Source organism: Mycolicibacterium insubricum (assembly GCF_010731615.1).
GTDB classification, from domain to species: Bacteria; Actinomycetota; Actinomycetes; order Mycobacteriales; family Mycobacteriaceae; genus Mycobacterium; species Mycobacterium insubricum.
In genome coordinates, this window is sequence record NZ_AP022618.1 from 3,197,562 (window position 1) to 3,255,232 (window position 57,671).

The 57,671-nt window shown below is 67.8% G+C and carries 51 protein-coding genes, 1 tRNA gene and 2 pseudogenes (1 of these 54 only partly in view); 13 read left to right on the forward strand and 41 right to left on the reverse strand.

What is annotated here, in order from left to right; all coding sequences use genetic code 11:
• Positions 1 to 2: 2 nt before the first annotated feature.
• From G6N16_RS15135 to G6N16_RS15155, 5 genes are all read left to right on the forward strand, one after another.
• The gene (locus G6N16_RS15135) at positions 3 to 233 is read left to right on the forward strand and encodes a DUF5703 family protein (protein ID WP_407663695.1); all 231 of its coding nucleotides are present in this window, start codon (positions 3 to 5) and stop codon (positions 231 to 233) included.
• A 5-nt stretch (positions 234 to 238) separates the two neighbouring features.
• The gene (locus G6N16_RS15140; RefSeq protein WP_083029720.1) at positions 239 to 1,315 is read left to right on the forward strand and encodes a quinone-dependent dihydroorotate dehydrogenase; all 1,077 of its coding nucleotides are present in this window, start codon (positions 239 to 241) and stop codon (positions 1,313 to 1,315) included.
• Between the two features lie 320 nt (positions 1,316 to 1,635).
• Entirely contained in the window at positions 1,636 to 3,363 is a 1,728-nt protein-coding gene (locus G6N16_RS15145) for a GMC oxidoreductase (RefSeq protein WP_197913108.1), read from the forward strand.
• Complete coding sequence (locus G6N16_RS15150; RefSeq protein WP_083029722.1) at positions 3,360 to 4,025, forward strand: hypothetical protein; 666 nt, start codon at positions 3,360 to 3,362, stop codon at positions 4,023 to 4,025. The genes G6N16_RS15145 and G6N16_RS15150 overlap by 4 nt, the downstream gene beginning before the upstream one ends.
• A complete protein-coding gene (locus G6N16_RS15155; RefSeq protein ID WP_083029723.1) occupies positions 4,022 to 5,065 on the forward strand; it encodes an alpha/beta hydrolase family protein in 1,044 nt (347 codons plus the stop codon). The genes G6N16_RS15150 and G6N16_RS15155 overlap by 4 nt, the downstream gene beginning before the upstream one ends.
• On the opposite strand, the gene G6N16_RS15160 is transcribed toward G6N16_RS15155, so the two are convergent.
• From G6N16_RS15160 to G6N16_RS15170, 3 genes are read right to left on the reverse strand one after another with little or no spacing between them, the layout of a single operon-like run.
• Positions 5,043 to 7,658, reverse strand: a complete 2,616-nt coding sequence (locus G6N16_RS15160) for a helix-turn-helix transcriptional regulator (RefSeq protein ID WP_234805753.1) — start codon at positions 7,656 to 7,658, stop codon at positions 5,043 to 5,045. The two genes, G6N16_RS15155 and G6N16_RS15160, sit on opposite strands and share 23 nt — an antisense overlap.
• A gap of 19 nt (positions 7,659 to 7,677) precedes the next feature.
• A complete protein-coding gene (locus G6N16_RS15165) occupies positions 7,678 to 8,205 on the reverse strand; it encodes a YbhB/YbcL family Raf kinase inhibitor-like protein (RefSeq protein WP_083029724.1) in 528 nt (175 codons plus the stop codon).
• Between the two features lie 21 nt (positions 8,206 to 8,226).
• On the reverse strand, positions 8,227 to 9,561 hold the full coding sequence (locus tag G6N16_RS15170; RefSeq protein ID WP_083029725.1) for a M20/M25/M40 family metallo-hydrolase: 1,335 nt from the start codon (positions 9,559 to 9,561) through the stop codon (positions 8,227 to 8,229).
• Between the two features lie 87 nt (positions 9,562 to 9,648).
• On the opposite strand from G6N16_RS15170, the gene G6N16_RS15175 reads away from it, so the two are divergent.
• A tRNA-Leu gene (locus tag G6N16_RS15175) sits at positions 9,649 to 9,734 on the forward strand.
• Here the strand turns inward: G6N16_RS15175 and G6N16_RS15180 are convergent.
• The 4 genes and pseudogenes from G6N16_RS15180 to G6N16_RS15195 all read right to left on the reverse strand — a co-directional run bounded on the left by G6N16_RS15180 (position 9,716) and on the right by G6N16_RS15195 (position 14,927).
• Positions 9,716 to 11,362: a recombinase family protein gene (locus tag G6N16_RS15180; RefSeq protein WP_083029726.1), complete on the reverse strand. Its 1,647-nt coding sequence runs from the start codon at positions 11,360 to 11,362 to the stop codon at positions 9,716 to 9,718. The two genes, G6N16_RS15175 and G6N16_RS15180, sit on opposite strands and share 19 nt — an antisense overlap.
• A 186-nt stretch (positions 11,363 to 11,548) precedes the next feature.
• Positions 11,549 to 13,072 (reverse strand): annotated as a pseudogene (locus G6N16_RS15185) (replication initiator).
• Entirely contained in the window at positions 13,053 to 14,498 is a 1,446-nt protein-coding gene (locus G6N16_RS15190; protein ID WP_083029727.1) for an FtsK/SpoIIIE domain-containing protein, read from the reverse strand. The pseudogene G6N16_RS15185 and the gene G6N16_RS15190 overlap by 20 nt, the downstream one beginning before the upstream one ends.
• Positions 14,499 to 14,585: 87 nt before the next feature.
• A complete protein-coding gene (locus G6N16_RS15195) occupies positions 14,586 to 14,927 on the reverse strand; it encodes a hypothetical protein (RefSeq protein ID WP_083029728.1) in 342 nt (113 codons plus the stop codon).
• Between the two features lie 253 nt (positions 14,928 to 15,180).
• Between G6N16_RS15195 and G6N16_RS15200 the strand changes: the two genes are divergently transcribed.
• On the forward strand, positions 15,181 to 15,984 hold the full coding sequence (locus G6N16_RS15200) for a hypothetical protein (RefSeq protein ID WP_083029729.1): 804 nt from the start codon (positions 15,181 to 15,183) through the stop codon (positions 15,982 to 15,984).
• A gap of 5 nt (positions 15,985 to 15,989) precedes the next feature.
• Positions 15,990 to 16,457 carry an NUDIX hydrolase gene (locus G6N16_RS15205; RefSeq protein ID WP_083029730.1) on the forward strand — a complete coding sequence of 156 codons (468 nt, stop codon included), beginning with the start codon at positions 15,990 to 15,992 and terminating at the stop codon, positions 16,455 to 16,457.
• A gap of 11 nt (positions 16,458 to 16,468) precedes the next feature.
• Here the strand turns inward: G6N16_RS15205 and G6N16_RS15210 are convergent, their stop codons facing one another.
• The 3 genes from G6N16_RS15210 to G6N16_RS15220 form a co-directional block, all read right to left on the reverse strand.
• Entirely contained in the window at positions 16,469 to 17,005 is a 537-nt protein-coding gene (locus G6N16_RS15210) for an HD domain-containing protein (RefSeq protein ID WP_083029797.1), read from the reverse strand.
• Positions 17,006 to 17,510: 505 nt separating this feature from the next.
• On the reverse strand, positions 17,511 to 19,274 hold the full coding sequence (locus G6N16_RS15215) for an FAD-dependent oxidoreductase (RefSeq protein WP_234805754.1): 1,764 nt from the start codon (positions 19,272 to 19,274) through the stop codon (positions 17,511 to 17,513).
• A 62-nt stretch (positions 19,275 to 19,336) separates the two neighbouring features.
• Positions 19,337 to 20,446, reverse strand: coding sequence for an alkene reductase (locus G6N16_RS15220; protein ID WP_083029732.1), 1,110 nt, complete (start codon positions 20,444 to 20,446; stop codon positions 19,337 to 19,339).
• 231 nt (positions 20,447 to 20,677) lie between these two features.
• On the opposite strand from G6N16_RS15220, the gene G6N16_RS15225 reads away from it, so the two are divergent.
• Entirely contained in the window at positions 20,678 to 21,148 is a 471-nt protein-coding gene (locus tag G6N16_RS15225; RefSeq protein ID WP_083029798.1) for a winged helix-turn-helix transcriptional regulator, read from the forward strand.
• Positions 21,149 to 21,253: 105 nt separating this feature from the next.
• On the opposite strand, the gene G6N16_RS15230 is transcribed toward G6N16_RS15225, so the two are convergent.
• On the reverse strand, positions 21,254 to 22,165 hold the full coding sequence (locus tag G6N16_RS15230; RefSeq protein ID WP_083029733.1) for an alpha/beta hydrolase: 912 nt from the start codon (positions 22,163 to 22,165) through the stop codon (positions 21,254 to 21,256).
• Positions 22,166 to 22,332: 167 nt separating this feature from the next.
• Positions 22,333 to 22,899: a hypothetical protein gene (locus G6N16_RS15235; RefSeq protein WP_083029734.1), complete on the reverse strand. Its 567-nt coding sequence runs from the start codon at positions 22,897 to 22,899 to the stop codon at positions 22,333 to 22,335.
• 684 nt (positions 22,900 to 23,583) lie between these two features.
• Here G6N16_RS15235 and G6N16_RS15240 point away from each other — a divergent pair.
• Together G6N16_RS15240 and G6N16_RS15245 are read left to right on the forward strand one after the other, a co-directional pair.
• Positions 23,584 to 24,099 (forward strand): helix-turn-helix domain-containing protein, encoded by a 516-nt coding sequence (locus G6N16_RS15240; protein ID WP_234805755.1) that lies wholly within the window; start codon positions 23,584 to 23,586, stop codon positions 24,097 to 24,099.
• Entirely contained in the window at positions 24,099 to 24,917 is an 819-nt protein-coding gene (locus G6N16_RS15245) for an FAD-dependent oxidoreductase (RefSeq protein WP_110810761.1), read from the forward strand. The genes G6N16_RS15240 and G6N16_RS15245 overlap by 1 nt, the downstream gene beginning before the upstream one ends.
• 14 nt (positions 24,918 to 24,931) lie before the next feature.
• Here G6N16_RS15245 and G6N16_RS15250 read toward each other — a convergent pair whose 3' ends face one another.
• The 3 genes from G6N16_RS15250 to G6N16_RS15260 all read right to left on the reverse strand — a co-directional run bounded on the left by G6N16_RS15250 (position 24,932) and on the right by G6N16_RS15260 (position 27,590).
• Positions 24,932 to 26,290: a protoporphyrinogen/coproporphyrinogen oxidase gene (locus G6N16_RS15250; protein WP_133052892.1), complete on the reverse strand. Its 1,359-nt coding sequence runs from the start codon at positions 26,288 to 26,290 to the stop codon at positions 24,932 to 24,934.
• Between the two features lie 8 nt (positions 26,291 to 26,298).
• Complete coding sequence (locus G6N16_RS15255; protein ID WP_133052893.1) at positions 26,299 to 26,595, reverse strand: hypothetical protein; 297 nt, start codon at positions 26,593 to 26,595, stop codon at positions 26,299 to 26,301.
• Positions 26,596 to 26,891: 296 nt separating this feature from the next.
• The gene (locus tag G6N16_RS15260; RefSeq protein WP_163787898.1) at positions 26,892 to 27,590 is read right to left on the reverse strand and encodes a DUF4386 family protein; all 699 of its coding nucleotides are present in this window, start codon (positions 27,588 to 27,590) and stop codon (positions 26,892 to 26,894) included.
• A 264-nt stretch (positions 27,591 to 27,854) separates the two neighbouring features.
• Between G6N16_RS15260 and G6N16_RS15265 the strand changes: the two genes are divergently transcribed.
• Positions 27,855 to 28,505: a TetR family transcriptional regulator gene (locus G6N16_RS15265; protein WP_163787899.1), complete on the forward strand. Its 651-nt coding sequence runs from the start codon at positions 27,855 to 27,857 to the stop codon at positions 28,503 to 28,505.
• A 51-nt stretch (positions 28,506 to 28,556) separates the two neighbouring features.
• On the opposite strand, the gene G6N16_RS15270 is transcribed toward G6N16_RS15265, so the two are convergent.
• From G6N16_RS15270 to G6N16_RS15315, 10 genes are all read right to left on the reverse strand, one after another.
• Positions 28,557 to 29,450, reverse strand: coding sequence for a metal-dependent hydrolase (locus G6N16_RS15270; protein ID WP_083029740.1), 894 nt, complete (start codon positions 29,448 to 29,450; stop codon positions 28,557 to 28,559).
• A gap of 80 nt (positions 29,451 to 29,530) precedes the next feature.
• Positions 29,531 to 30,568 carry an AraC family transcriptional regulator gene (locus G6N16_RS15275; RefSeq protein WP_083029741.1) on the reverse strand — a complete coding sequence of 346 codons (1,038 nt, stop codon included), beginning with the start codon at positions 30,566 to 30,568 and terminating at the stop codon, positions 29,531 to 29,533.
• Positions 30,569 to 30,598: 30 nt separating this feature from the next.
• Entirely contained in the window at positions 30,599 to 31,438 is an 840-nt protein-coding gene (locus tag G6N16_RS15280; RefSeq protein ID WP_083029742.1) for an SDR family NAD(P)-dependent oxidoreductase, read from the reverse strand.
• Positions 31,435 to 33,006 (reverse strand): AMP-binding protein, encoded by a 1,572-nt coding sequence (locus G6N16_RS15285; protein ID WP_083029743.1) that lies wholly within the window; start codon positions 33,004 to 33,006, stop codon positions 31,435 to 31,437. The genes G6N16_RS15280 and G6N16_RS15285 overlap by 4 nt, the downstream gene beginning before the upstream one ends.
• A complete protein-coding gene (locus tag G6N16_RS15290) occupies positions 33,007 to 33,852 on the reverse strand; it encodes an alpha/beta fold hydrolase (RefSeq protein WP_083029744.1) in 846 nt (281 codons plus the stop codon).
• Complete coding sequence (locus G6N16_RS15295; protein WP_083029745.1) at positions 33,853 to 35,127, reverse strand: acyl-CoA dehydrogenase family protein; 1,275 nt, start codon at positions 35,125 to 35,127, stop codon at positions 33,853 to 33,855. It abuts the gene before it with no gap.
• A 21-nt stretch (positions 35,128 to 35,148) separates the two neighbouring features.
• On the reverse strand, positions 35,149 to 36,015 hold the full coding sequence (locus G6N16_RS15300) for an SDR family oxidoreductase (protein WP_083029746.1): 867 nt from the start codon (positions 36,013 to 36,015) through the stop codon (positions 35,149 to 35,151).
• Positions 36,015 to 36,890 (reverse strand): MaoC/PaaZ C-terminal domain-containing protein, encoded by an 876-nt coding sequence (locus G6N16_RS15305; RefSeq protein ID WP_083029747.1) that lies wholly within the window; start codon positions 36,888 to 36,890, stop codon positions 36,015 to 36,017. Before G6N16_RS15305 ends, G6N16_RS15300 begins: the two co-directional genes overlap by 1 nt.
• A 1-nt stretch (position 36,891) precedes the next feature.
• Positions 36,892 to 37,332 (reverse strand): type II toxin-antitoxin system Rv0910 family toxin, encoded by a 441-nt coding sequence (locus tag G6N16_RS15310; RefSeq protein WP_083029748.1) that lies wholly within the window; start codon positions 37,330 to 37,332, stop codon positions 36,892 to 36,894.
• A gap of 26 nt (positions 37,333 to 37,358) precedes the next feature.
• Positions 37,359 to 38,564 (reverse strand): lipid-transfer protein, encoded by a 1,206-nt coding sequence (locus G6N16_RS15315; protein ID WP_083029749.1) that lies wholly within the window; start codon positions 38,562 to 38,564, stop codon positions 37,359 to 37,361.
• A gap of 174 nt (positions 38,565 to 38,738) precedes the next feature.
• On the opposite strand from G6N16_RS15315, the gene G6N16_RS15320 reads away from it, so the two are divergent.
• A complete protein-coding gene (locus tag G6N16_RS15320) occupies positions 38,739 to 39,764 on the forward strand; it encodes an AraC family transcriptional regulator (RefSeq protein ID WP_083029750.1) in 1,026 nt (341 codons plus the stop codon).
• A 376-nt stretch (positions 39,765 to 40,140) separates the two neighbouring features.
• Here the strand turns inward: G6N16_RS15320 and G6N16_RS22145 are convergent.
• The 16 genes and pseudogenes from G6N16_RS22145 to G6N16_RS15400 form a co-directional block, all read right to left on the reverse strand.
• Positions 40,141 to 40,536, reverse strand: a pseudogene (locus G6N16_RS22145) (hypothetical protein); the annotation flags it as partial.
• Between the two features lie 44 nt (positions 40,537 to 40,580).
• Entirely contained in the window at positions 40,581 to 41,366 is a 786-nt protein-coding gene (wag31, locus tag G6N16_RS15330; protein WP_083029751.1) for a DivIVA-like cell division protein Wag31, read from the reverse strand.
• A gap of 187 nt (positions 41,367 to 41,553) precedes the next feature.
• Positions 41,554 to 41,853, reverse strand: coding sequence for a YggT family protein (locus G6N16_RS15335; RefSeq protein ID WP_083029752.1), 300 nt, complete (start codon positions 41,851 to 41,853; stop codon positions 41,554 to 41,556).
• A gap of 87 nt (positions 41,854 to 41,940) precedes the next feature.
• Positions 41,941 to 42,576, reverse strand: a complete 636-nt coding sequence (locus G6N16_RS15340) for a cell division protein SepF (RefSeq protein ID WP_083029753.1) — start codon at positions 42,574 to 42,576, stop codon at positions 41,941 to 41,943.
• Positions 42,573 to 43,421 carry a YggS family pyridoxal phosphate-dependent enzyme gene (locus G6N16_RS15345; protein ID WP_110810758.1) on the reverse strand — a complete coding sequence of 283 codons (849 nt, stop codon included), beginning with the start codon at positions 43,419 to 43,421 and terminating at the stop codon, positions 42,573 to 42,575. Before G6N16_RS15345 ends, G6N16_RS15340 begins: the two co-directional genes overlap by 4 nt.
• Complete coding sequence (gene pgeF / locus G6N16_RS15350) at positions 43,418 to 44,170, reverse strand: peptidoglycan editing factor PgeF (protein ID WP_083029755.1); 753 nt, start codon at positions 44,168 to 44,170, stop codon at positions 43,418 to 43,420. The genes G6N16_RS15345 and pgeF overlap by 4 nt, the downstream gene beginning before the upstream one ends.
• 80 nt (positions 44,171 to 44,250) lie before the next feature.
• Entirely contained in the window at positions 44,251 to 45,426 is a 1,176-nt protein-coding gene (gene ftsZ / locus G6N16_RS15355) for a cell division protein FtsZ (protein WP_083029756.1), read from the reverse strand.
• Between the two features lie 255 nt (positions 45,427 to 45,681).
• Complete coding sequence (locus G6N16_RS15360; protein WP_272937578.1) at positions 45,682 to 46,605, reverse strand: cell division protein FtsQ/DivIB; 924 nt, start codon at positions 46,603 to 46,605, stop codon at positions 45,682 to 45,684.
• Positions 46,602 to 48,053 carry a UDP-N-acetylmuramate--L-alanine ligase gene (murC, locus tag G6N16_RS15365; protein WP_083029758.1) on the reverse strand — a complete coding sequence of 484 codons (1,452 nt, stop codon included), beginning with the start codon at positions 48,051 to 48,053 and terminating at the stop codon, positions 46,602 to 46,604. Before murC ends, G6N16_RS15360 begins: the two co-directional genes overlap by 4 nt.
• Positions 48,054 to 49,193 (reverse strand): undecaprenyldiphospho-muramoylpentapeptide beta-N-acetylglucosaminyltransferase, encoded by a 1,140-nt coding sequence (murG, locus tag G6N16_RS15370; RefSeq protein ID WP_083029759.1) that lies wholly within the window; start codon positions 49,191 to 49,193, stop codon positions 48,054 to 48,056.
• The gene (gene ftsW / locus G6N16_RS15375) at positions 49,190 to 51,019 is read right to left on the reverse strand and encodes a putative lipid II flippase FtsW (protein ID WP_407663696.1); all 1,830 of its coding nucleotides are present in this window, start codon (positions 51,017 to 51,019) and stop codon (positions 49,190 to 49,192) included. Before ftsW ends, murG begins: the two co-directional genes overlap by 4 nt.
• Before the next feature lie 101 nt (positions 51,020 to 51,120).
• A complete protein-coding gene (gene murD, locus G6N16_RS15380; RefSeq protein WP_083029801.1) occupies positions 51,121 to 52,659 on the reverse strand; it encodes a UDP-N-acetylmuramoyl-L-alanine--D-glutamate ligase in 1,539 nt (512 codons plus the stop codon).
• Positions 52,660 to 52,670: 11 nt separating this feature from the next.
• The gene (gene mraY, locus G6N16_RS15385; protein ID WP_083029760.1) at positions 52,671 to 53,750 is read right to left on the reverse strand and encodes a phospho-N-acetylmuramoyl-pentapeptide-transferase; all 1,080 of its coding nucleotides are present in this window, start codon (positions 53,748 to 53,750) and stop codon (positions 52,671 to 52,673) included.
• Positions 53,747 to 55,285 carry a UDP-N-acetylmuramoyl-tripeptide--D-alanyl-D-alanine ligase gene (locus G6N16_RS15390; protein WP_083029761.1) on the reverse strand — a complete coding sequence of 513 codons (1,539 nt, stop codon included), beginning with the start codon at positions 55,283 to 55,285 and terminating at the stop codon, positions 53,747 to 53,749. Before G6N16_RS15390 ends, mraY begins: the two co-directional genes overlap by 4 nt.
• On the reverse strand, positions 55,282 to 56,913 hold the full coding sequence (locus G6N16_RS15395) for a UDP-N-acetylmuramoyl-L-alanyl-D-glutamate--2,6-diaminopimelate ligase (RefSeq protein WP_083029762.1): 1,632 nt from the start codon (positions 56,911 to 56,913) through the stop codon (positions 55,282 to 55,284). Before G6N16_RS15395 ends, G6N16_RS15390 begins: the two co-directional genes overlap by 4 nt.
• A gap of 59 nt (positions 56,914 to 56,972) precedes the next feature.
• A protein-coding gene (locus G6N16_RS15400; protein ID WP_083029763.1) for a peptidoglycan D,D-transpeptidase FtsI family protein crosses the window boundary here: on the reverse strand, positions 56,973 to 57,671 show its end. It continues 1,164 nt past the right edge of the window; the window shows 699 of its 1,863 coding nt (coding positions 1,165-1,863); its start codon lies off the right edge, out of view; it ends in the stop codon at positions 56,973 to 56,975.

Genomic DNA, 57,671 nt, shown 5'->3' on the forward strand with positions numbered 1-57,671 from the left:
GGATGCCGGCCGCCTGGGAAGCCGATCTGTCCGACGAGTACGAGTGGATCCCGTTGCGGCTGCCGCCGGACGTCACCCGGCTGACCGCCTCCACCCGACTGTCCATCGAGGCGGCCTATCGCGGCTGGGAACTGACGAAGGTCCGGCTCTACAGCGACGGTAGCCGCCGGGTTCTGCTGCGCCGCAAGAAGATCCGGTTGAATCCGCTGGCCGACACGGTGATGGGACCCTAGAACGCATGTATGACCTGCTGCGCGCCGCCATGTTCCGGGTGCCACCGGAACGCATCCACACCGTCGTCTTCGCCGGCCTGCGCGCGGCGACGGCCACCGCACCGGCGCGCGTCGCGCTGCGCCGACGCCTGGCCCCGGCCGACCCGATCCTGGCCAGCACCGTCTTCGGTGTCCGGTTTCCCGGACCGCTGGGGCTGGCCGCCGGATTCGACAAGGACGGGCAGGGACTGAACACCTGGGGGGCGCTCGGCTTCGGCTACGCCGAGGTCGGCACCGTCACCGCGGCGGCCCAGCCCGGCAACCCCTCGCCCCGGCTGTTCCGGCTGCCGGCCGACCGTGCGCTGCTCAACCGGATGGGCTTCAACAACCACGGAGCCGGGGAACTGGCGCTGCGGCTGGCGCGGGAACATTCCGATGTACCGATCGGGGTGAACATCGGCAAGACCAAGCTGACCCCGCCCGAGGGCGCGGTCGAGGACTACCGGGCCAGCGCCCGGCTGCTCGGCCGGCTCGCGGACTATCTGGTGGTCAACGTCAGTTCGCCGAACACCCCCGGCCTGCGGGACCTGCAGGCGGTCGAGGCGTTGCGCCCGATCCTGGCCGGGGTGCTCCAGGAGACGCCGACCACCCCGGTGCTGGTCAAGATCGCGCCGGACCTGTCCGATGAGGACGTCGACGCGGTCGCCGACCTGGCGCTCGAGCTGGGTCTGGCCGGGATCGTCGCGACCAACACCACGATATCGCGGGCACATCTGGCGACCGCGGGCGTCGAGCAGCTGGGATCCGGTGGCATCTCCGGGCCGCCGGTCGCCGCCCGGTCGCTGGCGATCCTGCGCCGCCTGCGGGCTCGGGTGGGCGAGCGCTTGGTGCTGATCAGCGTGGGTGGCATCGAGACGGCGGAGGACGCCTGGACCCGCATCACCGCGGGCGCCGCCCTGTTGCAGGGCTACACCGGATTCATCTACGGCGGCGGGTTGTGGGCAAAGCACATTCACGACGGCATCGCCGCACGCCTGCACGCCGGTGGCTTCGCATCGCTGGCCGAGGCGGTCGGGTCGGGCGCCGTCGGGCCGACCGGGTAGTCATACAAAACAGGTAGTGACTACGCATGTGCCGTGAAGGCCCATCGCAGTAATGTGTGATGCGAGGCACAGCGGGCAGTTCGTTCAGGGGGAGCAGGACGGCCGGGCCGCACAGCCGGGGGGCGTGGGTCAACGTCCGTCCGCTGACCGGTGTGCCCGAACGTGGACCGGGCGGGACCTTGAGGGGTCGCCCGGTCCACGTTGGTATTTGCGGCGGACCTCCAGACGTGGTGCGCTGTCCCGCCTAAGTTCCCCCGTTTCGGCCCCCGATCGCGGTTAACTATCCGGCGACGATGGTTGTGGGGCCGGAGGGGGTTGGGTTGAGTACCGAGGCGACGGAATTACCCGACCGCACCGAGGTGCTGGTCATCGGCTCCGGCTTCGGTGGATCCGTCGTCGCCGCCGAACTCGCGACCGCGGGGACGCAGGTGTGTGTCGTCGAACGCGGCAACGAATACCCGCCGGGCAGTTTTCCCCGGGGCCCCGCGGAGTACGCCACAAACTTCTGGGATCCGCACCGCGGCCTGTTCGGCATGTTCGACGTGTGGACCTTCCGCGGGCTGGAAACCGTGGTGGCCAGCGGCCTCGGCGGCGGGTCGTTGATCTACGCCAACGTGATGCTACGCAAGCCGGCGACCTGGTTCCGTCAACCACACCCCTACCGGCCCGGCGTCGAGGAACAGTGGAGTTTCGACCGCGCCGCACTCGAACCGCACTACGACGCCGTCGAGGACTTCCTGCGCGTGCAGAAATTGCCCACCGAGGCCACCGACGACCCGCTCGATCCCGCCTATCGGCTGCCCAAGACGCTCGCCTTCGCCGGCACCGGCAACGCAGCGCTGGCGCCGCTGGCCGTACAGTTCCGCAACGAGGCCGGGCACGCGGTGATCGGCGGCGGCGTCCCGGATCCCGGATATCCCAACCTGTTCGGCGCCGCGCGGCGCACCTGCCGGCTGTGCGGCGAGTGCGACGTCGGGTGCAACGACGGCGCCAAGAACAGCATGGACCACACCTACCTGTCGCTGGCCAAGGCGCACCATGCCACCCTGCACACCCGCACCAAGGTCACCCGCATCACCCGGGGGCCCGCCGGCGGGTTCGAGGTCGCGGTCAAGGTCTACCCGCCGGCCCCGCCGGGGCGCACCGTCATACCGCGGCGCCGGACGATCATCGCGGACCGGGTGGTGCTGGCTGCCGGAACACTCGGCAGCGGCTACCTGATGCTGCGCAACCGCGAGCACCTCGGCCTGCACAACCCCGCGCTGGGCTCCCGGTTCTGCGGCAACGGGGACCTGCTGGGTTTCATCCTCGGCGCGGCGGAGTCGCTGGCGGGCTGGCGCGGCCCGGTGATCACCTCCTACCTGGAGTTTCCCGACCAGACCGATACCCGCCTGGCCACCGACCTGGGGATGTACATCCAGGACGCCGGCTATCCGGAGTTCGCGGCCTGGCTCACCGACACCGCGGCATCTCTGCGGCGACTGCCGAAGATGGCGAAGGTGATCATCGGCGAGGCAGTCGGACGCAAGTTGGGGCGCACCGACACCTCGCTGTCGGCCGAGCTCAGCGAGCTGCTGGGCCGCCCGACCATCACCTCGCACGGCCTGCCGGTGCTCGGCATGGGAATGGACGTCGCCGACGGCACCCTGTTCTTGCAGACGAAGCACCCGAAGGTCATGGACAACACCTGGAGCACGGCGTCGTCGGCCGAATACTTCGACGTGCTCGTCGACCGGATGCGCAACCTCGCCGCCCAATTGGGCGGCCGGCTGACGCTCAACCCCACCTACCGGTTCCGGCGGGTGATCTCGGTGCACCCGTTGGGTGGCTGCCCGGCCGACACCGACCACAGCCTCGGGGTGGTCGACGGTATGGGCCGGGTCCGCGGCGTACCCGGGATGCGGATCTGCGACGGGTCGGTCTTCCCCGGTCCGGTCGGCGCGAACCCGTCACTGACCATCGCCGCGTTCGCCCGCCGCGTCGCGCTGGACATGCGCGACAACGAGAACACCGATCCACAGTCCTGGCCGCAGGTGGGTGTGGCATGAGGGTCGACTTCACCGAGGAGATGCGCGGCTTCTACGCGCCCGGGGCCCCCGGATATGACACCGGTGAGATCCTGGGCCGCGCCGAAGGCATCCGGCTGGGATTCCGGCTCACCATCGGTACCGATGACGTCGCCGCCATGATCGCCGACCACAACCACCGGATGCGGGCCGTCGGCACCATCACCTGCAAGGAGTTCGGCCCCGCCGCCCTGTCCACCGACGGCCAGTTCGAACTGTTCGCGCCGGCCCAGCGGGGGCGCTACAGCATGCGCTACCGGCTGCCGTTTCGCGCCTGGGACGGCCAGCCGATGACCCTGCTGGGCTACAAAGACGTCGGCGACGACCACGGCCCGGACATGTGGCCGGACACCACCACCTGTTACACGCGGCTGTGCCACGGGTCGGCGGACTGGCCGACCGACCCCGGTGAGCCCGACGGTTCTGACATCGCCGGGCCTCTTCCTCGCGGAACCACACCGCTCGTCGAACCCGGCGAGCCCGACGAGCACGCCCGCGGCATCCTGCGGCTGACCGCGCCGATGTTCGCCCGCCAGCTGGCCACCTTCCGCGGCACCCCCGAGGGGCTGGCCCGCTTCGGGGTGTTCTTCGGCCAGGGGTTGCTGCGCGCCTACCGCGGCCCGTTCCGGAGGTACTCGGTGTGAGCCCGGCCGACGTCGTGGTGGAAACCGTCCCGTTCACCGCCGGGGACGGAATGAAGTTGAACCTCAAGCGGATCCGCGGGTCCGTCGCCCCGTGGAAGGGTCCGGTGCTGCTGGCGCCCGGCGCCGGGGTGCGCGCCGAGCTGTTCCGCCCGCCCGAGGCGGTCACCGTCGTCGACGCCCTGCTCGCCGACGGGTGGGAGGTGTGGCTGGAGAACTGGCGGGCCAGTATCGACGTGCCTCGCAACCGGTGGAACCTGGATCAGGCCGCCGCCTACGACCATCCGCAGGCGGTGCGCACCATCTGCGACCTCACCGGCGCCGAGCGGGTCAAGGCGGTGGTGCACTGTCAGGGATCGAGCAGCTTCATGCTGGCGGTGGCGGCCGGGCTGCTGCCCGAGGTGGACAACATCGTCGCCAACTCGATGTCGTTGCACCCGGTGGTGCCGGCCTTCTCCGCGTTCAAGTTACGCCGGCTGGTACCGCTGATCGCACCGCTGCTCCCCTACGTCGACACCCGGTGGGGCGAACCCGGCCATCCCCCGCCCAATCCGGCGGCCCGGGCACTGGTGGCGATGGTGCACGCCACGCACCGCGAGTGCGCCAACAGTTCCTGCCGGATGATCAGCTTCACCTACGGTTCGGGGCGCCCTGCCCTGTGGTCACACGAGAACCTCTCGGAGAGAACCCACGACTGGCTGCGGGCCGAGTTCGGCGCGGTGCCACTGAGTTTCTTCGGCCAGATGGCGCGTTCCGTACATGCCGGGCAGTTGCTGCCCACCGGCCAGTTCTCATGCCTGCCAACGGATCTGCTGAATCACCGGCCGAAATCCGAGGCGCGCATCGCGCTGCTCACCGGTTCGCAGAACCGATGTTTCCTGCCCGAAAGTCAGTACCGGACACTGGAATACCTGGAGAAACACCGGCCGGGCGGGCCGCAGTCGATCAAGGAATTCGACGGCTACGGGCACCTGGACGTCTTCTTCGCCCGCTACGCCGCCCGGGACATCTTCGACTACATCATCGAGCAGCTGAACCGCTGACCGCCTCGGCCAGTCCCATCCGGTCCGCGACCCCGAGTTTGGTGCATGCCCGGTAGACGTGGCCCTCCACCGTGCGCACCGATACGCACAGCTGCTCGGCGATCACCTTATTGCTCAGGCCGTCGGCCACCAGCACGGCGATGTTGCGTTCCCGTTCCGTCAGCGGCAGCGGCGCCAATGCCTGTTCGAGGGCGGGGGTGGCCGGGGAGTCGCACGCGGCCGCCCACTTGGCCGCGCACCCCCGCGCCCGTAATTGCGCCGCACCGGCGCCGGCGGCGCCGTGGCGTACCGCGGCCTGCGCGGCGGCGTCGGCGGCGGCGGCCAGTCGGCCGGCCGTGGCGAACTCCGAGGCCACCTCCTCCAGCGCAACGGGATCGCCGTCGCCCAGCGCCCGCGCGTATCGGGCGATCAGCGCCGACATTGCCGTGCCCAGCCGCGCCGCGACCCGTTCGGCGGCGGGGACCACGCCGCGGTCGCCGAGCCGCACCGAATCGAGCACCGCAAGCGGGGCAACGCCGTACTGCCCGGCGCGTTCGGCGACCTCGACCGCGCGGCGGGCGGCGGCAACGGCGGCCGGCAGGTCACGGCGCGCCGCGTGTGTCCAGGCCCGGGCGAGTTCCAACTCCGGTGCGTACATGGCCGAGCGCATCCCGTAGCCGGCCTCCGCCCGGGCCAGCACCTCGGCGGCCTGCGCGTGATCCCCGCGCTGGCCCAGCAACCGAGCCTGCACCATCAGTGCCAGCGGACCCCAGGAGTACCCGGTGCCGGCCAATGCCACGGCGCTGGGCACCAGCAGCGCCGAGGCCTCGGTCAGGGCACCGCGGGCGGCCAGCACGGTGGCCAGCAGAATGTCGGCGATGGCTCGGCCCGGCTGCCGGATGCCGGCAAAGTCCAGGCATTGACGGGCAAACGCCTCGGCCCCGTCGACGTCACCGTTGGCCAGCGCCGCGGTGGTCTGGCCGAGTCCGATGGTGAACCGCAACAGGCCGGGCGGTAGCATCGCCAATCCTCGTTCGGCCAGCGCGGGGACCGGTTCGCAGCATCCCATCCGGGCGTTGGCCAGCGCCGCGGTGGCCGCCGCCCAGGCGACGGCCAGATCGTCGGCGGTGTCCGAGGCCAGCACCCGTTCGGCGTCGCGCCGCGCATCGACGATCTCACCGGCATTGAGCGCGAACGTCGCCGCCAGCGCGTCGAGCACGTCGCGGCTGCTCGGATTGACGACCCGGGTGCGGATCTGTGCCAGCAACTCCCTGGCCCGCTCGGACTCGCCGCGCATCCAGAACTGGTTGGCGGCCTTGGGCAGGACCCAGGCCACCAGATCAGTCTCGGACAGGGTGTCGATCTCGATGGCGTCCAGCACCTCGTCGGCCTCCGCCCCGCGGCCCTGCCAGGCCAGTGAATGTGCAAGCGGAAGCCGTGCGTAGAGGCTCTCCTTGCCATCCAGCGCTCCCCTGGCCAGCGTCTCGGTCAGCTGGAGGTCGCCGAGCCGCATGGCCTCCCAGGCCGCAACCAGCAGCTCGGCGGATCCCAGGGGGGTGTCGGTCTCCAGGGACAGCTGCGCCAGCCGCAGCCGGTCGCTGACGTGATCGGGATCGCGGGCGGCGATTTGGGCGACGAATTCGGCGCTGATCCGACGACGGGATAGCACCCCCAGCTCGCTGCGCACGCATTCGGCGTAGAGCGGATGGCCCGAAAGCACCACGGTGTCTGGGCCGCGCACCGAGATGGTCACCGCACCGGCCGACTCGGCCTGTTCGACGGCGTCCGCGCCCACCAGTTCGGCCAAATCGCGCAGCGCCAGCGGCTCATCGATGGCCAGATACTGCAGCACCCGGCGTGCGTCGGGCGGCAGCAGGTCCAGTTGCCGCCCGATCAGGGTGGCCAACGGCACCGACAGTGTCGCCGTGCCGTGCAGCTGCCACACGCCCTGAGCGCTGCGCAACGCCCCGGTCCGCACTGCCTCCTCGACCAGGTGCCGCGCGAAAAGCGGGTTGCCGCCACTGATCTCGAACAGCCGGTCGGCGGTGCTGCTGACCAGAGGTCCACCGAGGACCGATTCGATCAGCTCGACGGTCTCTTCCCGAGACAGTGCTTCGATATCGAGGCGGGTGACCAGCTGGTCCTTCCACAGTGCGGTGATGGCCGCCGGCGCCTCGATGTCGTCGCGCATGGTCAGGACCAGCCTGACCTGCGAGTGAATCATCAGTTGGTGCAGCAGCGTCGCGGACAGTTCGTCGAGGTGCTGGGCATCGTCGACGACGACCAGCATCCGGCGCTCGTCGACGTCCTGGCACAGCGACATTCGTGCGGCCCGCAGCAGGGTGGCCGATTCGGCGACCGGCGCCAGCTCGAGCAGATGGCTCAGCGCGCGGAACGGGATGTCGGCGGCCGACGCGGTGGCGCCGATCCAGCGCAACACCGACCGGCGGTCCCCGGTGCTGTGCCGTTCGGCCAGCCGGCGGGCCAGCGCGGTCTTACCGACCCCGGCCGCGCCGACCAGCGCCAGGCCTCGGTGACCGGGGCTTGAGAGCGCGGCGTCGATGCGCGCCCAGACCGAAGTCCGCGGTGCATCGCGCCAGGGCAGTTCGCTCACCAGTCGATGTTACGGCCGGTCAACGCTGGTATGTGCCGTGGATGACGGAACGGGCGATGGCATTGCTGAACAGATTGAAACCCAGGAAGGCGGGGGTGGCATCCTCGGGGATGTCGAGGCGCTCCACACCGACGGCGTGCACGGCCACCAGGTAGCGGTGCGGCCCGTGTCCGGGCGGAGGGGCGGCACCGAGGAATCGACGCAGGCCGGCGTCGTTGGCCAGGGTGAGCGCATCGCCCGGCAGCGAACTGCCGTCACCGACACCGGCGGGCAGGTCGGTGCACGTGGCGGGCAGGTTGGCCACCGCCCAATGCCAGAACCCGGACACCGTCGGGGCATCGGGGTCATAGACCGTGACGGCGAAGCTGCGGGTCTCCTCGGGGAAGCCCGACCAGCTCAACTGCGGCGATTCGTCCTCCCCACCGGCGCCGAAGATGCCGCTGACCTGCGGATTCGCCAGCGGACCGCCGTCGGTGAAGGACTGGCTGGTCAGCGTGAAGCTCGGCAGCTCGGGCAGGAAGTCGTAGGGGTTGTACGGAAAAGCCACGGTGGGGGTTCCCTTCTCAGCTCAGCAGTTCTGCAAAAATCTCGTCAGCACTTCGGTCCCGAAGACCAGCGAATCCACCGGAATCCGTTCGTCGACACCGTGGAACAGCGCCGCGAAATCCAGTTCCGGGGGCAGCCGTAACGGGGTGAAACCGAAGCAGCGGATCCCGAGCCGGGCGAAGTGCTTGGCGTCCGTCCCGCCGGACAGCATATACGGGACGATGCGCGACTCCGGGTCCGCCGCGAGCAGCGCCGTGTTCATCGCGTCGACCAGATCGCCGTCGAAAGTCGTTTCGTACGGCGGTAATTCGGTGATCCATTCGCGCTCGATGCCCGGGCCGAGCAGTTCGTCGAGCTCGCGCTCGAAGGCCGCCCGGCGGCCGGGCAGCACCCGGCAGTCGACGACGGCCTCGGCGCTGGCGGGGATCACGTTGGCCTTGTAGCCGGCCGACAGCATGGTGGGGTTCGCGGTGTCGTGCAGGGTGGCGCCGACGATCCGGCCGATCGGGCCGAGCTTGGCCACCATGCCGTCCAGATCCGGCGAGGCCGGGTCGAAGGTGTGTCCGGTCTCTTCGGCGACGGCGGCCAGGAACTCGCCCACGGCGTCGGTCAGCACCAGGGGGAACCGGTGCCGGCCGAGTTTCGCGACCGCCTCGGCCAGCGCGGTGACCGCGTTGTCGTCGTGCACGAAGGATCCGTGCCCGGCCGGGCGGCGCGCGGTCAGCCGCATCCACTGCATGCCCTTTTCCGCGGTCTCGATCAAATACAGCCGCCGGTCACCGCCGTCGCGGCGCGGCACGGTCAGCGAGAAGCCGCCGACCTCCCCGACTGCCTCGGTGACGCGATCGAACAGGTCTGGCCGGTTCTCGACCAGCCATTTGCAGCCGTAGGTGCCGCCGGCCTCCTCGTCGGCGACGAACGCGAACACCAGGTCGCGCGGCGGGACGACGCCCGCGCGTCTGAGCCACCGGGCGACGGCGATCATCATCCCGACCATGTTCTTCATGTCGACGGCCCCGCGGCCCCAGACGTAGCCGTCGGTGACGGCCCCGGAGAACGGGTGCACGCTCCAGTCGGCGGCCTCGGCGGGCACGACGTCGAGGTGGCCGTGAATCATCAGGGCGCCGCGGCCCGGATCGGCGCCGGCCAGCCGGGCGAACACGTTGCCGCGGCCCGGGGCGCCGGATTCCACGTAGACCGTCTGGTATCCGACGGCCTCCAGCTGGTCGGCGACCCAGCGGGCGCATTCGGCCTCACCGCGGGTGGTGTCCGGGTTGCCGGTGTTGGTGGTGTCGAACCTGATCAGGGTGCTGACCAGGTCGACGACCTCGTCGGCGGGCCGCTGTGGCTGGGTCACGCTTCTTTCCTACCATCCGGGGTCGGGTCTGGTTTGGGTATGACGCGGGGCATCCGTTAGCCTTAGCTGCCCGCGCAGGCGGGAGCAGTCCGAGTGGCGGAATGGCAGACGCGCTAGCTTGAGGTGCTAGTGCCCTATTAACGGGCGTGGGGGTTCAAGTCCCCCCTCGGACACGTCGGGCGACACGACTCAAGTCGGCGGTCGCCGTGACTTGCCGTAAGTGCGGATCGTAATCAAGGCGCAAACCCAGGCTTGCGTACACCTGAGCGCGTTCTGCCCCGGTTGCCTTTCCGAGGATGACCGACAGGCCGCCCAACTCTTCGACCAACTCGCTGATCTCAGCGGCGGACATGACGTGGGGTCGCTCCGTTCGCTCAAGACGGGCCCGCAACTCATCACGCTCGGCCGTGCGGCGACGCAATGCGGCAGTCAAGTCCTCAACGGCCACACCCGACTCCACCGCAGCGACCAAGGCGGCAATCTTGCTGTTGACGTCGCTGATCTCACGCTGCACAGCGGCATAACCGGCTCCTGCCGCTGGGGCCATGTCCTGCCCGCGTGCGAGGTCGTCTGGATTGGCCAGAGTGGCGATCCATTCGTCCAGTCGTGCGATCACCTCGTCTTCCCGGAGATAAACGGTGCGCGGGTGATCGCTCAGGTCCACAGGTACAGAACGCGACTTCCCCAGCTCGCATCGGTAGAGGATGCGCGTTGTTTGCTTCCCTGGTCGGGCAGCGCCCTGCATGCGGCGTCCGCATGCAGCACAGAAGAGCAGCCCGCGCAACGCGTAAGGCACCGTCGATTCTCTGCTGCACACAAGACCAGGACCGCGCCGCGCCTGTGTCCGAAGCCGAACAGCCTGTGCCAACTGATCGGAGATCAGTGCTTCGTGGGTGCGGCGGTCCGGTGCGATCCAATCGGCCTCAGCACGCCACCGCATACGAGTCTCATACCCCGCAGCGACATCCTCGGGATTGACCAGGACTTCGTATTTCTCTTGCTTGCCCCACACACGGATACCGCGGTACGCCGGGTTGTCGAGGATCGCGCGGATCGCCGAATGGGACCATCCGCGCGGGTCACGGTGACGATTCCGTGCCGGGTCGTATTGGCTCGGTGACGGCACACCCTCGCCGGTGAGCTGTTGGGCGATGTAGCGCAGTCCAGCGCCATCGGCGTACATGCGGTAGATCCGCTCGACGACCGACGATGTCGCGGGATCGGGATCGAGGCGATGGAGCCGCTGCCCGAGATTTGCCTTGGCAGGGTTTGGGTGCGGTCCGGCATCGACGAGCCGATAACCATAGGGTGGTCGACCACCGAGGTATCGGGTCGTGTCTTGCGCCAGGGCCGACATCGCCGTACGGACTCGCATCTGGATTCGCGCGCGCTCTCCCTTACTCATGCCGCCGAAAAGCGTCATCACCAGGTCGTGTGCCTCCGAGCCCGGATCAACCGCTCCCCCGACTTCGGGTACCCATAGGCCGACGCCGTAGTGCGTGAGCACGGGGAATGTGAGCGCGAATTGCGGCCCGTAGAACGCGCGGGCAGGTTCGCCGATCACCACGGCGTCGAAGCCACGATCCCGAGCGGTGACATCGACTAGCAGACGCGACGCCTCGGGCCTGCGCTTCCACGGCAGCGAACGGCTTTGTCCCACATCGAAGTAATCACTGACGAGGACTCCGCCATGTGGAGTGATCAGGTCGATGGCCCGCCGTTTCTGCCAGCTTCGACTCGCCTCTGGGTCTTGAGCGTCCTCCGTGCTCACTCGTCCGTAGAAGGCGAACCTCAGACTCACGCCACTCCCCTCCCTGATCCAGACATCCGGTCCCGTACAGCCAGTATGACCTGCATCAGCGCGCGGTTGGCCTCATGCGGAAGTCGATAGGTCTCGGGTGCCACCATTTCAGCACCTCTCTCCGACAAGGTCGGCGCGTCGATTCGCCCGTCGCGCTCGGTGCGAGCATCAGTTGCTCGGGAACTGTCAGCCATCGCCACCTCTGGGCGGATCTCCCTGTTGGCTGGGAGCTTGGCGTCGCGCTTCGATCAGTCCGGTCCGGCGGGCCTGGATGCGTTGCAGGGCCGCGGATTGGATGAGAGTGCGGTCGCCGAAGCTGGTCAGGCCGGCCCGGTCAAACTCCCATACCACCCGATCATCAGCATCAGCATCAGCAGAATCGAACTCCAGTTCGTGCGGATGTGCAGTGCATTTCAACTGCTGGTCACGTGTCCAGTTGGCGCGGCGTTCGCGCAATGCGGTCATGGTGGTGGAGTAACGGTGGGACTTGGAGGTGATGTGGCCTCTGTAGCCCAGGGTGTGTAGCCACCGGCCAATACCGGCCAGTCCGTTGTCAGCAAGTTGGCTGATAGTAGTCAGAATCGCACGGACGTGATCAGTGACGTCGAGGTCAGCGATAGCCTCGGCGGAGATACGACGTGCGCTGATGCCAACGTCAGCCAAGGATTTGGTGACGTACTTCGCGAGGTAGCGTGCTACGCGGCGGCCTGGCAGCATCGGGTCTTCTAGTGAATCATCCTGCGCAGCAGTGCTTTACGCGATGTCCTGCCGTTTTCCGACGGGTTGAGTGTCGACTTGCGTTCCAAATCTCAACACCCGTTTCGAAGTATCTGAGGATGGGTCAGTGACCGTCACGGCCACGGTTCGCGCGGCCTGCTGGAGGATCGTTATCAGATCGGTTGCCGCCAGGGGCGACTGCCAGCCCCGACCGCCGCCGTTATCAGCGTCGGGTGGATCAAGGCGGATCAGAGCATGAATATGCGGAACGAGTCGGGCCTGCAATTCAACCACTTTGACGAAGCTGATTCGCACTTCATCCGCATCAGCTCCGGCGGCTTTCATCTCCTGTCGGAGTGCGCGTCGCAAGGTGATGGTGAAGCGTCGCCAGAGTTCGGGAAGGTGCCAGGTGAACAGCACATGCCCGGCATAGTCGTAACACTCTAGGCAGAGTGGCTGACCTGCCAGTGGATCACTCTGGTCGTGGGTCGTACTGCACCACAGCGGTTTTCCATGTTGGCATCGTCGATACCCGCCAATCCCGTGCTGGTCTCGACAAGCCGGCGCTGACTTGTCCCTCGACTTAGCGGCTGTATGGACGACTCCGAAGCTGGGGGCGGTCAGCGTGACAAATACCTGCGGACGATCGGCCACCGCGGTGGGCATACCGTGGTGGCCGCCCGCAGCTCCAGCGTGGACGAGCTGCCACGTGTCGCGGGCGTAGAGATCCGAGCACGAGGGGCAGATTTGGTCGCGCCGGTTGTTGCACCGCGTCCATACCAGCCGCTCCCGACCGTAGCCGTCGGAGCCAACCAGCTGAATCGGATGGGCACAGAAACCGACCGATTCCGCACGCCGCCAACAGGATTCGTACCCCATCGAGGCCACCCGGCGAACCATCTCATCGATCACTTTGGCGGTGTCGACCGCGTCTGGAATGCCGGGAAGGGCGATCTGTGCTGGTGGGTTGGGGTTATTCACCAGTGCCCTCATTCGAGGTCTGGCCACTGCCCGTATTGCGCGGGCGCCGGTTGCTGGCCGGTCGGCGAGCAGCGCGCGGGAACTGCGTGGCCAGGGTGGTGACGTCGTGATCGGTGACGTGGAAGGCCCGCACCCGCGCGGGTTCGGCAGTCCCGTCGATCATCATGTAGCCGACGCCCGGTGTCGCATCAGAGATCCGGTCGCATTCCGCACCGGCATCGCGGGCTCCTTGCCCGAGGATCATGGTGGTTTGGGTGGCTTCGGTCAGCCGCAACCCGATCCGCACGGTGAACAGTTGGCGCACCGGCAGGGTGTCTTTGGCCGGGTCTTGCACTGCGGCCACCACTGAGATCCCCACCGCCCGGCCCTGAGAGAGCAGCAGGCCCAGCAGTTGTTCAATCTCGGTGCGGGCCTTGCGGTCGGTCACGTACGCGGTGAGTGCGGCGACCTCATCGATCACCACCACAAACAACGGCTCGGCTGGCGTCGGGGTATGCAGGCGCGTGTGGCCGCGCAACCGGTTGGCGCGGGCGCGCATCACGGTGACCAGCTGGCGCAGCAGGTCGAGGGTGGTATCTGTGGCGTCGTGGGTGAACACCGTGAACATCGGTAACCCGGCGCCCAGTTCCATGCCGCCTTTGGGGTCGATGACACACAGCCGCACCAGGCCGGTCCTCACCGCGGGAGCGATGCCGGCGATCAGTGACCACAACACGCTGCCTTTGCCTGCACCGGTCGCTCCGGCGACCAGAATGTGATGGCCGAGCAGCGGCACCTGCCAGTAGTTCCGGGTTTCGGTGATTCCGACCCGAACCGACTCCAGCGTCACCGGTGTCACGGAGGTGGGCATGGGCAAAGGGACAGGTTCTGCCAGCACATCCCCGCGCATCAGCGTGATACGCAGTTCCCCGGGCCCGCTGGTGGTGATGGTCATCCGGTCGGCGCGCCAGGCGGCGGCCAGCGCTTCGGATTGTTGGTGCCAATCAGCGGCGGATTGGCCGGTAACGATCCGCACCGCCAACGTGTCGGAAGTCCTACCGATCGTCACGGTGCGTAACGTCGGCACGAGGGTGCGCTCACCGAGTTTCGCGGTCAGACCGTGCAGGGCGCACGTCGATTCCCAGGAGCGGGTGTAACGCGACCAGGTCAGCACGCGTCGCCGTACCGGTTCGGTCACCCACCCCCGAAACGAGACTGGGTCCAGCCAAGCCCACCCCGCATACCCGGCGCCGAACACGATCGCGGCGACCAGGCCCGCACGCGGTCCGTGCGCCACGCCGAGTGTGAGGCTGACGACGATCGGGACACTGATGGCGGGGAACAGCACCGCCCACCACAGCAGATACCCCGCGGCGGTGAACAACGCCGTGACCAGATCCCCGAGCCAGTCGTCATCTCCCGATCCGGCGTTATCGGTGTGCTTGTTGTTTGATGCCATGACGAGTGCCCTCCTTGAGCAAAAGTGGTTGACGGCCGCTGCGGGGTGGGGCGTGGCGATCTGCTCACCGCGCCCCACCCAGAGGGGTTACTTCTGCGCGCGCGCCTGTTCAGTCGCCGCCGCACCAGCCGTGGCGCCGGCGATGGCATCAGCGCGGAAGGCCACGCCACTGCGATCGCCCTGCGCCCACGGGATGGCCACCAGCCTGCTCACCGAGACAGGTTGGGTGACCGCGACGTTCGGGTCACCGGCCACTATCACGTTGAGCACCTCACCCCCGGTGTCATCCAACGCCAGCAATTGCACCGAGTGCTGCGGCAGCCCGGTGGCGGTGTCGATTTTGGGGCTGCCGGTCTCGAAGTTCAGCCGCGGCTCGGCCGCCCGGGTGACGATGAACCGGGTTCCTGACGTATCAATTCTCAAACGCATTGTCCTGCTGTTCCTTTCGTGAATTGAACGCGCCGTCGTGGCGCTGAACTTCAGTTCACGCGGACACCGCGGACTTCGTCAGGGACATTGATCGGCATTGCCGACATGGCCGCGGACATTTCGAACGTGGCAGGGACATACCTATGGGCATCGGTAGGTGACAACTGCCGTCGATCGCCGATCGGCGCGTGGCAAACTGGGAGCCACCCGCGGGAACAGGCAGAGGCGACACGGGAAGATATGCGCTGAGACGATGGACGATCACGATGACAGCGAGGCACCCGCGATCCCCAACGATCGGCTCGCACAGCGGTTGCAGGCCAAGAGCTTTTCCCCCCAGCGCTTCGCCACCGCAATCGGCGTGGACGTCAAGACGGTGCGCCGTTGGCTGGCCGACACCAACTGCAACATCCGCGAGAACAACGCGCGGCGCGCGGCCACCTTGCTCGGCTGCACCCCGCACGATCTGTGGCCCAATCAGTACCGGCCTGCGACCACAACTCCACTGGCGACCATGTCCACCAACAGTGGGCCGTTCACCGCGACCCTGTACGCCAGCCGCACCCAACTACCGATCAGCGAGTGGCAGCAGCATTTCTCCGGTGCGACCACCGGCATCGACATCCTCGTGTTGGCGGCCACCTTCCTGTTCGACACACTCGACGGCTTCCTCGACACCCTGCTCGATGCCGCCGCTCGCGGCGTCGCGGTGCGATTCCTCGTCGGTGACCCAGACACCGCCACCACGATCCTGCGGGGCGAGGAGGAAGGAATCGGCGAGGCCGTCATCGCCCGCTGCCGCACCTCAGTGGAACTGCTCACCCCACACGCCGGAACCCCGGGACTGGATATCCGCACCCATGACACGACGCTGTACACGTCGATCTTCCGGGTCGATGACACCATGATCGTTAACTTCCACATCTACGGCTCACCCGGACGCAACAACCCGGTATTAGTGCTGTCCCGCCACCACGAACCCCGGCTCTGGGCGACGCTCGAACAGGCATTCACCCAGGTGTGGGAAAACGCCACACCCCTAACCTCGAAAGGCTGACCCGCGTGCGCACCGACTACTACAACGACCCGAACGCTCCCGAGCCAAACAGTGTCGTTCCATCGGCGTCAGCGATCGTCACCGACGAACACGGCCGGATCCTGCTGGTCAAACGCCGTGACAATACTCTGTGGGCACTCCCCGGCGGCGGGCACGACATCGGCGAAACCATCGCCGACACGGCCATCCGTGAGGTCAAGGAAGAAACGGGGCTCGACGTCGAGATCACTGGGCTGGTCGGTGTCTACACCAACCCGAGACATGTCGTCGCTTTCACCGACGGTGAAGTTCGCCAACAATTCTCACTGCTGTTCACCACTAAGGTGCTCGGCGGCGAGCTGGCCATCGACCACGAAAGCACCGACATCGCCTGGACCGATCCCGACGACATCGCCGGCCTGGATATGCACCCGTCGATGCGGCTACGGATTGAGCACTACCTCCAACACCGAGCCAGCCCTTACCTCGGCTGACCCACGCGGGGTTACAGCCAGCAGCGCACCCGTCCGACCGCCGCCAGCAACTCCTCGCGCCCAGCAACGACCGCACGGTGCACCGGATCCTGCGGCCCATAGCGCGCCAACACGTCGCGCAACCGGCCCTCGGCCGACACCGGCGTGCCGTCTGGTCCGGTCATCAGATCACAAAACGTCAACGCGTCCAACACGTCGCGGGGGGGACCGCTGAACGCCGATAAACCCGAAACTCTGCGCTCGGACGCCTCCACGTGCGCACCCGTATGAAACGCCACCAATGACGCGACCAGCTCCCCAAAACCTGCCAACCGGGCAAATTCTGCGCCATCGAGTGGATGAAAACCCGTTCGGCGCACCGACGGCGCGTAGCCAATATCGTGCAGCCAGGACGCCGCTACCAGACGGTCCGCTGTGTCCGCGTCGAAACGCCGACTCAGCCGTTCCGCGGCACCGGCCACGCCCCGCACATGCGCCAGCCGTCGCGGCTGCTCAGCGAGCCGCGCCTCGGCCTCCCGCCGTGCACGATGTGTCATCGCCCCGCTCATACCGTCCAGCCTACGAGCCCCAGCACAGCGTCGCAGTATCTCCCACCCCAGCAGCAAGCTGACTGCCCGCGCCGCAATCCCAATCACCATGTGGCGGCTACCTGCGGGCTTCGCTGCGCTCCCTCTGCTCCCGTCCGCTAGCGCTCCCGTCCGCGCCGGTCGCTCCGCTTCGCCCTCCGTCCGCCGCCAAACCACCGGACCACCGTGCTGGAAACACCGTCTGACCTGCGATGTGAGGACTTTCTTTACTGTTATCGAGATTGGTGACGTCAACAGCCCATCCGCGCGCCACCGCGACGGGGCCGAGGCTGCTGGCCTGGACCTGGGTGGTGTTTCGTCTAGGTCGAGGAGGGCGAGATTGGCGCCGCGGGCCCGCATGTCGTGGCGAGGGCGGACCCGAGGCCGCCGGTGGTGCGGCCGGCGAGGTTGTATTTGGGCATTGGTGGTGTCCTTGAATCGTTGGGCGCGGGTGTGGGTCAGTCGACGGGAAGGTAGTGCGCCCTCCCTAAGATTGGGTGCTTTCACTGGGGAAATCGCTACCTGCGGTGAGCTTTTCCACCACGCTCCTCAATTCATCGATGTGTTCTGCACCGACGTCACGCGGACTGATGCTCTCGCGCAAGCAGATTGACGCAGCGGCGGCGGCCGCGATGGCGTGCTGGCCGCCGTTACCCATGAACTTGGTGGCTGAGCCCGCGATGTGTGTGACGCTGATGTGCTTGCCGGCCACCAGGAGGTTGTCGATGTCTGCCGAGTAGAGGCATCGGAATGGAACCTCGAATGGAAGCCCGTCGCGGGTGTCCCACTTCCAGTCCCGGAGCCGAAAATCGTACGTTTCGTCGATGGGATAGTGCAGGCAGAACGGACCCGAGTTGGTGATTACGCCGTCGTCGAACTCCCGATGGTCACGGATGTCGTTTTCGGTCAAGACGTAGTCGCCGAGGTATCGCCGGAACTCGCCCTGAGCCGCGACATAGGCGACGAAATCCAGCGTGAGATTGGCATATGTTTGCGGCTCAACGGATTTGACGTTCGCAAAGGTCCCATAGATCGCGCACAGCAGATGGTCTCGGATCTCCTCGCCATGCGTGTACGGGTCGAGCCATTGGCCGTATTCCCAGAAATGGCTTGCGGGAACCAGCATCCGGCGACGAACCTCGGGGTCCGGCGTGCGGAAGCGCCCAGCGGCAGGTCCGGGCCCATTATCGACGCCGGGTTCGACCAATTGCCCGCTCAGGTTCGCATAGTCCTTGGCGATCGCTTGAGCCCAGGGGACCTCAGGAAAGGACGTGGGAGTCCCGTTATCGCGAGTGCGAAACATCAGTGTATGGCCATGATGCTCGTCGAGATGCTCTGCGGGGGCCAGCGGCTCCCCGTATTCCGACGCGGATTCGTGTCCGAACATCGTTCGCGCGCCCGCCAGTAGTCCGATGATCGCCGTCCCACTGCAATCGATAACGATGGGCGCTCGAAACCGCCACTCCGTGCCGGTGCGGGTATCGCGGGCGTCGACCGAGGTCACCCGCCGCCCTTCGGTGAGCACTCCGTACACCTGATGTTCGGTGACGACGGTCACGTTCGGTTCGGCGTCAAGGACATCGCGGGCAACAAGGTCGCCGTCAGGGTGGCGCGCCGAGAGCTCCCGCACCAGAGCGCTGATCTCGCCGCGAGGGGAAATTCCAATCTCGACGCTGGCGTTGCCACCCAGAACGGGACGGTTCTGGATAAGCGCGACCCGCAGACCTAAGCGCACCGCCGCCAACGCGGCCGTCGAACCGGTGACTCCTCCACCGACAACCACCACATCGAACTCTCCGGCCGCGCGTGGCTGCGCGCAGTGCCCGCGCTGGGCTCGACGCCACCGGCGAGCTGCCGGCCCGGCTCCGTCGGGGGGCGGCGCATCGTCGAGGCTCAAAAGGATGGCATCGCATCGCCCATCGAAGCCCGTGAGGTCGTGAAGCACAATGTCGGATTCGCCTGCAGCCAGGTCAACAGTTCCAGCGTCCTCCCAGCCCCACCCGCGGCCAGTCGCTCCGAATTCACGATCGAAGGTATGTCCCCCGACAGTCACAGTGAATCTGCCCGGATGATGCGACGGCACCCAGTCCTTCGTGCGCACCCAGACGTGGTAGGTGCCGGGCTCCGGAAGTGTCACGGTCGTTCGCGCGTCTGCTACCGGCACCCCGAGTCCGTGCGCGAGCAGGTACGGCGCCCCCATCTCCGCCTCGAACTGAGAGTCAAAAATCCACCCGCCACGGTCGGTGAACATTCCTGCATCAACTAATACGTTCATGGGCGCCTCGCATCTATTCGTTGGTGACATTGGTGTCTTCAGACTCTGACCGTCGACTCATCCCAAACGGGATAGTCGATATAGCCCTCGTCGCCGCCGCTGTAGAACGTCTCGCGGTTGGGTTCGGCGATGGGCAGGTTTTCGATGAGCCGCCGGGGCAGGTCGGGGTTCGCGATGAAGGATCGGCCGAAGGCAACGGCATCAATGATGCCGGATTCGACTGCACGGGTGGCCGATTCGGCGGTGTAGCCGCCGGCGGCCACGATGTTCCCCGCGTAACGTGCGCGAATCCAACCGCTGTCGATCGGCGAGGTCCGTTCGAAGCGGGCGTCGCGCCAGCCGTCGATACCGGGTTCTACGACGTGAAGGTAGGCCAATTCGTGCTCGGAGAGCACACGCACCACATGATCGAACAGTCGGTGGGGGTCGGAGTCGGCCATGTCCTGGAACGCGCTCGCAGGTGAGATGCGTACCCCGACGCGTCCCGGGCCGACAGCGTCGACGAGAGCGACGACAATCTCGACGAGCAGCCGAACACGGTTCTCGATGCTTCCACCGTACCGGTCACTACGCCGGTTGGAGCTGTCCTGCAAGAACTGGTCGACGAGATAGCCATTGGCCGAGTGCAATTCGACGGCATCGAACCCAGCTTCCCTAGCGTTGGCCGCGACACTCGCGTAGTGGCCAACGATCTGTGGGATCTCGCCGGCATCTAGCGCCCGCGGCGTCACATAAGGAGTCCGGCCGTTACGGGCGAAGGTGAGGCCATCGATGGCGATCGGGGACGGTCCCACGGGCAGCTGTCCTTCCGGTTGCACGCTGGGATGCGACGCTCTGCCGGTGTGCCACAGCTGCGCGGCCATTACCCCGCCGGCCTCATGCACTGCTGTGGTCACTGACTGCCAGGCATCAATTTGCGCTTGTGACCACAAGCCGGGCACCATCGGGTTCCCGATTGCTTCTGGCGCGATACAAATGCCTTCGGAGACGATCATTCCCGCGCTCGCACGTTGGGCGTAGTACGTCGCGGTGGATCTTCCGGGAACCCCGTCAGCGCTCGCACGGCTACGCGTCAACGGCGCCATGAGGATCCGATTGCCGGCTTCGATCATCCCGAGTCGGATCGGGTCTGACAATACGGCGTTCACTGCGGTCTTCCCTTCTTCTTGTCATTCCGTGCCACGACAAACGGAGCTTGCCTACGACACGGATGTAGATCCGCCGGCGGCGAACCATGCGATGGCCGAGTTGGTAGCGCATTGACGAGATGTACGTAACCCAGCTGGTCGACACCGCAGAGGTCACGTCGGAAGCTTTGGCTTCTGATATAGAAGCTAGCTATAATGGGGCTGACTGTCAATTCGGAAGTGAGGTGCGCCGTGGACTGGCTGAGCCTGGACACCCAGAACTGCCCCGTGAAGCGAACACTCGACATCGTTGGAGAAAAGTGGAGCCTGCTGCTCATTCGAGAAGCGATCAACGGCGTCCGGAGGTTCGATGATTTCCGCGATCACCTGGGCGTGTCCGAGGCAGTGTTGGCAGACCGGCTCCGCAAGCTTGTTGCGGCGGAGATCCTCGAAACCCGGCCCTATCGACCGGCAGGCGGACGCACCCGCTACGAATACGCGCTCACCGAAAAAGGTTGGGACACCTGGCCGATCATCGTTTCTTTGATGCAGTGGGGCGACAAGTACACCGCCGACCCCGAGGGGCCTTTTCTCAACGTCCGCCACGCCGACTGCGGCGCCCCCGTGCGAGTCGTTGTTGAATGCACTGATGACCACACGGCGATCGCGCACCGCGAGGTTGTGGTCAGCCCTGGAGCATCGGCCCGCGAACGCACGCGGTAGCGGCCGACAGGCCGACTGTCTCAATAGGACTCGGGGCGGCCCGCCTGATGCTTTACGCCGCCGCCCGTGCCGACACGATGTTCGTCCGCAATGCCGACGTGCCGGTTAGCCGAGGGGGACGTGGCGCGCGAGAAATTCGAGCTGGTCGGTGACGACGCGCTCGAACCACTCGCCGACGTAGATGTCGAAGTGGCCGGTGTCGTAGAGTTTGATCTCCCTTTTCGGGGCCTTGGCGACGTGTTTTTGAGTCTGCATCGCCGGGGCGACGGTGTCGCGTTCGCAGACGGCCACCAGCAGAGGGCAGTCGACGTCCTTGGCGTGGTGTCCAGGGAAGTTGCGTGGAATCTGCAAGGCAATCCGGGCCGATACGTCCTTGGGGTAGGACACGCCGGCGGGTGTGAGTGCCTCCATCCCCGATGCGGCGTCAGACGCGTTCATCAGCGCGGTCGACCCGGGCGGGCCGTAGGTTGGCACCATCACCGGCGCCCGACCGAGCTGGGCGCCGATCTCGTCGCGCACTGCCAGGGCAGCCAGTTTCAGTACGGCGATCGGGCCGGTGGTCCTTGCGGAGGCGAGGCCGTCGGTGAAAGGGCATTGGGCGATGGCGGCGGCGAGCCGCTTGTCCTGCGCTGCGGTGACGATGGTGTGCCCGCCGCCAAATGAACTGCCCCAGGCGACCACGCGATCGGGGTCGACGGTCGGCAGATCGCGAACGAACGCGATGGCCGCTTTCCAGTCCGCGCGTTGGCTGGCCACGTCCAGTAGTTGGCGGGGCTGGCCTCCGCTGGCGCCGAAGTACCGGTAGTCGAAGACGAGGCAGGCGTAGCCGGCTTCGACGAAACGTTCCGCGAACGCGTCGAGGCGTTGTTCCTTCACCCCGCCCAGGCCATGAGCCATGACGATGATCGGTGCGGGCAGGTCGAGCTTCTGGCCGGCCGGGGAATACAGCCAAGCGGCGCAAGTGGTTTCCCCGGAAGGGAACGTGACATCGCTACGGGTCCACGTGGACTTATTCATGGGGGATCGTGTGCTTTCGTGAAAGAAGCGAGAATCAGGAGGCAGGGCGTGCCAAAGCCGCCCACATAGGGACTGGGCCGACGTCTCTCATCCAACATCGGGCGAGGGCAACGATCCCAGCGGCCGAAACGTCGCGGCCGGCGTACCGGCAGGGGGCCGACGCCGGATTAGTGATGCCGCGGCTGGCCGTGCCGCTGCTCGCTGCGCAGCGTTCCGATATCGCCAGCGTACGGACGGGAGGTTGCTTCGAGCATGAACGGTTGGAGCACGGAACGCTGCCGGTCCGTGAAGCCCCACATTCCGAAACCCAGATACAGCCCCGGCACAACCCGACGCACATCGTCGACCAGGTTCACGAACCCGTTGAGGGTATCGAAGGTCCGATAGTCGAGTTGGAAGGCGGGCCGGTCATCGATGTGGGACGCTGCAATCAGGGTTGTCATCGGATCGCGATACATCAGCCGACCACTGACTGCGCGGCGGTAGATGTTGTAGCCGCGGCCAGAAGTCTCGTCGATTTGCCGGAAACCTTTGGTCTTCCACCAGTGCAGACGATTGCGCACCTTCCCCAGTGCCACCGCACTGCGAAACAGGTTCGGCTGCTGCAGCGGGGTTCCGTCGAACTCGCCGACCATCTCAGAAAGACCCGGCGCGTCCAGGGTCTTGAACAATTCGACCAGCTCTGCGTGGGGCATGGCAGTCAAGTCGGCGGGGCGGATATCGGTGGTGGTCATGGACGTTCTCCTGATTGCGCGGACCATATGCAACGGCAAAGTGCTGGACGGATGAGTACGGTTTGGGTATCGGACGTGCGTTGAGGCGCTGATTTACCAAGCTGCGCCCCTAGACCAACCCCGCTTCCTGGGCAGCTTCCCTCGACAACATTCGATCGTGGATCGGGCGAACACTTTTGCTGTTGCAGTCGGCTTTGGTCCCGCCGGTGCGGGCGATGCAGCGATCTTCAGCGGTGTGAACAGTGGGCTGGCCATGGTTCGTCCCATCTCAACGACGCCTCGCTTCGAAATTGATAGCCAGACAGTACACTACTTGTCTTCGAATACAAAAGCCAGCATTCAAACACTGAGTCGTCGAGCGCGGATAACACCAGCGTCGCGGGGGTCCCCTGCGACTGAGATCGTCTTGCCCGGAATGCCCGGCGCAGCACACTCGCTGTCTAATGACCTAACTGAAAGACCTCGACCCGTGTCGCAGACGGCCAAGTCCCCCTCGGACACAGTTTTTAGCTATACGGATACAATGTCCGCTTCAAACTGCATCGGAGCGGGTTATCACATTTGCTGAAGCGGAGAGATGTCGGTGTCCATGAACGCCGGCCCCGCCCTATCGGGACATTCTCAGCCAGCCGACCGCCTGCTCTGCGCGGCTACATCTATAGCATAAAATGCTATAGTTTGATCATGGGTTCCCGCGACATCCTTCGCCACGTCATGGCTGCAACCGGGACGAGCCAATCGCAGCTCGCGCGAATCAGTGGTGTCCGACAGCCCAGCATCAGCCAGTTTCTGAGCGGCACAATCGATTTCAGCGACGACCAGGTCGACCGACTGTTGTCGTGCATGGGCTACCGGCTCGAAGTCAGCCGCCAAGCCGTAAACGTGAACCTCACGCGTTCCGAGCGTCGCTCCTGGAGCATGCACCGGCAACTGGCGACACACCTCAGCGCAACCTCGCTCACCGCATGGCAGCCAACCATTTTCGCTAACATCGCCCGCCTGCGCGCAGATGTACGTGGCCAACCGCACCTTGCCAACCTCGACGACTGGCAACGCCTCGTCAGCACCAAGGATGTTCCCGCGCTGCGCCGTGTCCTGACCGGCGTCGACCGCCACTCGATCGAAATGCGCGAGGTCACACCCATGGGCGGGATTCTCACTGACGAAGAACGCCAGCAAGCACTCCGAAACGCCGTGTGATGCGTCGCGACCAACTGGAACACGCAATCCGTACCGCCTGCCAGATCACCGGCCAAACCGAAGTCATCGTGATCGGCTCCCAGGCCATCCTTGGCACCTACCCCGAGTACGAATTGCCGCACCTCGCTACCCGGTCCATGGAAGTGGACATCCTGCCCATCACCGAAGTCACCGCGGTCGAGCAGCGGCCCGATGGGGCCACGGTTACCTGGCGCGACTCTGCCGGCGAACTCACCCAAACCGTCGGCGGCTGCGTCATCGCACTGCCCGCGCAAGCGGCCGCCGAGATCCGCGTCGATCTCGATGCGTGGCGGGCCGAATATCTCGGGTCGGTGCGGCGCGGCAAACTCGTAACGCCGAACATCGCACTATCGAAGGCCCCCGCCGGCGTGCGTGCCACCTATTCGATGGTTCCGCGTGCCGAGCATCCATTCCTCGGGGGTTTCGGTTGTGATCACAACAAGGCACCGGGACGTGTCCCCGCCGGCAAGGGATTGCTCACACTCACACTCACCAACGAATGGTGCGAGCGCCATTTCGATGACGACGACGATCGGCTCAGCGCTGTATCCGTCGAGGCCGCCGAGGCTTTCATGCCGGGAATCGCCAACGACGTCGAGTTCGTAGAGATCAGCCGATGGCATCAGCAGTACAGCCCCGTCGGCCACTACGCACAGCTCAGGGCTTACCGGGCCTTGACCCAACGTCTCGACCACACTGTTCATTTCGCCGGAGAGTACCTATCCGCCCCGAACCTCAACGCCGCCACAGCATCCGGCGAGGCAGCCGCCGCAGCGCTCAGCCAGACGTTACGGTGAGCGAAGCGGTACCCTCACGTGGCGGCGGCCGGAAATGCGGTTCCAAGCGCGGCGCTCAATCGCTCGGCGGCCTTATCACCGGAAACGATGCTGCCATTCACCGAAGGCACACCAAGGTAGTCACCCGCCAGCTGCACCCGATCGTCGGGGTCGATCAAGCGGTTGAGACGGGCGATCTGTCGGTGCGTGCCGTGCGTGGATTTCAGGGCGCCCGGTATCCACCGCGTCACGTGCGAGAACTGGACGATCTTCGAGATACCGGGTTCGATGACCTCCAGCGATCGCAGAACCGCGTCTACGAACTCCTGGTCGGACATACCGAGGCGCGGCGTCGCCCATTCGTGATACAAAAGCACGCCGAGCAACCCCTTGCCGGCTGGCGCGGCGCCCGGGGAAAGATTGTGTTCATAACTCACCGTGGCGATACCCCCGAGTTCATCCGGGCCCGCGACGACCAGCGTCGCGGGTGAACGCGGTCGTTCGGTCAACGCTAGGCGCACTGCCACAAAATTTGCCTGCTGGAGGCAGCTCCGCAGAATGCTGGCGATCGGCGCGGCGAGTTCTGGAAACAGCTCTCCCACCTGCGGGGCGGGCACCGAGATTACGACGCCGTCGACCTGCCTCTCGTGCACCCCGTGCTCGGATGCCCATCGAACCACCGCTCCGTCGCCCGACCTCGACACCGCCAAGACCGTCGCATTGGTGCGCACGTCCAGGCGCGCGGCAACGGCTCGGGCCAGGACGTCGACCCCGCCGCGGTAACCGAGCAAGCCACCCCGCAGCACTTTCCAGAGCGTGAACCACAGGTCGGCCATCGACAGGTCACGACCCTCCACCACGAAGATTCCGCCAAGCACGGGCGCCAGAAGGTGGTCGCAGGTCTCGGCGTTAAGCCTGCGTCGGCAGTATTGCGCGACGGTTTCAGTGTCCAACTCGGCCCGTGCGTCATGATCCTCGTAACCCGCCCTAGTACGCGAGCGCAGAAGACCGGACGCCATTCTCGCCAAACCGAACTTACTGCGCACCGAAAGCAGCGGAGTACGAACAAAATCCACGAGCCCACCCAGACCGCCACCCCGGATGGTGTACACCCGGCCCCCCTTCGCCACGCCTATCACCGGCGTCGGTACGGGAAAGAACCGTTCGGAGATCCCGACGTCGCGCGCCAACTCCAGCAGCGCCTCGTAGGAGCCAGCCAACACCGTCGCCCCGGTGTTGACGACAAACCCGTCGGACTGCACACTAGCGGTCTTGCCACCGACCCGGTCCTCGGACTCCAGCACCGTGACATCGCAACCTCGCTGCTGGAGGCGGAACGCGGCTGTCAGCCCCGCCACACCGGCTCCGACGACCATCACCTTTGGTCGACCCACATCGGCTCCTATTCCTCAGATATCGCCTTGCCGCTCAACGCAAGACAGCCCAGCGATGCCGTGGCGAACAGTACAGCGCTGAATCGCGACAGCTTGCCATGCCGGCGCGCGATGGCAACCGCGACGAGATCCCCCAGATCGCAAGCGGCGGCGATCTTCAGCATCCTCGACCTGGATGGCCCAGCAGTGACCAACGGCCCCGCTGCCAAGGCAAAGTCACGCGAGCCACCAAGCCGAAGAAACAGTGCCGCGCTGGCGTCTTCGGAAACATCCATCCCCAACAGGCGGCCCGCCGTGATCGGCATCAGCCATCCGCTGGCCCCTATCACTGATCGGGTCGCCGCATGAACGGTCTTGGTTGGCACGGCCATGTGAGCGGTCCCCCTCTTGTTTATCAATGCTTTTGAAGTCTGTCGTCGGGTGCGACTGTCGACGTTCGGGGCCACCCAGCCGAGTATCGCCCAGCGTCGCCGGCGCCAACCACCATTGATAACCGAGACTGTCCGGGCATCCGACCGGCGAATGCGGATCGTCGCGCCGGAGGCTCGGTGCGTCGGCCCCCGGTGGGCATCGCCCAAATCGATGGGCGGTGCATCCGATGTCACACGAGAACGGCGCCCTTGTCCGGCCTGCGGGTCGCCGCGATCATTGTGATGCTCATGGTGACCATCCAGGTGTTAAAGGACACCGCGAGCAACCAGAAGGCGATGACTCCGTTCCACGCGACAGGTCCGGTTTGGGTGAATACACAAAAGCTCCCACCCAAGACACCGATGGCTGACCACAAGCACAGATATGCAACCCATCGCGGAATAAGCGGCTCGGGCCGCTGATCGGCGAAGATGACAACCGCGCAGATGACCATCTGAACCATCGCCGTTCCGACGACACCCATGTACAGCAACCAACCCAGATCGTGGAAGAGCAACACCAGCGCCGGGTCGCGGTCGCCGCGGAAGGCTGCAGCCTGCCAGATCAGTTGCGGAAAAATAAATTCCAGAATGAGGCATGCGGCTACCAGCGACTGGGCGGTAGCCAGTACGGTCGAGCCCAGGGTCTGGCGAATATGGTAGGTCAAGGCGGCGCCATAGAATGCCAACAGTGGTGATGCCGCGGTGAGGATCCATATCCCTGTGCGGATACGGCCGCGATCTTCAGCATACATTCGTGCCACGTCGGCGGCGGTGGTGTTCGGCGAGGGCGGCGGAAGCCAACCTGCCGTCAGCAGGCCGACGATGAACAAGGGAATGAACGCAAGGCCGATCCAGATGGAGACACGTTGTAACAATCCGGCATTCACGCGGCATGACCTTTCAATTGATGTCCGATGGGTGTGGTGATGGCGATACGACGACCGGCTTCTCGGCCACCGACCGGCGCACCGTTAATTTTGGCGATTCGGTCGAGATCGCTTGCGAGACAAACCGGTTGGGTCGGATTGACGTAACCGAGGCCGCGATCCTGGCGGACCAGCGTTGCTCATCTAAGCTATCCTCTGCCCAACATTAATTATCTGATGCTGTCATTTAAATGCTTGGTGTCAGCTGTGTCAAGAGGAGAAGTAGTGGCGCGCAAGCGTGGTCGCCCAGAGGCCGTCGATCGTCCGACACTGATCGCTGCCGCGTTGCGGCTCATCGACAGCGGAGGAATCGGTGCACTGACGATGCGGCGACTTGCAACCGACCTCGACGTCAGCCCGATGGCTCCTTATCGGCATGCGGAAAACAAGGAGGCGCTTCTGCGCATGGTGGCAGCCGAGGTCGTCGCGGACATCACCATTCCGGCCGGCGGAACATGGGAGACCGACACCGAAGAATTCTTCATCGCCTTCCGCGAGCGCCTGCTTGCGCATCCCGGCGTAGCAGGCTTATTCGCCGGAACAGCGTTCCTGAGCGAGACGGTCCACGACGTCGCCGAACCATTGCTGGCCACCATACTTGCCGCAGGGTTCGACCCCGATACCGCCGTTTCACTCTTTCTGGCATGCGCAAGCTGCTCGATCGGCTTCGCCGTGCTCGTTTCCGGAGTCGACCAGGTCGACGCCGCCGCACACACCGCGGAGCCGCCGTCAGCCCAGCGCCATCCCGCCATTGCCGCGACAATCGGGTACCTCACCACAGATCCCGAACGGCGCCACGTCGCTGCCCTGCGCGCGGTGATTACCGGCTTCGCCGGCTTGCTTGACTCCGGATCCGGTGGGTCACCCATAACCTAAACGCCCGGTTCCGTCGGGATGCCCCGACAAGGCGTGGTGTGGGCGACATCGTCACCTCACGTGGTCGGCGAGTTGACCGTCGGTTCCGAAGAGTTCTCGCTGCCAGTACGCGACGAGTTCGGTGGTATCGATCTGGTCCGGATGGAAGCCAGTCTTTTTGAACGGCCTCATCGCCGAGTAGAAGCCAGACCACATGGGCGTACGCAACATCTGCACCGTCTCCCGCAGGATCCGGATCGGTTGGCGGCGTCCGGTTTGGTCGGTGGTGGCGATCGAGACCCAGGCGGCCAGCACCAGGAGCGGGACGCCGCAGTTCTGCGCGAAGCGCATCCAGCGGATGCGCGTCGACTCGGGCACACCGACGGCCCGATAGACGTCGAATGCGACCGACTTGTGTTCCAGTTCTTCCAGCGCGTGCCAGTTGAGCAGGTTGCGAATCTCGGGGTCGTACATCATCGCTTGGACCTCGGGGCGTTTGAGGATGTTTTCCGCCCAGGTCGCGGTGAAATGTTCTGCGGCTACCGTGAATCCGAGGAAGAAGTGGCGAAGTCGGGGCAGCCGGTCCGGGCCGGGGTACTGCTTGTCGAGGAACTTCTCCATCCGCTCGGTGAACTGCAGCAGGTACTCGAACCATGCGGTGGGGTAGCCCATCGCCGCGAGTTGCTCGTTGAGCTCGCGGTGATGCAGGGCGTGCGTCTTCTCCTGCCCGATGAAGCCGGCCACCTGCCGGCGTAGGTCCGGGTCGGCCAGCTGATCGGAGTAGCGGCGCACGGACCGGACGAAGATGTCCTCCCCGGGCGGGAAGATCGCCGACAATATCGCGATCAGGTGGCTGAACACCATGCTGCCGTCGGCGAAGTATTTGTCGGTGTCGGTCTGCCCGTCCAGCGCGCCAAACCCGAAGTTCAGTCGTCGGACGGCCGGGGACGTCGTCACATTCGTCATGTCGACGAGGCTAAGTCGCCCGCCCGAACAGGCGGAATGAGCAGATCGGACAGGGATTTGATGTTTTCGGACAGCTGTCGTCACGGTCCACGGAGCCGATGTTTGCTGGGCGGCGTACCCAACCATCGGACGAACGCACGACTGAATGCGGCGGTCTCTGAATAGCCGAGTTGGCGTGCCGTTTCCTCCACGGTGAGACCCGATTCAAGCATGGCCACGGCAAGTGTCGACCGCACCTCGTCGACCAACGCGCGGTAGCTGGTGTGTTCGGTCGCGAGGCGACGATGCAGCGTGCGCTCGGTAATACACAGATCATCGGCGATCACAGCCATCGACGGCAACACCCCAGGATCCCGGACCAGCCTGGAGCGCACCTGCGCGGCGATTCCCCGGCGCCGAAGACGCGCCTGCAAGAGCGCTTCGCAGTCCATCGCACACGCCTTCGCGGCGGCGGGATCGGCCGCCGGCATCGGCAGGGCGAGCAATTCGGACGGGATGGTGATCGCGCTGCGCGCGGCGGAAGAGTCGAGTTCAATCGTCATCCCGGGGAACTCGAGCCGGTCGGCAGGGACATCGATACCGGGCAGCTCCACCTTGATCGGCGCCTCCGTACTCAGTCGGCCGACCAGCAGCGGCACCATGCTGGTCAGCGCGAACAGATCCCGTTCCAGCATGAAGTTGCGGACGTCGGCCGGCAGGCCTGCGGCATCGAACTCGACCACAGCGCCATCGGAAGTGTCGTGGCGGCTCAGCCGCAGAAATGTGGACGACAACGTCGCGTACCGACAGGCAATGTTGACCGCGTCGCCCAGGGTCGGACTCGACAGCAGCGCGTAGCCGAGCACACCGGTGTTGGCGAAGTTGTACCGCAAACCGACGTCACGGGCGAACTCATGCGGATGTTCGACGCGACCCAGGATATTCCGCAGAATCGCCAGCTCCTGGCCTGCTTGAACCTCGGACGCACTGTCATCGATGTCGGCCAGCGTCAGGCCGGTACCTGCGAGGCAGTCTGCCGCCTCGAACCCGTGCAATCGCGCGGCCTCCAACAGGTGTCGGCAGGTCGCCACCGGTCGGGGAATGTCCCAATCGGGCTGCACGATATCCTCGACCGACACATCACTCCGAATCGCTGTAGCCTGCGGCGTTCAATCGCCGGCACCAGCACGCGCGTGATAGGCGTCCCGGGTGGCTTGGTCGATGGCGAGGTACGCCTGTTCGGTGCGGGTGACCCGGCTGAAGAACCGGCGGGGGCGTTCGGGCATGGCCAATCCCGTGCGCAAGGCCCAGCGCATCCGGCGCGGTACGTAGGACATGGCGCGATGGTTCTGCGCGGCCTTTACCACAGCCGCGGCGACGTCGTCGGCCTCGACCGACACGAACTCCTCCACAACACTCGGTAGTTTGATCCCGGCCGACAAGTCGGTGTGCACGATCCCGGGCAAAATGGCGCAGACCGTGATCCCGTGTGGGCGCAACTCTTCTCGCAGCGCCGCCGACAAACCGACCACGCCGAACTTGGTGGCGCAGTATGTCGCCACCCCGGGAAAGCCGGCCATGCCGGCCATCGACGCGATGTTAATCAGGGTTCCACCGCCTTGCGTGATGAAGCGGCCGGCGGCCAGCTTGCAGCCCAGGATCACCCCGCGCAAGTTGATATCGATCATCTTGTCCTCGGTGGCCGCCGACTCAGCCAGGAACTCGCCGGTGAGCATGACACCCGCATTGTTCACCAAGATGCCCAGCGGACCGAGCATCCGTTCAGTGTCTTCGAGGAACTCCGAAAACGACTGCGGCGAAGTGACATCCAGCGGCAATGCGATCACCTCACCGGAAATACGGGCAGCCGCCTGCTTGGCTAGATCGACGTCGGGGTCGCCGATGGCGACCTTGGCGCCCGCCGCCGCGAGTGCTGTTGCGGTCGCCAACCCAATACCGCGCGCGCCGCCGGTGATCGCCACCACCCGTCCCGTCAGTGATGTGGTCATCGCGTGGTCCCCTTCATAAGTATCTCCAGCTGGTTCTTCAACAGCTTGCCGGTGGCATTGCGCGGCAACTCCCCGACGAACACCACATCGCGCGGCACCTTGTGCCTCGCGAGCTCGGTACGCACGAATGCCCGGACGGCGTCCGCGTCCAGCCCCGACCCCGGCTCGGCGACAACGAAGGCACACAAGCGTTTTCCGAACTCGACGTCGTCGACGCCGATCACAGCCGCGTCGATCACGTCGGGGTGCCCATCGAGCAGATTCTCGACTTCCAGCGGAAACACGTTCTCACCGCCGGAGACGATCATCTCGTCGTCGCGCCCGTCGACGAACCACAGCCCGGATTCGTCGAAATGGCCGGTGTCACCGGTGGACAACAGTCCGTCGACGATCTCCTTGTTGTTGCCGTCGGTGTATCCGGCGAACGAAAGGCCGCTGGCGACGAACAGGGTTCCGGTCTTCCCAGGCTCGGTGATCCGGCGGCGCTCGGCGTCGTAACAGTCCAGCCGGCATCCCAGCGGGGTCCGGCCCACCGTACCCGGGGCGGCGCGCAGTTCGGCGGGTGTCGCGATCGCGGCGGCCGCCACCTCGGTGGATCCATACAGGTTGTACAGCACCTCGCCGAACGTCTTCGCGGTGCGCCGGCACAAATCCGGAGACAGCGCTGAGCCGGCCGCGAAAAGTACCCGCAGCGAAGATGTCTCGCAGGTGCCGAGCACATCGGGCCCGAGGTCCAGAATGCGGTGCAGCATGGTCGGCACCACGATCAGCACGCTCGCTCGGTGCCCGGCGACGGCCCGCAGGGTTGTTTCGGGGTCGAAGCGTCGGGTCAGCACAACGTGGCTGCCCAGCGCCAACCCCAGCGCGCAGGTCGCTAGACCCGTCGCATGGAACAGTGGGGCCGCGGCGACATAGGTGCTGTTGGCAGGCCAGGGAATCCGGTCCAACAGCTGAGCGGATTGCAGCGGGTCGATCTTGTTGCGGGGCGCACCTTTCGGGGTTCCGGTGGTCCCACTGGTGAGCAGCACCATGCCGCCCGGCTTGGCCGGCGCCGATAGCGGCCCGGTGGTCTGCCCGCGGGACAACTCGTCGATATCCAGCCGCGGCAGCGACTCCGGCAGCCCGCTGAGCAGCCCGGTAAACTCGTCGTCGGCGAACACCGCCGCGACCTGTTCGCGCCGGCACACGTCGGCGAGCTGCGGCCCGGCAAATCCGGTGTTCATCAAGACCACCCGGGCCCCGGCCTTGTTGGCGGCACCCAGCGCCAGCAGGATGCCGCGGTGGTTGCGGTACAGCAGCGCGATCACCGCTCCTTCGCCGATACCGCGCGCCAGCAGACCACGCGCTAGCGCATTCGAGCCGGCCTCCAGTTCGGCGAAGCTCACCGTGCCGGCATCGTCGGTCAGCGCGGGCGCATGAGCGTAGCGGGCCGCGGCGTGGGCCAGCAGACCACCGAACGCCCCGTAGCGGCGAATCGCCCGAGCCGCATGCACCGCGCGGTCCGGGCGTGACGGCTCGATCATGCCGCGTCGGGCCAGCACCCGCAGTGCCCGAAGTCGGTCCAACATCTACGCCGCCTCCTCGTCATCAGCCCGTAGCCCCAGTATGATTCGGACCACGGCGGCCGGATCATCCAGCTGCGGGCAGTGCCCTGAATCCGGCAGCACCACCAACTCACTGCCCGGGATCAGCCGATGCAGCGTCCGGCTGGAGTGCACCGGGATGATCCGGTCACGCGCCCCGTGCACTATCACCGCCGGACAGTCGACCCGCACACCGGCGTGTCCGGCCGCCGATTCGTAGGCGTATGCGCAAGCGTCGCGACCCAGACGTGCAACATCGCCCATCCGGGCGATGGTCCCGGTCCAGTACGCGACGACGTCCGGATCGGGGCGTACCCCCGGTCCGTAGAGCGCCTTCGGCGCCAACCATCGGGTGGCGCCCCGAACCATCGGGGGTGGTACCGGTAGCCGCCCGACCCGGGACCAGAATGTCGCCGAGACCGGGTGGGTTCGGGCCCGGCGCGCGATCCAGTGCTGAGCGGCCAACGGATCATCCAGGGCGACGAGCGCTTTCACCGAATCGCTGCGCCGGGCCGCGGCACGCACGGCGGTCGCCGCCCCCAGCGAATTGCCCACCAGCACCGCCGGTCCGGTGTCGGCGAGTATTGCGTCGACGAAGGCGTCGAGTTGCGGAACGATCGGTCCGGGCCGGCGCCGGTCGGCCTGCCCGAATCCGGGCAGGTCGACCGCGAGCCCCGGCCGCTGCGCAGCAGCCAACCGGTCCAGTACGCCGCGCCATGTTTCGGCGCTGTCACCGTATCCGTGCAACAGAACCACGGGCAGGCCGCTGCCCGTCGTCACCAACGCGCGCGTGTCGACCTCGCCGTAGCGCGCCGGTGTTTCGGTGATCATCTACGCCAGCAGCCCTTTGGCGATATGGGTCACCTGCACCTCGTTGCTGCCGGCATAGATCATCAGCGACTTCGCATCGCGGGCCAGTTGCTCCACCCGGTATTCGGCCATGTAACCGTTGCCGCCGAACAACTGCACAGCTTCCATCGCCACCTCGGTCGCGGCCTCAGAGGCGTACAGCTTCATCGCCGACGCTTCGGCCAGCGACGGTGTCCGGCGGGCCCGCAGCTTTTCGATGGTCTGGAACACCATGTTCTGCACATTGATCCGGGCCACCTCCATCTTGGCCAACTTGAGCTGGATCAGCTGAAACTGGCCGATGTTCTGGCCCCACAGCGTCCGAGTCTTGGCGTAATCGATACAGCGTCGGTGACATTCGTTGATGATGCCCAACGCCACAAACGCAATGCCCACCCGTTCGGCGACGAAGTTGGCCCGGGCGCTGTCCCGACCGTCACCGCCGGTGTGCTGTTCGGTCTCGCCCAGCAGCCGGTACGGGCTCAGCCGCACATTGTCGAAGAACAACTCGCCGGTCGGCGAGGACATCATCCCCATCTTCTTGAACGGCTTGCCCTGCGTCAGCCCCGGCATCCCGGCGTCGAGCACGAACGTCAACACCGGCCGATTACGACGGTCTACGCTCGGGTCACCCTCATCGAGCTTGGCGTAGACGATCAGCACATCGGCTTCAGGCCCGTTGCTGATGAACGTCTTCTGACCGTTGAGGATGTAGTCACCGGTGCCGTCCGCGGCACGCTTGACATAGGTCTTCATGCCGCCGAACGCATCCGAGCCGGCATCCGGTTCGGTGATCGCCCAGGCCGCGATCTTGTCCAAGGTCATCAGGTCGGGCAGCCAGCGCTCCTTCTGCGCCAAGGTGCCACGGCTGGCAATGGTCGCCGCCCCCAGACCGAGGCTCACCCCGATGCTGCCCAGCAACCCGAGGCTGACCCCGGACAGTTCGACGACCATCGCGGCGGCCATCGAGATCTGGCCGCCCAGCTCCCCCAGCCCGCCGGATTCGTCGTCGCGCATCTCCGGTGTCGGCTCGCCGGCCGCAACCGCAGCCTCCTTGGCCCGCTGCTTCTCCAGCATGCCCTTGACCGCCTCGGCCGCCATCACGTCCAAGCCGAATTCGGAAAACAGCTTGCGCGCGATCGGGAACGGTGAGATCTCACCGCCTTCCAACGCGTCCAGGTGTGGGCGGATCTCCTTGTCGATGAACCCACGCACGGTATCGCGCATGATCACATCGGTGTCAGACCATTCGATCATGGTGTTCTTTGCCTCCTCGGGCTAGGGCAGCCGTGCCGCGATGTCGTCGATCTGCCACACCCCATCGGTCTCGATGGTGGCGACGTCATGCCAGCCGGCCAGCCGCGAGATCGCGCCACCCTGAACCGCGAACACCGTGCCGGTGACCGGGCACTTGTCGGTGGCCAGATAGGCCACCAGCGGGGCGATGTTGGCCGGGCTGAACAGGTCAACCTCGCCGTCCTCTGGTTCGCCCATCAGCGCGCCCATCCCGGGGGTGGCCAGCGTGAGCCGAGTGCGCGCGATCGGTGCGATCGCGTTCACCCGCACCCCGTAACGCTCCAGCTCCTCGGCGGCGATCAGGGTCAACGCGGCGATCCCGGCCTTGGCCGCACCGTAGTTGGCTTGCCCGGCGTTGGGCAGCGTCACCCCGGAACCCGAGGCGGTGTTGATCACCGCCGCGTTGGGTTGATCCCCGGCCTTGGACTGCGCCTTCCAGTACGCGGCGGCGTGGTGCAGCATCGCGAAGTGCCCCTTCAGGTGCACGTCGATCACCGCGTCCCACTGCGACTCCGCCATCCCGGGAATGAACGCGTCCCGCAGAATGCCGGCGTTGTTGACCAGCACGTCCAGCCGGCCGAACTCGTCGATGGCCTGCTGCACAATGCCGTTGGCCGCTCCCCAGTCCGACACGCTGTCGGTGTTGGCCACCGCTCGACCACCCGCGGCGACGATCTCGTCGACCACCTGCTGGGCCGGCCCGGCGTCCGCGCCTTCGCCGGCGTTGCTGCCGCCCAGATCGTTGACGACGACGGCGGCGCCTTCGGCGGCGAACAGCAGTGCGTGCTCACGGCCGATCCCACGCCCGGCGCCGGTGATAATGGCGACCCGGCCTGCTAATGCTCCCATCAGTTCTCCTCTGCAATCACAGCTAATCCGTCGGTAATGGCGAACTCATCAGTGCCCACGCGCGCCGTTTCGAACGCGTAGCTGGTGGTTCCGTCGGCCGAACCCGCGGCCCAGATGCGGGTTTCCAGATCATCGCCGGGCAGCACCATCTTGGAGAACCGCACCGCGAATCGCTTGAGCCGGGATACATCCGAACCGGCGACCTCGGTGAGCACCGCCCAGGAGGTGAACGCCATCGTGCACAGTCCGTGCGCGATGATGCCCGGCAGCCCGGCGTCGCGGGCCACCTCCTCGTCGAGGTGGATCGGCATCGGGTCGCCCGACGCCGGTGCGTACCGGAACGTCTGATCGTCGTCGACGTGCTGGCTGACCTTGACCAGTGGTGCGCCATCGCACAGTGCGGCGTCGAACTTGTGGTTCGGCACCTGCTCGCCCAGCGCCTCGCCCGCATCGACGCCGCGGAAGAAACCGATCAGGTACTGCTCGTTGACCAGTTCGCCGTCGTGTGCGCGGGTCTCGAGGTGAATCGATATCCGGCTGCCCGAATCCACCGTGTCGTAGCCGATCACCCGTGCCCGCGAGGTCAGCTTGTCCCCCGGACGGATCGGACGATGGAAGTGGAAGTCCTGCTCGCCATGGACGATTCGGCCGAAGATCTCGATCGGCACCACGTCCAGCGCGGGCGCCATCATCGCGTCGAAGGCCGGCACTATGGCAAACACCGGCGGTGCGACATCGCCGTTGCGGTGGGCATCGATCGGATCGTTGGTTGCCGCCGCGTACTCGGCGATCCGTTCCCGGGTGACCTCGAAGGTCTCCGGATCGGCCCAGACATTCAGGCCCGCGCTGTCGAATTGCGTTATCTTATCCGCCATATCAGGCCGCCGCCGACGCCAGCGTCTCGAGCTTCTCAAGGGTCGCTTCGAGCTGCTTGGCGCCGTCCTTCTCGACCGCCTTGGCCAGCGCACCCTTGATCAGCGCACCCTCGAAGTCACCGGCCACGCTGAACTCCGAACCGTCACCGGCGGGAGCCACCGAGAACTCGAACTGGCATTTGACGCCGGCCATCCCGGTGCCCGACATGGTCAAGCTGGTGGGGGCGTCGAACTTGTCCACCGTCCACTCGATCTTGTTCGCCATACCCAGCATCACGATCTTCGCGGTCAGCGACGAGCCCTGCGCCAGCGTCGCCGGCGGCTCGCTCAGCCACTTCTCGTGGATGGTGAACCACTGGTCCCAGGTCGACGGGTCCGAAACGGTCTGCCACAGCGCTTCCGGGCTGACCGACAGTTTTTTGGTGGCCTCGATGTGTCCCATGCGGGGGTCTCCTTTTCCGTGTGATTTCAGCGCTCGGCGCGCTGATAGGCGGTAACGACGGCGGCGCCGCCAAGTCCAATGTTGTGCTGCAGTGCGGCGGTAACGCCTTGCACCTGACGCTTGTCGGCGGCGCCGCGCAACTGCCAGGTCAGCTCGGCGCACTGCGCCAGTCCGGTCGCTCCCAGCGGATGTCCCTTGGAGATCAATCCGCCGGATGGGTTCACCACCCAGCGTCCGCCATAGGTGGTGTCACCATTGTCGATCAGCTTGGCCGCCTCACCTTCACCACAGAGCCCGAGTGCTTCGTACAGCAGCAGTTCGTTGGCCGAGAAGCAGTCGTGCAATTCGATGACTTGGAAGTCCTCTGGCCCCAATCCGGACTGGTCGTAAACCGTTCGCGCGGCTTGGACATTCATGTCGTAGCCGATCAGGTTCTTGGCGGTGCCGTCATAGGTGGAGGCAAAATCCGTGGTCATCGTCTGCCCGACAACCTCCACAGCTTGACCGGCCAGACCGTGGGAATCGACGAACGACTCTGACGCCAGGATCACCGCGCCGGAGCCGTCCGAGGTCGGCGAGCACTGCAGTTTGGTCAGCGGGTCGTAGATCATCCGCGAGCCCAGGATGTCCTCCAGCGAGTACTCGTCTTGGAACTGGGCATACGGGTTATTCACCGAATGCTTGTGGTTCTTGTAGCCAATCTTGGCGAAATGCTCAGCGGTGGAACCGTATTGCTTCATGTGCTCACGGCCGGCGGCGCCGAACATCCAGGGTGCGACCGGGAACAGCACCTCGGAGATCTCGGCCAGCGCCAGGACGTGCTTCTCCATCGGCTGGGCACGATCGTTGTATACGGACTCCAGCGAGCCCGGCTTCATCTTCTCGAAACCCAGCGCGATCGTACAGTCGGCCAGCCCGCCCCGAATAGCCTGCGCGGCAAGAAAGAGCGCGGTGGATCCGGTGGAGCAGTTGTTGTTGACGTTCACGACCGGGATGCCGGTGAGACCCAGTTCATAGAGCGCCCGCTGCCCTGAGGTGGAGTCACCATAGACGTAGCCGACCAAGCCCTGCTGCACCTCGCGGTAGTCGACCCCGGCATCGGCTAGCGCCTTGGTCCCGGCTTCCCGGGCCATATCCGGGTAGTCCCACGCCGACCCGTCGTCGTTGGTGCGGCGGCCGGGCTTTTCGAACTTCGTCATGCCGACGCCGACAACGAAAACTCGTTGTGCCACTGAAGGTATCCTCTCGCTAGGTCAGCTGTTCAGCTGCTCTGGATCGAGGCTAGGTCGACCCGCTGGGCCGCGACGAGGACCGCGACAGGCGTCTTAGGGGACCGAAACGATCATCGGTAATAGGATCGGAGGCTGAACCCGTTCGCACGTCACGTAAAGGGCGTCCGCCAAGATATGACACACACCGTCCCCGTCCAGTTCCTCCGCGCAACGGTCGAGGCCCTGGTCAAACGCGGCTTCGACGTGCAGCGAGCGTTACAGGAGACCGGACTCGACTGGCAGCGCTACGCCCTGGAACGTGCCAGGCTCACCCCGGAGCAGGCTGACGCCGTGATCCGTCACTTCTGGGACCTCACCGACGACGACCTCTTCGGCCTGGGACCGCGTCCCGTCCCCCGCGGTACGCTGCGACTCTCGGGATTCACCCTGATCCACAGTCACGACCTGCGCACCGCACTCACCCGGATGCTCGAGCTCACCTCGGTGTTGGCCGGGGTCCGATGCCAGTACGAAGTCCACGACGATGTCGTCACGGTCCGCCATCTGGACTGCCCGGATTCGTCGGTTGATCCGTTCGTGGCCTTCGCGCTGATGGGTAGCCTTCATCGGTTCGCGGGTTGGCTCACCGGATCGTCACTGCGTCTGCGCCATCTCGAGTTCCGTTTCACCGCTGACCATCTCAGCGACGACTACGCAGCGATCTTCGGCGTCCGGCCGGTGTTCGGGGCCCCGCAGTACGCAATGGCGTTCGACGCGGACGCGCTCACGAGACCCGTGATCCGGGACGAGGACGATCTCAAGGACTTCCTCCGCGAAGCACCGGGGATCCTGTTCTATTCATACAAGCACACCACGACGACCGCCGCCCAGGTCCGGATCATCATGGAACGAACCCCGAACGGGCCGTGGTTGACCGCCGACGAGCTGGCCAACCGGCTGTCGATGAGCGCACCCCACCTGCGTCGGCTCCTCCGTGCGGACGGCACCTCGCAGCGCCGGATCCGCGACGAGGTGCTCCGGGACCGGGCGATCGAAGCCCTGCTGCACGGCGACGAGACGATCACCGACCTCGCCACCCGCCTTGGCTTCTCAGAAACGAGCGCGTTTCGCCGCGCCTTCCGGCGCTGGACCGGCAGCCCGCCAAGTGCCTACCGGGCCATCCCCGACTCGCCGGAGCCCCCTGCGCAGATCGATCCCTAGCCCGGCGCCGCAGGCAACCGAGCGGCGAAAAAAAGCGATCGCACACCGCCACCCGATTACCGGCGGCACAGCACGGGGCAATCCGGCCGCTGCTGCTCATCGAGCCTCAGGACTGCGTGGGCTGCCCGGCCTCACCTGTCGCGTCGGCCTTGTCAGCGTCATCGGCGCCGGCCTCGTCGGCCTCAACCGGGTCAGCACCGTCGCCCGCTGCAGAATCGTCGCCGGCTGCTTCCCCGGCAACCGCCTCATCGCCGGCCTCGGCGTCGTCGGCAGCCGCATCGGCGGCCTCACCCGCTTCGGTGACCTCTTCTTCTACTGCCTCGGCGGCTTCGCCCTGCGGCGACGGGACCTCATCGGGCTCCTGCTCGGAGACCGGCTCGTCGCCGGATTCGGCCTCGTCGCCGGATGCGGCCGATTCCTCGCCGGATTCCTGGGCCGCGGATTCCGCATCCGCAACCTCGGCGGACGCGTCCTCGTCGGCACCGGGCTCGGCGGACTCGGCCGCCACTTCGTCCTCGTCGGACTCGCCGGACTCGTCGGTAGCAACGGAGTCTTCGTCACCAGCGTCTTCGCCGGCGGACTCGTCGTCCGAACCGTCCGCGGCGCCGCCTTCACCGCGCTGACGTTCCCGGATGGCGTCGATGATCAGCAGCAGCACGCCGAGCACGCTGGCACCGATGCAGACCCAGGCGACCAATTCCTGGCCGGTTACCACGGCGGCCACCAGTGCGGCCAAGCCGATCACGGCAAGGACCAGTGCAACGATCAACATGACGTGATCATCCCTTCCTCGGGCAACCGCGCGACGCCCGGGGATCAGTTGGCGTTACGGCCGAACTGATTGAACCCGGCCTCACCGCCGGCGCTGGTATCGACCGGCGCGGCCGAACCGCGCTGTCCGAGCTCTTCGAGCTGGGATTCCAGGTAGGTCTTGAGCCGGGTCCGGTATTCACGCTCGAAGGTGCGCAGCTGCTCGAGCCGGCCCTCCAGCACGGTGCGCTGCTGGTTGATGGTGCCCATGATCTCGGCGTGCTTGCGTTCGGCGTCGGCCTGCAGGGCGTCGGCCTTCTCCTGGGCCTGACGCAGCTGGGTCTCCGACCGGTTCTGGGCGTCGGCGAGCAGCGCCTCGGAACGGTTGCGGGCGTCGCTCAGCGTCGCCTCGGCCTTGGTCTTCGCCTCGCTGACCATCGTCTCGGCGTTGTTGCGCGCATCGGCGAGCAGCTTCTCCGCCTCGGCCTTGGCGCCGCCGGTCAGACGATCGGCGGTGTCCTGGGCCAGCGCGAGCACCTTGGCGGCCTTGACGTGTGCCTCCTCGCCCACCGCGGCAACCGGAGCCGGTGCGGCAGCGGCCGCCGGCTCGGGCTCGGGCTCGACGTACAGCGGCACGACGGCGGTCGGCGCCCCCCCGGCGCGGGCACCGGCCAGCTCGGCGTCGAGCTCGCTGACCCGCTGGCGCAGGTCGCTGTTCTCCTCGATCAGCCGGGTCAACTCGGTCTCCACCAGGTCGAGGAAGGCGTCGACCTCATCCTCGTTGTAGCCCCGCTTGCCGATCGGCGGCTTGGAAAAGGCGACGTTGTGAACGTCGGCGGGTGTGAGCGGCATCGGATGCCCCCTTGGGAGTCGTTGCGGTCGGACCGGTCTGCAAGTTTAGAACGATAGACCAAACTGGCAGTCAGCACTGTAACTGGCGTCCATCCTGTCACACCAGAATCTCACGTCGCCGCGAAGACGAGAATTAAGAGCGATTTTCACGGTGCCGGAATTGTTTGCCGAGCGGCGCCCGGTTCGCTCAGCCCAGCCGGGCCGCGGTGTCGAAGCAGACGTTCATGCCGATGAACACCGCCACCAGCAGCACCATGATCGATAGGTCCAGCCGGATGTTTCCGATGGTCAGCTGGGGAATCAATCGACGCAGCAGTTTTACCGGCGGATCGGTCAGGGTCAGCACGAACTCCAGGATCACTACCACTGCACCCCGGGGCCGCCAGTCCCGGCTGAACGCCCGGATGAATTCGATGACGATCCGGGCGATGAGCAGCAGCCACAGTAGAAACAGCACGAAGCCCAGAATCAGAAACAGGTCCGCCACGTAAAACGTCCTTCGGCCGGGGATGCGAAACGGCGATCGGCCGGGACCTGCGGGCCCCGGCCGATGTAAGCCTACCGATCGATGAGGCTACTGATTTCCGTAGAAACCGTCGGCCATCCGGCGCCGCTGCTCGGGGGTGACCTCCACATCGGCCGGAGACAGCAGGAACACCTTGGTGGCAACCTTGTCGAAGGAGCCGCGCAGGGCGAAGGCCAGGCCGGCGGCGAAGTCGACGAGCCGCTTGGCGTCGGCGTTGTCCATGGTGACCAGGTCCATGATCACCGGGGTGCCGTCGCGGAACCGCTCCCCGATGGTGCGCGCCTCGCTGTAGTCCTTGGGGCGCAGCGTGGTGATCTTGGCCAGCGCACTGCCCTCGTCGAACATCTGCTGCATGCGGCGCGGGTCCATGGCCAGGGCGCCGCGGGTCGAGCCGCCGCCGCGCAGCGGGGCGAACCGCTGAGCCGGGGCCGGGTGGTCGTAGTCGCGACCGTAGCGCGGATCCTCGTCGTACCCGCCGCGGTAGCCGGCCGATGCGTACTCCGGCTCGCGGCGGTCCCGCGGGTCGTGGTCGTAGTCGGCTTCGTAGCGCTCGCCCCGGTCGTAGCTGTCGCCGCGACGGCCGTAGCCGCCGCGCGACGACCGGTCGTCGTCGTAGTACTCGTCCTCGTAATCCTCCAACGGGGCCATCCCGAAGTAGGCCTTGACCTTGTGCAACGTGCTCATTGCGATGACCCTTCTCGAAAGAGCGGCGGACCCGGTGACCGATTCCGTGACCCTGCTGGCGAATCTGGTAGGTGTGATGAAGATGTGACTGGAGTGACAACTGACGGTGACGTTAGCGGGCGCTGACCCAGAAGCGCGGTACCGACACGCAGACAAGTCGAACCGTGTTTGACGGCAACTTCCAGATCCCCCGACATCCCCGCGGACAACCCGACCGCCTCGGGATGACGGTCGCGCACCCGGCGGTGCACCTCGGCCAACCGCGCAAACGCCGCATCGGGGTCTGCGCCCCGCGGCGGGACGGCCATCAGGCCGGCCAACCTCAGAGTGGTTGCGGCGCCGACCCGGTCACACACCGCGTCCACCGCGCCGGTGTCGCCGGCGTCGATGCCGCCGCGGGCGGTGTCGCCATCGAGGCTGAGCTGGATGTAGACGCGCAGCGGCGCGCCGCGATGGCCCGCATCCAGCGCCTCGCCGGCCGCGCGGTCCAGCGTGTCGGCCAGCCGCAGTCCGTCCACCGAGTGCACCGCGTCGGCCCAGCCGGCGACCGAGCGCGCCTTGTTGCGCTGCAGCCGGCCGATCATCTGCCAGCTCACCTCGGCGGGCAACCGGCCGGCCAGTTCGGCGATCTTGGCCCGGGCCTCCTGGTCGCGCGCCTCGCCGAAGGACCGGCATCCCTGGGCCGCCAGCAATGCCACATCGGAGGCCGGGAAGAACTTGGTGACCGGCAGCAGCTCGATCTGGGCCGGGTCGCGCCCGGCGGCCTCCGCAGCGGCGGACACGCGTTGCCGCAAGGCCGCCAGCGCCTCGGCCAGCTGCGTGCCGCGCTCGGTCGGCGAGGTCACTGCATCCACACGACCGACGCCAGCCGGCCGGTGGGGGCGCCGCGCCGGTGGCTGAACAGGTCGGTGTCGGCTACCGTGCAGCGCGGATCGACGGCAACCGAACCGAGGCCCAGATCGCCGAGCTGCCTTGCGATTCCGGCTCGTAGATCCAGACCCGGGGTGCCGGCCGCGGTGCGCACCCGACTGCCCGGGAGTGCCGCCTCGACGTCGTCGGCCATCTCGGCGGGCACTTCGTAGTTGGCCCCGCTGACCGCCGGTCCCAGCCACGCGGTCATGTCGGCGACCTGCGCACCGGCGGCGACCATGGCCTCCACGGTGCGCGCGACGATGCCCTTGGCCGCACCGACACGGCCGGCGTGCACGGCGCCGATGACTCCGGCCTCCTCATCGCCCAACAACACCGGCACACAGTCGGCGGTGATCACCGCCAGCGCCAGCCCGGCGGTGGTGGTGATCAGCGCGTCGGTGTCGTCGACGGCGGTGCCGCGGGGTTCATCGACGCGCACGACGGCGTCACCGTGCACCTGGTTCATCCAGATCAGATGGTCGGGCGCCACACCGATGGTGTCGGCCAACCGCCGCCGGTTGGCCGCGACGGCCGCCGGATCGTCGCCGACGTGGTCGCCGAGATTGAAGGTGTCGAACGGCGGTGCCGAGACACCGCCGGCCCGGGTGGTGCTGACCCGACGGATGGTATGCGGCGGTCCCGGCTTCGCCTCGGCTCCGCCGGCGCGCGCCCTATCCCGCATGTCTCATCCAAACCTCAGTCGCCCACCAACTCCGCCGAGCCTCGCCGAACCGCCCGATGGTATGCGGCACGGCCGGAGGATCAGTGCCGCATGAACGGCGGGACGTCGACGTCGTCGTCGTCATCGCCGCCGCCGACACTGACCGTCGCGCCGTTGGTGTGCAGTGAGGCGCTGGCCGCGGCGGCCGGCTCGAACACCGAGGACGTGACGCCCGGGCCGAGGTTTCCGGCCCGCGCCGAGGTGAACACGGCGCCACCGGGCGCGGCGGCCGGCGTCGCCGCCAGGCCGGGGGCCGCCTTGCGGTGCACGGTGCCGGCCTCGAACCCGGCCGCGATGACGGTGACCCGCACCTCGTCGCCGAGCGAGTCGTCGATGACGGTGCCGAAGATGATGTTGGCATCGGGGTGCGCGGCGTCCTGCACCAGCGAGGCGGCCTCGTTGATCTCGAAGAGGCCGAGGTCGCTGCCACCGGCGACGGACAGCAGCACGCCCTGGGCGCCCTCCATCGACGCCTCCAGCAGCGGCGAGTTGATGGCGATCTCGGCGGCCTTGAGCGCCCGCCCGTCGCCGCGCGCGGCGCCGATGCCCATCAGGGCGGTGCCGGCGCCGCTCATCACGCCCTTGACGTCGGCGAAGTCCACGTTGATCAGGCCCGGGGTGGTGATCAGGTCGGTGATGCCCTGCACACCGTTGAGCAGCACCTCATCGGCGCTGCGGAACGCGTCCATCAGCGAGACGGCGGCGTCGCCCATCTGCAGCAGCCGGTCGTTGGGGATGACGATGAGGGTGTCGCAGCTCTCCCGCAGCGCGTTGATCCCGGTTTCGGCCTGGTTGGAGCGCCGCTTGCCCTCGAAGGAGAACGGGCGGGTGACCACGCCGACGGTCAGCGCACCGAGCTTGCGGGCGATGGTGGCCACCACGGGCGCACCGCCGGTGCCGGTGCCGCCGCCCTCACCGGCGGTGACGAACACCATGTCGGCGCCGCGCAGCAGCTCCTCGATCTCGTCCTTGGCGTCCTCGGCGGCCTTGCGGCCGACCTCGGGATCGGCGCCGGCGCCCAGGCCGCGGGTGGAATCCCGGCCGACGTCCAGCTTGACGTCGGCGTCGCTCATCAGCAGCGCCTGCGCGTCGGTGTTGATGGCGATGAACTCGACACCCTTGAGGCCCTGTTCGATCATCCGGTTGACGGCGTTGACGCCGCCACCGCCGATGCCGACCACCTTGATCACGGCGAGGTAGTTGTGCGGGGGGGTCATTGGTCGTCTTCCTCCCAGGGATATTGCTGCATTGACTCGGTCGAACCCCCCGCCAAAACCCTCAACCTCAACCATAGGCTTAGAGTTATGTCAAGTTGTTCCGTATGTTTTGGAACCGTAGGGCCGCTACCCGGCCGCGACGCGTAGGCGCGCCGGTGTGTCCCCCGAGTTTTTCGCCACGTCCCGATCCGCGCCGCAGGGCCCCGGCACGCGGGTGACCACGGTGGCCGGCGGGGCCGATGAGACCCGTGGGGCCTACTTGACGGTGGCCAGTTCCGGGCTGGACACGTCGTAGCTGCGCCCCGGCACCGTCAGCAGGGCGGCCAGCTTCTCGGCCTTCTCCTGACTGCGATCGGTGCTGCCCCACACCACCACCCGGCCGTCGGTCAGCGTGAGGGTCACCGCGGCCGCCGTCGGCGCCGCCACCCGGCCCACCTGGCCGGCGATCTCCGGGCGCAGGGTGGTCAGCACCTCCAGCGCCGCCCGGGTCGACGGGTCACCCGGGCCCGGGTTCTCCACGTCGAGATAGGGCAGACTCTGCGCCGGGTCCTCGCTGCCGAAATCCACCCCGACGCGGTCGTAGACGTGCGGGCCGTCGGGAAAGTCGCGCATCGCCACCGGAATTCGCTCGGCGATGGTGATCCGCACAGTGGACGGATACTCGCGCTGCACCCGCGCGCTGGCCACCCGCCGGATCCCGGCCACCCGCGCGGCGACCGCATCGGTGTCCAGCTGCAGCAGTGGCAGGCCGTGGGGCACCGCCGCCACATCGAGCACCTCGTCGCGGCCGACCGCCTGGGTGCCGAACACGTCGACCGAGCGCACCGACATCAACGGCGTGAAGTACAGCACCAGCCCCAGGCCGACGACCAGCACCGCCGCCAGGACTGCCCACACCAGCGCCTTCAGTCCGCGCACCACCCCGCGCGACGGCGTCCGGTGCGGTTCCACCGACGCCGCGTCGGCCTTGCGCTTGGCCTCCAGCCGGGCGCGCTCCAGGGTCCGGGCCCGTTCGGACAGCGCCCGGCGCTCGGCGCGTTCGCGGCGTTCCCGCCGGCGCGGCCCCTCGAAGTCCGCACCCGCCGAATCCTCCTCCGGCCCGGCGTCCTGCTCGGCCTCCTGCGCGGCTTGTTGCCCGGCGAGGTCGTCGGCCGCGTCCGGATCCGGCTCGTCGCTCACCACGACGCCCCGGGCGAACGACCCGCCCGATCGGCCAGGGCCGCGAGGATCTCCGGACCCAGCAGGGTCACGTCGCCGGCGCCCATGGTGACGACGACGTCACCGGGCTCGGCGGCCTCGGCGACCCGGGCGGCCACCGCCGAGAAGTCCGGCAGGTACGCGACCGGGACGGTGACCTTCTCGGCGATGGTGGCACCGCTGACCCCGGCGATCGGCTGCTCCCGCGCGGCATACACGTCGAGCACGAAGACCCGGTCCGCGCCGCTGAGCGCCGCGGCGAACTCGTCGGCGAAAGTCTTTGTGCGGGAATACAGGTGCGGCTGGAAGACGGCGAGAACCCGGCCGTCGCCGGCCTGCTCGGTGACGGTCCGCAGCGCGGTGAGCACCGCACGCACCTCGGTCGGGTGATGGGCGTAGTCGTCGAACACCCGGACGCCGTCGGCGGTGCCGACCAACTCGAATCGGCGCCGTACCCCCTCGAAGGTCTCCAGGCCCTCCAGCACCAGATCCACCGGGGCTCCGGCCTCCCGGGCCGCCAACACCGCGGCCAGCGCGTTGAGGGCCATGTGCCGGCCGGGCACCGCCAGTCGCATCGCCCGCGGATGCGTCTCCCCCGCCAGCGCGATCTCGGCGACCGCGCCGGTGCCCTGCTGCACCCAGCTCAGCAGTGTCGCGGCCGGTTCCGGCCCGTCCGGGTCGGGGCGGCTGCCGTAGGGCAGCACCCGAATCCCGCGGGCGGCGGCCCGGCGCGCCAGGGCGGCGGCGCCCGGGTCGTCGGCGCAGACCACCAGCGCACCGCCGTCGACGATCCGGTCGCAGAAGGCGTCGAACACCTCGGTGTACGCGTCGGCGCTGCCGAAGAAGTCCAGGTGGTCGGCCTCGATGTTGGTCACCACCGCCACGTCCGGGTGGTATTCCAGCAGCGATCCGTCGCTCTCGTCGGCCTCGGCGACGAAGATCGACCCGCTGCCGTGGTGCGCGTTGGTGCCGGCCTCCCCCAGGTCGCCACCGACGGCGAAGGATGGATCCTGACCGGCGTGCTGCAGGCCGACGATCAGCATCGACGTGGTGGTGGTCTTGCCGTGGGTACCGGTGACCAGCAGGCTGGTCGACCCGGCCATCAGCTTGGCCAGCACCACCGGCCGCAGGATCACCGGGATTCCGCGCCGCTGCGCCTCGACCAGCTCGGGGTTGGTCTTGGGGATGGCCGCGTGGGTGGTGATGACGGCCGTCGGTCCCCCCGGCAGCAGGTCCAGCGATGACGCGTCGTGACCGATGCGCACCAGCGCGCCGCGGGCGCCGAGGGCCCGCACGCCGCGGGACTCCTTGGCATCGGATCCGGACACTAGGGCGCCGCGGTCCAGCAGGATGCGCGCGATTCCCGACATGCCGGCTCCGCCGATGCCGACCATGTGCACCCGGCGCAGTTCTTCGGGCAGCTCAGCCATCTAGGACCTCCCCCGGCCGGCCAGCTCCAGTGCCGCGCGGGCCACCCGGTCGGCGGCATCGCGGTGCCCGGCGGCACCGGCGGCTGCGGTCATGGCGGCGAGCCGGTCCGGATCGGCCAGCAGCCCGCCGACGGTGTCCGACACCAGCTCCGGAGTCAGGTCGGCGTCGTCCACCAGCAGGGCGCCGCCGGCGGCGACCACCGGCAGCGCGTTGAGTCGCTGTTCCCCGTTGCCGATCGGCAGCGGCACGTAGACCGCGGGCAGCCCGCCCGCCGACAGTTCGGCCACCGTCATCGCCCCGGACCGGCAGATCGCCAGGTCCGCGGCGGCGTAGGCCAGATCCATCCGGTCCAGATAGGGCACCGCGACGTACGGCGGATCGCCGGGACCACGGTGCGGCAGGTCCAGGGTGTTCTTCGGGCCGTGGGCGTGCAGCACCGAGATACCGCGGCCGGCCAGGTCGGCCGCCGCGCCGGAGACCGCACGGTTCAGCGACGCCGCACCCTGGGAGCCGCCGAAGACCAGCAGCACGACGGCATCGTCGGCGAAACCGAAATGCTCACGGGCCGAGGAGCGCAGCGCGGCCCGATCCAGCGTGGTGATCGCCGAACGCACCGGCATCCCCACCACCTCGGCGCCGGGCAACCCGCAGTCGTCGACGGCGGCGAGCACGCGATCGGCCATGCGCGCGCCGACCTTGTTGGCGATACCGGCGCTCGCGTTCGCCTCGTGGATGAGCACCGGCACCCGGCGCCGGCGCAGGCCGCGACGGGCGGCGAGGTAGGCCGGCAGGGCGACATAGCCGCCGAAACCGATCACCACGTCGGCGTCGACGTCGTCGAACACCGCGCGGGTTTCGCGCACGGCGCGGCGCACCCGCAGCGGAAGCCGGGCCAGGTCGGCGTTGAGCTTGCGCGGCAGCGGAACCGGGGTGATCAGCCGCAGGTCGTAGCCCCGCTTGGGCACCAGCCTGGTCTCCAGACCGCGTTCGGTACCCAGCACGGTGATCCGCACATCGGCGCCGCTGGCGCGCAGTGCGTCGGCCACGGCCAGGGCCGGTTCCACGTGTCCCGCGGTGCCGCCGCCGGCGAGCACCACCGAAACAGCGCCCCCGGGGTTGGGGTTACCCGCGTCGTTCACCCGTAACGATGACCTTCCAGTGTGGGCACGCCGCGCGGTTGACGGTGTCCGGCCGGCGGCGCAGCCCTGCGATTTCCCGCTCCGGCGCCGCGCCGCGGCGTCGCGGCGGCCCGCGCGGAACGGTCCGTGGCGACCTTAGCGGATCGCTGTGCTTTCGCCCGTCCGGACCGGCCCGCGGCGGTTGCACCACTGTGTTCGGCGGCCCGCCGGCGCGGGCGGGGTGGTTGTTCGTCGCGGCGGGCCCGTGCCGGTTCCCGTTCCCGGCGCGCGGTGGGTTCCCTGCGGGCGGGATCCTTGCGGGCCGGTTGCCGGCGGGCCGGCGCAGCCGGGCGCTTCTTGGCGGGCTTGCGCGGCGGGGCGGGTTTCGCCGGTGCCGCGGCGCGGGGCGCCGGTTTCCTGATGCGTGCCGCGGCCACCGGGTTGGGCTGGAACACCTCGGGCGGCGGCAACCGCAGCACCCGGGTCATGGTGTCGTCGCGACCGGCCCGCAGTGCGGCGACGGCGTCGGGTTCGTGCCGGGCGGCGTTGGCCATCAGCCCGATCATCAGCAGGGTGGTGGCCGTCGAGGTGCCGCCCGCCGATATCAGTGGCAGCTGCACACCGGTCACCGGCAGCACACCGATGACGTAGCCGACGTTGATGAACGCCTGGCCGATGATCCACAGCGTGGTGGTGGCGGACAGCAGCCTCAGGAACGGGTCGTTGGACCGCCGCGCGATACGCATCCCGGTGTAGGCGAACAGCCCGAACAGCAGCAGCAGCCCGAAGGCGCCGACGAAGCCGAGTTCCTCGCCGATGATCGCGAAGATGAAGTCGTTGTGGGCGTTGGGCAGATAGTTGTACTTGGCGGTGCCCTGGCCCAGGCCGGCGCCGAAGAAGCTGCCGTTGGCCAGCGCCATCTTCGACTGCCGGGCCTGATAGCCGATGCCCTGGGCGTCGGCGGAGGGGTCGATCCACGAGCGCACTCGGTCGGAGCGGTAACCGGCGGACACCGCCATCACCGCGGCCACCGCCAGCGCCGCCGACAGCGACGTGACGAACACCTTCAGCGACAGCCCGGCGTACCAGAGCAGGCCGAGCAGGATGATCGACATCGAGACGGTCTGGCCGAGGTCGGGCTGCACCACGACCAGGCCCATCGCGATGACGGCCGCCGGGATCAGCGGGACCAGCATCTCGCGCAGCGACGCGTGTTCCATCCGCCGGGTGGCCAGCACATGGGCACCCCAGATGGCCAGGGCGATCTTGGCCAGCTCGGAGGGCTGCATGGAGAATCCGGCGACGACGAACCAGCCGCGGGAGCCGTTGGAGTAGGTGCCGATGCCCGGGATGAGCACCAGGATCAGCAGGATGACGCTGACGATGAAGCCGGGTAGGGCGAGGCGGCGCAGCACCCGGATCGGGATGCGCACGGCGGCGTAGAAGGCGACCAGGCCGACGATGGTCCACAGCACCTGCTTGGCGAAGATCATCCACGGGGTGCCGTCGGAGTCGTAGGAGTGCACGCCCGAGGCCGAGAGCACCATGATCAGGCCCAGGCTGACCAGCAGGGCGGAGACCGCGACGATCAGGTGGAACGACGTCATCGGCCTGCCGAGCCAGTGGCCGAACTGGTTGCGCAGGTGCAGTACCGCGCGCGCCTTGGTCTCCGCGGCCGGGGCCTCGACGGCCGTCGCTTCCACCTTCTTCTCGGCTTTCTTCTTCGCGGCTTTCCCGCGGGCCTTCCCGCCGGGCTTCTCCTCGGCCGGCTCGGTGGCGTCGTCGGTCGTGTCGTCGTCGGTCACAGCGTTTTCAGTCGTGTCGTCGTCGGTCGGGTCCTCGGCAATCGGCGACCCGGCAGCCGCGGCGTCGCCGTCGGCGTCCGGGTCGGCCGGCTCGAGGTCGTCGACGTGCTCGGCGGCGACCTCGGGATCCGGGGTGTCCACGGCTACCGGCCGAGGTCGGCGACGGCGGCGGCGAAGGCGTCGCCGCGCGCGGCGTAGCCGGTGAACTGGTCGAAGGACGCCCCGGCGGGGGCCAGCAGCACGGTATCTCCGGGTCGGGCCAGTTCGCGGGCGGCGCCGACGACGGCCGTCATGATGTCCGGGCCGGTCACGGCTCCGGTCACATTAACAACATGAGTCACACCAGACTCAGAAGTCTCTTGCACCCCAGCATCCTCCCCCGTCACAACGTGGATGACGGGAACATCCGGGGCGTGTCGTGATAACGCCTTGGCAACCACGTCGCGGTCGCGGCCGATCAGCACAGCGCCGGCCAGCCGGCCGGCGACCCGGGCGACCAGCTCATCGACCGAGGCGCCCTTGAGCAGACCGCCGGCCACCCACACCGCCCGCTGGTAGGCCAGCAGCGACGCCTCGGCGGCGTGCGGGTTGGTGGCCTTGGAGTCGTCGACGAATGCCACGCCGTCGATGACGCCGACGAGTTCGGCGCGGTGCCGGCCGACCTCGAAGGCCTCCAGGGCCGCGGCGATGGCATCCGGGGCGACGCCGACCGCCCGCGCCAGCGCCGCGGCGGCCAGCGCGTCGAGGACCCCGACCGGGCCGGCGACGGTGATCACGTCGGTGCGGGCCAACGGGGCCGCGTCGGCGAACGCCCGGTCGACCAGCATCCCGTCGGACACCCCGAGCTGCCCGGGCTGCGGCTCGTCGAGGGTGAAGCCCACCTTCACCGGGGCGGGTGCCTGCTCGAGCAGGTCCCGGGCCGTCGGATCGTCGATCCCGGCGACCGCGACGCGCCCGCTCAGCGCGACCGCCTTGGCCGCGGCGTAGCCGGCCATCGAGCCGTGCCAGTCCAGGTGATCCTCGGCGACGTTGAGCACCGCGCCGGCCACCGGACGCACCGACGGCGCCCAGTACAGCTGGAAACTGGACAGTTCGATCGCCAGGAAATCGGCCGGTTCACCCGGCTGGGCGAGACCATGCGCCGGTCCCGGCTTCCCCTCGGCTCCGCCGGCACTCGCTGCGCTCGCACCACCTCCGCCGAGCCTCGCCGAACCGGCGAGCACATCGATGACCGGCCGCCCGATATTGCCGCACAGCGCGGCGCGGCGGCCGTCGGCAACCAGCATGGCGTGCAGCATCGAGGTGGTGGTGGTCTTGCCGTTGGTTCCGGTCACCACCAGCCAGCGCCGCGGCGGCCCGTAGTGCCCGGCGGCGTCGAGGCGCCAGGCCAGCTCGACATCCCCCCAGACCGGCACCCCGGCGGCCGCGGCGGCGGCCGGCACCGGCGCCTGCGGGGGCAGCCCGGGGCTGGTCACCACCAGGTCGAACTCGGCGATCCGGGCGGCCGCGGCCGCGGCGTCGAGCACCTCGACACCGCCGTGCGCGGCGTCGGTCAGCGCGTCGACGCGGTCGTCGGTCAGCACCGCCTGCACGCCGAGGGGTTCCAGGGCAGCCAGCACGGATCGGCCGGTCATCCCGGCGCCGGCCACCAGTACCCGGGCGCCCGGGCGCAGCGGTGGGATCGACACCACGCTCAGTTGCCGCTCGCCGAGAGCCACTCGCCGTAGAAAAGGGCCACCCCGAGGCCGCAGGCGATCGCCGTCAACAGCCAGAACCGGATGATCACCGTGGTTTCGGCCCAGCCGGCCAGTTCGAAGTGGTGGTGGAACGGCGCCATTCGGAACACCCGCCGCCCGGTCGTTCGGAAGGCCACGATCTGCACCACCACCGAGACGATCTCGGCGACGAACAGGGCGCCCAGGACCACGGCGAGGACCTCGGTGCGGCTGGTCACCGAGAGCCCGGCGATGATGCCGCCCAGGGCCAGGGAGCCGGTGTCGCCCATGAAGATCTTCGCCGGTGCGGCGTTCCACCAGAGGAAGCCGATGCAGGCGCCGGCGGTGGCCGCGGCGATCAGCGCCAGGTCCAGCGGGTCGCGCACGTTGTAGCAGCCGGCCTCGTGGGTCTCCGTGCACGGGTTGCGGGACTGCCAGAAGGTGATGATCACGTAGGCGCCGCCGACCATGGCCATGCAGCCGGCCGCCAGGCCGTCCAGGCCGTCGGTGAAGTTCACCGCGTTCGACCAGGCCGACACCAGCACCACCACGAACAGCACGAACAGCACCGGCGGCAGCGCGACGGTGGCGATGTCGCGGACGTAGGACAGCTGGGTGCTCCCGGGAGTCAGACCGTGCGAATTGGGGAACTGCAGCACCAGCACGCCGAAGATCACCGCGGACGCGATCTGCCCGAGGGTCTTGGCGGTCTTGTTCAGCCCCAGGTTGCGCGACCGGCGGATCTTGATCAGGTCGTCGGTGAAGCCGACGGCGCCCAGCGCGGTCGCCAGCCCGAGCACCAGCACCCCGGAGGCCGACGGCCCGGAGTCGCCGAAGGCCATGCCCACCAGCTGGGCGACGAGGTAGCCGGCCCAGATGCCGGCCACGATGGCGACGCCACCCATGGACGGGGTACCCCGCTTGGTCTGGTGACTCGGCGGGCCGTCCTCACGGATCTCTTGGCCGAAGCCCTGTTTGGTGAACAGCCGAATCAGCACCGGTGTCAGCAGGATCGACACCGCCAGGGAGATGCCGACGGCGACCAGGATCAGTCTCATTTGCGGTCATCTTCTCCCATGCCGTCCCCGAACCCGGTATCCGGGTCGGCCACCAGCGCCTCGGCCAGTGCGCCCAGCCCAGCGGCGTTGGACGCCTTCACCAGTACGACGTCGCCCGGGCGCAGTTCGGAGCGCAGCAGTTCCAGCGCGGTATCGGCGTCGTCGACACCCACGGCCTCCGAACCCCAGGACCCTTCCATCACCGCCCCGTTGAACATCGCGCCCATCGACCTTCCCTTCCCGACGACGATAAGCCGGGCGACATCGAGTCGGACCGCCAATCTGCCGATCCGATCATGCTCGGTGATCGCATCGTCACCGAGTTCACCCATCTCCCCGAGCACCGCGACGGCGCGGCGCCCGCCGGGCGTCCCGGCATCGGGCTGGCGCGCCATCCAGGCCAGGGCCTTGAGCCCGGCGGCCATGGAGTCCGGGTTGGCGTTGTAGGCGTCGTTGATGACGGTGACGCCGTCGGAGCGGGTGCTGACCTGCATGCGGCGCGCCGAGGCCGGGCCGGCGGCGGCCAGCGCGGTGGCCAGTTGCTCTCCGGTGGCGCCGCATTCGAACGCCACCGCGGCCGCACACAGCGCGTTGGACACCTGGTGGTCACCGTGCACGGCCAGGGTGACCTCGACCGGCGGGGCGTCGGCGCGGCGCAGGGTGAACCGCGGGCGGGCCAGCTCGTCGAGCACCACATCGGAGGCCCACAGGTCGGCGTCGGCGCGGGCGGACCGCGACACCCGCACCACCCGGGCCACAGCGCGCTCGGCCATCGCCGCCACCGCGGGATCATCGACGTTGAGCACCACCGCGCCGCCGGGTGGCACCGCGGCCGCCAGCTCGCCCTTAGTCTCGGCGATGGCCTGCCGCGAACCGAACTCCCCCAGGTGCGCGGTGCCGACGTTGAGCACCACGCCGATGTCCGGGCGCGCGATGTCGGCGAGCGCGGCGATGTTTCCCGGGTGCCGCGCGGACAGCTCCAGCACCAGGAAGTCGGTGTCGGTGGTGGCCCGCAGCACCGTCCACGGGTGGCCCAGCTCGTTGTTGAACGATCCCGGCGGGGCGACCACCGAGCCCAGCGGCGCCAGCACCGCGGCCAGCAGGTCCTTGGTGGAGGTCTTGCCCGACGAGCCGGTGACGCCGATGATCCGCAGTCCGCGGCCGGCGAGCCGGCGGGCGACCTCGGCGGCCAGCAGCGCGAGCGCGGCAAGGACCGCCGCGCCCGCACTTTCCCGGTCGTGTTCGAGTGCCCCGGAACGGCTTTCGCCGGTCACCGGTGCGGCGATGACGGCCGGCACGCCGACCGGTCGGGCCGCCAGCACGGCCACCGCGCCCGCGGCGATCGCCGGGGCAGCGTGGTCGTGGCCGTCGACCCGGGCCCCGGGCAGCGCGAGGAACAGCCCGCCCGCCGTGACCGCCCGGGAGTCGAATTCCACGGTGCCGGTCACCCGGGTGGCCGCGGCGGTGACCGGGTCGATGTCCGACAGCGTCCCGCCGACGATCTCGGCGATCTCGGCAACGGTCAGTTCGATCATCCCGGCGCCTCCCCGGATACCTTGGTGTCCAATGCTCTTCGGAGCTCTTCCCGGTCGTCGAACGCGCGGGTGTGCCCGGCAGCGGTCTGCCCGGTCTCGTGGCCCTTGCCGGCGATGAGCACCACGTCCCCGGGCCGTGCCCAGTGCACCGCGGCGGCGATGGCCGCGGCCCGGTCACCGATCTCACGGACCTCGACACCGGGCTTCTCGCGCGTGCCGGCGAGCACCTCGGCGCGGATCACCGCCGGGTCCTCGTCGCGCGGATTGTCGTCGGTGACGATCACCAGATCGGCCCGTTCGGCGGCCGCGGCGCCCATCGGTGCACGCTTGCCGGCGTCGCGGTTGCCGCCCGCACCGAACACCACGGCGATCCGCCCGGCGCCGGGGCTGTTGCGCAGGGTGTCCAGCACCGCGCTCAGCGCCCCGGGCTTGTGCGCGTAGTCGACCAGGGCCAGGAAGTCCTGCCCGGCGTCGACGGGTTCCAGCCGGCCCGGCACCCGGGCCTCGCGCAGACCGGCGCGGGCCTGTTCCGGTGTGATCCCCAGCTGCGCCAGAATCGCCACCGCCAGCAGCGCGTTGGCGACGTTGTAGCGTCCGGGCAACCCGATGGCGATCCGGTGCCGGGCCCCGGACGGGTCGCGGGCGCCGAACTCCTGGCCGCCGGCACCGGTGGTTTCCACGTCGGTCACCGTCCAGTCGGCGGCGGCGTCGACGGCCACCGTCACCGGGTCTGCGGCCCGGGCCGCCATCGCCGCACCGGCCTCGTCGTCGACGCAGATGACCGCGGTGCGCGCGTGGTCGGCCGCGGCCGGGTCGAACAGCCGGGCCTTGGCCTCGAAGTAGTCGGCCATGGTGGGGTGGAAATCCAGGTGGTCGCGGGACAGGTTGGTGAACGCACCGACGGCGAACTCGACGCCGTCGACGCGGCCCAGTTCCAGTGCGTGGCTGGACACCTCCATCACGACGGTGTCCACGCCGCGCTCGGCCATCACCGCCAGCAGGGCCTGCAGCGCGGGCGCCTCCGGGGTGGTCAGGGCGCTGGGCACGTCGACGCCATCGATTCGGACGCCGACCGTGCCGATCAGCCCGACGACCCGTCCGGCCGCCCGCAGCCCGGCCTCGGCCAGATAGCTGGTGGTGGTCTTGCCGGAGGTCCCGGTGATGCCGACGACCTGCAGCCGTCGCGACGGGTTGTCGTAGACGCGGGCCGCCAGCGCGCCGAGTACGGCACGCGGATTCGGCACCGTCAGCAGCGGGACCCCGGCGGCGGTGCCCCGGAGACGGTCGGCACCCACCGGGTCGGTGAGGATGGCGGTCGCGCCGCGGGCCAGGGCATCGGCGGCGAAATCGGCGCCGTGGGCGCTGGACCCGGGCAGCGCCGCGAACAGATCGTGCGGCCGGGCTTCCTGAGCCCGCAGCGTCACGCCGGTGATCCGGACCCCGAGATCCGGCGGTTCGGCGATGCTCGGCGGAGTGGATGCGAGCGAAGCGAGTGGCCGCGGAGCCGAGGGGAAGCCGGGACCGCCGTATAAACCCTGCGGTTCCGGCGGCGCCGGAGAGCCCACCAGAGCGGCAAGCTCACCCAAGCCCACACCCGCGACGTGTTCGGGGCGCAGCGGTGAGGGCATCGGGTCAGCTTACTGAGCAGCCGGGCCGTTTGCGTTACTCGGTGCGGCCGTCGGGTGGCTCAGGTCGCCTGCAGGATCAGCGGCGGGCCGGGATCCGGCGAGAGCGGCACGTTCTCGCGCTGCATGAGCCACGAGGCGATGTTGTGGAACAGCGGCGCGGCCGAGTGTCCCGGTGTGCCGTCGGGGTTGCGGTCCGGGGCGTCCATCATGATGCCGACGACGTAGCGCGGGTTGTCGGCGGTGGCGATCCCGGCGAAGGTGATCCAGTAGACGTCGCTGTAGTAGCAGCCGCACGCGGGGTTGATCTGCTGGGCGGTGCCGGTCTTGCCGGCCATCTGGTAGCCCTCCACCGCGGCGGGCGACCCGGTGCCCTGCTGATAGCCCATCGGGTCCTTCTGCACGACGGCGCGCAGCATGTTGCGGACGGTGCGTGCGGTCTCCGGCGACACCACCCGGACGCCCTCGGGCCGGCGCTCCTCGGTGCGGGTGCCGTCCGGGGCGATGGTGGCCTTCACGATGCGCGGCGGCATCCGCAGGCCGTCGTTGGCGATGGTCTGGTACATGCCGGTCATCTGCAGCAGGGTCATCGAAAGACCCTGGCCGATCGGCAGGTTGGAAAAGGTGCTGCCCGACCACTGATCCATCGGCGGCACCAGTCCGGCGCTCTCGCCGGGCAGGCCGACGCCGGTGCGCTGTCCCAGCCCGAACTTGCCGACCATGTCGGCGAACCGCTCCGGACCGACGCGCTGCGCGATCAT

What these genes read in the sequence shown, in the direction of transcription:
- mraY (WP_083029760.1), bottom strand. Translation starts at nt 53,750, where the DNA reads ATGAGACTGATCCTGGTCGCCGTCGGCATCTCCCTGGCGGTGTCGATC.
- G6N16_RS15285 (WP_083029743.1), bottom strand. Translation starts at nt 33,006, where the DNA reads ATGTTGGACCGACTTCGGGCACTGCGGGTGCTGGCCCGACGCGGCATG.
- G6N16_RS15280 (WP_083029742.1), bottom strand. Translation starts at nt 31,438, where the DNA reads ATGACCACATCACTGACGGGACGGGTGGTGGCGATCACCGGCGGCGCG.
- G6N16_RS15300 (WP_083029746.1), bottom strand. Translation starts at nt 36,015, where the DNA reads ATGGGAGCATTAGCAGGCCGGGTCGCCATTATCACCGGCGCCGGGCGT.
- wag31 (WP_083029751.1), bottom strand. Translation starts at nt 41,366, where the DNA reads ATGCCGCTCACACCCGCCGACGTTCACAACGTCGCCTTTTCCAAGCCG.
- G6N16_RS15190 (WP_083029727.1), bottom strand. Translation starts at nt 14,498, where the DNA reads ATGGCATCAAACAACAAGCACACCGATAACGCCGGATCGGGAGATGAC.
- G6N16_RS15310 (WP_083029748.1), bottom strand. Translation starts at nt 37,332, where the DNA reads ATGGGACACATCGAGGCCACCAAAAAACTGTCGGTCAGCCCGGAAGCG.
- G6N16_RS15290 (WP_083029744.1), bottom strand. Translation starts at nt 33,852, where the DNA reads ATGATCACCGAAACACCGGCGCGCTACGGCGAGGTCGACACGCGCGCG.
- G6N16_RS15215 (WP_234805754.1), bottom strand. Translation starts at nt 19,274, where the DNA reads ATGTTCACCGACCGTGGCGGGTGGATTTTTGACTCTCAGTTCGAGGCG.
- G6N16_RS15270 (WP_083029740.1), bottom strand. Translation starts at nt 29,450, where the DNA reads ATGACGAATGTGACGACGTCCCCGGCCGTCCGACGACTGAACTTCGGG.
- G6N16_RS15235 (WP_083029734.1), bottom strand. Translation starts at nt 22,899, where the DNA reads ATGACCACCACCGATATCCGCCCCGCCGACTTGACTGCCATGCCCCAC.
- G6N16_RS15305 (WP_083029747.1), bottom strand. Translation starts at nt 36,890, where the DNA reads ATGGCGGATAAGATAACGCAATTCGACAGCGCGGGCCTGAATGTCTGG.
- G6N16_RS15140 (WP_083029720.1), top strand. Translation starts at nt 239, where the DNA reads ATGTATGACCTGCTGCGCGCCGCCATGTTCCGGGTGCCACCGGAACGC.
- pgeF (WP_083029755.1), bottom strand. Translation starts at nt 44,170, where the DNA reads ATGCGGGATAGGGCGCGCGCCGGCGGAGCCGAGGCGAAGCCGGGACCG.
- G6N16_RS15245 (WP_110810761.1), top strand. Translation starts at nt 24,099, where the DNA reads ATGCGTCGCGACCAACTGGAACACGCAATCCGTACCGCCTGCCAGATC.
- G6N16_RS15390 (WP_083029761.1), bottom strand. Translation starts at nt 55,285, where the DNA reads ATGATCGAACTGACCGTTGCCGAGATCGCCGAGATCGTCGGCGGGACG.
- G6N16_RS15340 (WP_083029753.1), bottom strand. Translation starts at nt 42,576, where the DNA reads ATGAGCACGTTGCACAAGGTCAAGGCCTACTTCGGGATGGCCCCGTTG.
- G6N16_RS15195 (WP_083029728.1), bottom strand. Translation starts at nt 14,927, where the DNA reads ATGCGTTTGAGAATTGATACGTCAGGAACCCGGTTCATCGTCACCCGG.
- G6N16_RS15320 (WP_083029750.1), top strand. Translation starts at nt 38,739, where the DNA reads ATGACACACACCGTCCCCGTCCAGTTCCTCCGCGCAACGGTCGAGGCC.
- G6N16_RS15210 (WP_083029797.1), bottom strand. Translation starts at nt 17,005, where the DNA reads ATGAGCGGGGCGATGACACATCGTGCACGGCGGGAGGCCGAGGCGCGG.
- G6N16_RS15240 (WP_234805755.1), top strand. Translation starts at nt 23,584, where the DNA reads ATGGGTTCCCGCGACATCCTTCGCCACGTCATGGCTGCAACCGGGACG.
- murC (WP_083029758.1), bottom strand. Translation starts at nt 48,053, where the DNA reads ATGGCTGAGCTGCCCGAAGAACTGCGCCGGGTGCACATGGTCGGCATC.
- ftsZ (WP_083029756.1), bottom strand. Translation starts at nt 45,426, where the DNA reads ATGACCCCCCCGCACAACTACCTCGCCGTGATCAAGGTGGTCGGCATC.
- G6N16_RS15200 (WP_083029729.1), top strand. Translation starts at nt 15,181, where the DNA reads ATGGACGATCACGATGACAGCGAGGCACCCGCGATCCCCAACGATCGG.
- G6N16_RS15150 (WP_083029722.1), top strand. Translation starts at nt 3,360, where the DNA reads ATGAGGGTCGACTTCACCGAGGAGATGCGCGGCTTCTACGCGCCCGGG.
- G6N16_RS15295 (WP_083029745.1), bottom strand. Translation starts at nt 35,127, where the DNA reads ATGATCGAATGGTCTGACACCGATGTGATCATGCGCGATACCGTGCGT.
- G6N16_RS15230 (WP_083029733.1), bottom strand. Translation starts at nt 22,165, where the DNA reads ATGAATAAGTCCACGTGGACCCGTAGCGATGTCACGTTCCCTTCCGGG.
- G6N16_RS15395 (WP_083029762.1), bottom strand. Translation starts at nt 56,913, where the DNA reads ATGCCCTCACCGCTGCGCCCCGAACACGTCGCGGGTGTGGGCTTGGGT.
- G6N16_RS15255 (WP_133052893.1), bottom strand. Translation starts at nt 26,595, where the DNA reads ATGCCGATCACGGCGGGCCGCCTGTTGGGGATGGATGTTTCCGAAGAC.
- G6N16_RS15135 (WP_407663695.1), top strand. Translation starts at nt 3, where the DNA reads ATGCCGGCCGCCTGGGAAGCCGATCTGTCCGACGAGTACGAGTGGATC.